Source organism: Aeromonas sp. TW 6, assembly GCF_013168745.1.
In the GTDB taxonomy this organism is placed as follows: Bacteria; Pseudomonadota; Gammaproteobacteria; order Enterobacterales; family Aeromonadaceae; genus Aeromonas; species Aeromonas caviae.
The window spans coordinates 1-43,181 of sequence record NZ_JABERS010000036.1; the positions used below are offsets into that span (position 1 = coordinate 1).

A 43,181-nucleotide genomic window follows, 5' to 3' on the forward strand; every position below is an offset into this window, starting at 1 on the left:
TCGATGTGGTTGAGGATTAGTTCGTGGTTAAACATGGGGATAGTCTGTTGGGTATTAGCTGGTCAAGGATGGCGATCATACCTCAGAAGCCGCGCCACGCCTCGCTCATATGAGGGGATGGTTAAGGCTTGCCCCAGCCTTTCAGAGATCCGCTCCCGATAGCCGTCGATAAAGTCGGTAAAGCCCTCATTGGTATGAAAGCTACAGAAATAAGCATCCCTGCGCGCCTGCACACAGCGTTCGTAATCCCGATTCAGATCGATGGTGTTAAATTCGAGTCGCAATCAATAAGATCCTGTCGTGTGTAGGTAGGGTGTAAAAAGCGAAGCGCATTACACCTTTTGACAGATAAATAGGAGCGGTGCAATTCACTTCGTTCATTGCACCCTAACCGTCCCTCACCCTGCCCCCTCCCAAAGGGAGAGGGGATCATCCGACATCGAGGATATAGCGTTGGCAATCGGGAAAAGTTCGGGAGTGGCGGATTGCACGAATTTTCGATGATGCAATATTCGATTGCATGATGCTTGATTACGTGATCGTCCGATTACGCTTCGCTAATCGAACCTACAAATATCCGATAAACCTGTGGTGCAAACCAACTCAATGGGAGTCAAATCTCCCTTCTCCCCTTGCGGGAGAAGGGCCGGGGATGAGGGGAAGGAAAAAAGAGAGCTCGCGGTAAACGTTGGGCTTCGCTACGCTCAGCTATAACATAGCAATTGGTAGGTTGGTGCTGAGCCTGCGAAGCCCAACATTCGAGATCTAAAAAGGTCGCATAAAACGCATGAAGCCTTTGTTTGTAGGTCGTATATCGATTACATTTCTGTGTAAAAGACTATTTTCAAGCCCAATTGCATGTAGCGTTTTATCATGAATAAAATATTTATACTGCGCAACACCTTGACAGAAAAAGATATCCGTTGGCAAAGGATTTATTGCGTATGGGTTATGCAGAATACACAGTCCATCAACAATTTTCTCATGATACAACCGGTGATCTTCAGACCTTCTTTCTGGCGTACCAGATTTATCCACAGACCAGACGGAGTCAACTGTACAGCCACTAAAGAAGTTATGCTTCATCGCACTTAACTTACCCCATGTAGCAGTACACGAGAAAATAACAGCACTAACCTCCCTCATCAGTTCATTCGTGAATAAACCTAACTGAATTGAGGCACCATTATCTTTCTCTATAAATCCTAGATTTCTTACAGGGGGCCCTGCAGGGTATTTTCCGGGATTATCTAAGTATTCATCCTCATCAACATAATGATCATATAAAACAGCACAAATTGGTCTTGTATATTGTAGATTGAACCAAGGCTGCTCAAAGGGTGCAACTGCTATCACAAATGGTTTATTCTTTACATGGTTAAGGTTTTTATATTTTGTATTATACAGTCTGTATTTGGAAAGTATAGAATTTGACAGTCTGATCATTGCTTCATGATTTATTTTACCAAACCGTTTAATTGACTCCATAGATTCTGCAGAGAATGTTCTTTCCCACTCATTTTCCTTACCATCAGCTGAGTTAGAAACGACAGCTTCCACTATGATATCACTATCATTCTTCAATACATTAAAGTCTGGTGATGGGTGCTGCCAGTTTATACTTGCCCCTAACTCCTTGAAAGCTGCATGTAAATAAACTTCCCAAAATGTTGAGTTGAAGGTCGTCTGAAATTCTTTAATGACTTTTCCATCTCTATCAACGAAGCCTTCTGCCCATTGAGAGAAAATATTTCGCTCTAATTCTAAATTGTCATGTGAAATAGACTTAAAATTAGCATGCAATTTATCGCTGGGAACTATCAGTTTAAAAAATCCCATACTTCTTCCCCCTCAACAGTACAGTATGTAAATTAGTTGATTATTTACTGCAGCTAACTAACTTCCTCCCAACCTCTGTGCCAACCCTGAATACCGCTCGGTCTTTTTCCGTACCGCTTGTGCCAGCAGGGCGCGATCGCCGTAGAGATCGAGGCGGGCCTTGGCGCGGGTGATGCCGGTATACACCAGCTCGCGGGTCAGGAGCGGGCTGGGGCTGTCGGGCAGCACCAGTACGGTGTGGGCAAACTCCGACCCCTGGGATTTGTGGATGGTCATGGCGTAGACCGTCTCATGGGGGGGCAACCGGCTGGGCAGCAGGGCCCGCAGGGTGCCGTCCGGCTGCTCGAACCACACCTTGAGGCGGCCGGTGTCATCGGGCAGGCAGAGCCCCATGTCGCCGTTGTAGAGGCCCACCCCGTGGTCGTTGCGCACCACCATCACCGGGCGGCCCGCATACCAGTCGCCGTCACGCTGGATCAGCCCTGCCTTGGCGAGGGCCAGTTCGAGGCGCTCGTTGAGCCCCGTCACCCCGAAGGGGCCGTCCCGCAGGGCGCAGAGGATCTGGAAGCCGTTGAACGCCTTGAACACCGCCGCCGGATCCTCGCCGGCCCGGGCCGCCTTGAGGTAGCTGCCATAACCGGCCACTCCCTCGGCAATCAAGGCGTTGTAGGCCTCCCCCGCCCAGGGGTGCAGGCGGATGTCGCCAAATCCTGCGCCCCAGACCGCCTCCACTGCCGCCCCGTCGCCGCTGTTGCAGGCCCGCGCCAACTGGCCGATGCCCGAATACTGGTCAAAGCGCCAGCTCTTGGAGAGCAAACAGAGGCTGTCGCGCACGCTGGCCCCTGATGGCGTGCCTTGCAGGCGATAGCCGGTCTGGCGGGAAAGCCAATGTGCCTGCGCCGGGCTGATGCCCTGTTCGATAAAGCTGCAGATATCCCCGAGCACGGCCCCCGCCTCCACCGAGGCGAGCTGATCCTTGTCGCCGAGCAGGATGAGGCGGGCGTGGCGGGGCAGCGCGTCCAGCAGGCGCGCCATCATCGGCAAGTCGACCATGGAGGCCTCGTCCACCACCAGCAAGTCCAGGTGCAGCGGGTTGCCTCTGTGATGGCGGAACTGGCTGCGCCCGGGGATCACCCCGAGCAGCCGGTGCAGGGTGCCCGCCTCGGTGGGGATGGCCTCCACCCACTCGGGGGGCAGGTCCAGGGCCTGCAGGGCAGAACCGATACTCTCGGTGAGGCGCGCCGCCGCCTTGCCGGTGGGGGCCACCAGCCGGATCGCCGGGGCCTTGCCCCCTTGCAGGCCGGTCTCCACCAGGATGGCGAGGAGCTTGGCCACCGTAGTGGTCTTGCCGGTGCCGGGGCCGCCGGAGATGACCGCGAAGGGGCGCGCCGCCGCCATGGCCGCCGCCAGCTTCTGGCCGTTGCAGCAGAGCGCCTCGGGCACCAGGGTATCCAGCCGCTCCAGCTCGCTGGCCGCCTGGGCGCTTTTTAGCAGGGTCTCCACGGCGGGCCACTCCACCTCATGGGGGAAGACCAGATCCAGGTACTTCTCCACAAAGTGGCGGACGGAGAAGTCCGGCGCGAGGCGGGCCTTGAGCAGGGCCCCGAACACCAGGCCGTAGTCGCGGGCAAAGAGGCGTGACAGGGCCGGGGCAATCTCCGGCCATTCGGCCCGTTCACTCAAGGCGCTAAGGTGGCGGGCCACCCCCAGCTCAAAGTCGTGGTAGCGGGTGAGGTAGAGGCGATCCCCCCAGAGTCGCAGGGGCCAGCGGGGGATCTCCCCCTCCTCCTGTTCGCTCCCCACCAGGGGGCTGGCCGCAAAGAGGGCGGGCCAGCTCGCGGGATCCGCGAGATCCGCCAGCAGATCCCGGCTCTGATCCGGATCCAGCCCGAAGGGACGCGAGGATCCCTGCCCGTCACCGCCCTGAGCGAGCATCGCCAGCGGCAGGCAGACATGGCCGCGCCCCAGCTCATGGCAGGCGAGCGCGGCCCCCAGCACCAGCTCGGGGCTGCCGCCAAGGTCGGCCACCAGCCTGGCAAATTGCAGGTCAAGCTGGCGGATGCGCCCCGCCAGCGCCAAGGCTTTCAGCCGCTCTATCATGGTTTCGCCCTTCATCTCGCCCCTCATGCCTCTGCCTTGTTCGATTTCTCTAAACGATGATCGTCAGATGTCACACCTTTACTAAACAACTCGTCCAGCCCCAGCACCAGTTCCCGGCTGGGCCTGGCATGGAAAATGCCCCCCTGGGGCATGCCGCGCAGGAAGAGATAGAAGACCCCGCCAAAATGCCGGTCGAAATCGTAGCCCGGCAGCCGCAAGGCGAGCAGCCGATGCAGCGCCAGCGAATAGAGCTGGTATTGCAGATCGTAGCGATGCTCGACCATGGCCCGCTCCAGGGCCGGGCGGCCGTAATCGGCGGGGCTCATGCCAAGGTGGTTCGATTTGTAGTCGAGCAGATACCAGCGCCCCTGCCACTCGAACACCAGGTCGATGAAGCCCTTGAGCATCCCCTGCACGGTGGCAAAACCGAGCGGCTTGCCGCCCCGCGACAGGGGGTCGTGCTGCTGGCAGAGCGCGGTCAGCGCCGGTGCCGTCACCCGCCCCATGGGCAGGAAGAACTCCAGCTCCACCTGTTTGCGCTCGGGGGCCAGATCCCGCAGCCGCACCGGATCCCCAAGGCCGGTCTCAAGGGAGGTATCCAGCACCGCCTCCACCTGCTGTTGCAGCACGGGGGCCCAGCCTTCGTCGAACCCCTCCTGGGTCAGCAGGGCGGCGATGTGCTGTGCCAGCGACTCGCCCCCCGCGTGCTCGAAGTCGATGGTCTCGAACAGGCTGTGGAGCAGGGTGCCGGGACGCGCCCCCTTGGGGAAGGTGAAGATGGAAGGGGCGGGCGCCTCCTCTTCCTGCACGGTGACGGCAGCCTCGGTGGCCACCTCGTCGTCGAAGCCGGGGTTGGCCAGCACCCCCTTGCCGTGGCCGTTGCCCTGGGCCGCGAGCCCGGAGTAGGAGCTGATCCACCAGTCCCGCTCAAGCTGCCCCTGGAACGCGCGCACGGTGGGCTCCCCCGGCGTCTCCGCTTCGGCGGGCAGCGGGGCCGGGCGGGTTAGCGAGGGCTCACCGACGGCCACCCCCGGCAGGGCCTGGGCCAGGTCGGTGAGGGCGGTCGCCAGTGTCCCGGCGTCCCCCTCCTCCCCCTTTTGCAGCAGGTAGCCGATGGCGGTGCGGTGCAGGTCGGTCTTCTCCGACTTGCCCGCCCCGGAGCGCACCGGCGCCAGCCCGAGCCAGGTGGCATAGACCCCCCGGGTCAGGGCCACGTAGAGCAGGCGCAAGTCTTCGGCGAGGCGCTCCTTGTCGGCCTCGGCCAGGGACGCCTCGGCACCGGTGAGATCGAGCACGGTGCGATTGCCCGCCTCCCCCGCTTCGTGGAACAGGGGGGTGTCGGCGGCGCGGTGGCTGCAAATGAACGGCAGGAAGACCAGCGGGTACTCCAGCCCCTTGGATTTGTGGATGGTGACGATCTGCACCAGCTTGCGCTCGGACTCCAGGCGAAGTATCTGCTCCCCGTCCTGGCCGTTGGGCTGGCTCACCGCCTCCCCGAGCCAGCGCAGCAGGGCGTACTCCCCGTCCAGCTCGCCGCTCGCCTGTTGCAGCAGCTCGCCGAGATGGAGGAAGTTGGTCAGCCGCCGCTCCCCGTAGGGGCTCGCCAGCAGGGAGGCGGCGAGGTTGCGCCCGTGCATCAGGGCCCGCAGCATGGCCAGCACCCCGTGGCGATGCCAGACCGCGCGGTATCCCATGAACTCCTGCACCGCGCTTTCCCAGGCCCGCTCGTCCGAGGCCAGCGCGTCCAGGGCCCTGGCATCGAGATCGAACAGGCCGGTGGCGAGCGCTGCCCTAAGGCTTCGCTCATCGCTCGGGTTCTGGCAGGCGTGCAGGATCAGCAGGATCTCCCGCGCCTCCACCTGGGCCAGCACGCTCTCGCGGTTCGACAGATAGACGGAGGCGATGGCAAGGCGCGCCAGCTCCTGTTGCACCAGCTTGCCCTCGGCGCCGGTGCGCACCAGCACGGCGATATCCCCGGCCCTGACCGGCTCGCTGCCGAGCATCGCCTTGCCCTCCCGGGCCAGCGTGAGCAGGCGATGGATCTCCGCCGCCGTGGCGCGGGCCATCCTGCTCTGGTACTCCCCCTTGTTGAAGGTGGGCTGACCGGTGAGCTGCCAGCAGTGCAGCACGGGGACGCTCTGCCCCTCGATCAGCAGTGCCCGGCTCTTGCCCTGCGCCTCCACCGGCAGGAAGGGGATGTCCGCCTCGTAGATGAAGGGATCCTTCGCCCGCTCGAACAGGCCGTTGACCGCCGCCACCAGGGCGCGGCTTGAGCGCCAGTTGCGCCCCAGGGTGTAGTGGGCGCTCACATTTCGCCGCGCCTGGATGTAGGTAAAGATGTCCGCGCCACGAAAGCCGTAGATGGCCTGCTTAGGGTCGCCGATCATCAGGAGCGCCGTGTCCTGGTGACCGCCGTAAAGGCGATGGAAGATGCGGTACTGCTGGGGGTCGGTATCCTGGAATTCATCGATCATGGCGACCCGGTAGGTGGCGCGGATGCGCTCGCACAGCCGCTCCCCCAGGCCCGAGCCGAGCGCCCCGTCGAGATCCCGCAGCAGATCGTCGAAGGAGAGCTGATGGGCCTGGCGCTTGCTCTCCTGCATTCGGCTGCGCACCACCCTGGCCGCCCGCTGCAAGACGAGATCCCGGATGCCGGGTCGGCTCGCCAGCAGGGCGTCTATCTCGCCAAAGAGCGGCAGGGTGGGCACCGTTCCCCCCTTCTTGAGGTTCTCCTCCAGCGCCTGCTGGCCGAAGCGCTCCAGCTCCTTGGGCAGGACGTAGCCGCTGGTCTCGTCCTGCGCCCAGTCGCCAATCTTGGCAAGCCAGCCCTCGTAGTTCTTGCCGGTGTAACGGCTGATCTGCCCCTCGGTCTGGCGGCGGATCTCGTCCGTCTGCGCCAGCCACCCGGCTTTCACCGCCCCGATGCGGGCCATGGCGACGCTGTGCCGCGCCGCCAGGGTCTCGTCCCCCGCCACCGGGCGGATCTCCAGCTCGTCGTTGTCGAGCCAGCTCCCCATCTCCCGCAGCAGGGCGGCGGGGCTCGGCCAGAGCCTTCGCACCGCCCGGGCCAGGGGCTGATCCACCGGATAGAACTCGGCGCGCCAGTAGTCACTCACCGCCTGCAGCCGGAGCCGGCTGTCGTCGGTCAAAAATTCGGTTTCAAAGAGGGCACCCGACTCGAAGGCGTTCTGCCTGAGCATCCGCTGGCAAAAGCCGTGGATGGTGAAGACCGCCGCCTCGTCCATCTGCCGCTCGGCGGCCAGCAGGCGACGGGCCGCCAGATCGTGATCCTCCACCTCCGCCAGCAGTTGGGCCAGCAGGGTGTCCGTGCTGTGGCCGCGCATAAAGGCGAGGCGCGCCTCGTGGATGCGGGCGCGGATCCGCCCCCTCAGTTCGGCGGTGGCCGCCTCGGTAAAGGTCACCACCAGGATCTCGGTCACCGACAGGGGCCGCTCGTGGGCACAGGGCTGACCGGCGTCCCACCCCTCCTCGCCTGCTTGTTCGATAACCGGGCCGTGGCCCAGCAAGAGGCGCAGATAGAGGCCCGCGATGGTATAGGTCTTGCCGGTCCCGGCGGAGGCCTCGATCAGCCGCTCGCCATAGAGGGGAAAACGCAGGGGATTGAGCGGGTTAGCCATTATTGCAACTCCTCCAGCGCCTGATGGAGCGGGGTCAGGTGTTCACGGGCCAGCCCCTGCAACTGGGCCAGCACCTCGTCATCGAGTTCCGGGAAGCAGCGGGCGACATAGACGTCCTGCCCCTCTCCCGTCACCATGTAGCCGCCGTTGAAGCGGGCAAGCGCCGCCTTGTCGGCCTCCTCCGGCTTTGCCGGATCCTTCTCGATCGCCTTGAGCCACTCCCAGGCGGTGCTCGGGAAGAAGGGCAGCGGCCGCTTCATCCCCTGGGTCCAGAGGGCCACCAGGGCCGCCAACCTGGGCCGCGCCTCGTCCGCCGCAAGCCTTGGCAGCCGCAGACTCTGTTTGGCATCGAACAGCAGGGTGTCGCCGGGGGCGCTGCTCAAGGAGAGGCAAAGGTGCTGGATCCAGGCCAGCAGCAGATCCTTGCCGTTGAAGCCGCCGGGTTTGACCACCAGCGCTCGTCCCTTCTGGGTGTCTATCCAGCCCTGAAGCTGCCCCTGGGCCAGGGCGATGTCGATCTCCACCGCCAGTTTGTCCCCCGTCCAGGGACGCAGCCGCGCCGCCAGCTTGCCCATCTCGCCGTCGATCTCCTCCAGCAGCAGGCTGCCGAACCACCCTTGCGGCAACAGGCCGGAGAGTTGCAGCCGGTGGCGACGGGCCTCGCTCTTCCCTTCGGTCAGATGGGCATCCAGCAGCAGCGCCTTGAGCTGATAGTGCTGCAGGCCGTCCAGCTCGAAGGGCTCGCTGTCTTCGATGGTCGCCTCCTCCAGCTCGAACCACACCTTGAGGCGGCGGTTGAGGAAGTACCTGGCGGGCTGGCGATAGAAGCGCAGCAGCTCCGCCAGCTCCAGCCCCTGCTCCCTGCCCCACTCTGCGGGCAGGGGCAGATCGCCGCTCTGGAAGTTGGCGGCCCCCCGCTCGGGGCTCAGGGCCGGCAGCCAGTCGGCGGCATAGGTGAAGAGACCGGAGCCGGGTTCGGGGTAAAAGTAGGCCGGGCTGTAGGGGGTGAGGGGGTGCGCCACGATCAGGTGTTCGAGCAGCCGCTGGCCCGAGGTGTCGTCGTCGAGATCTTCATCTCCCGCCAGCACGAAGCCCTGGCGCACGTAGTCGATGAGCTCCGCCAGCAGCACGGAGGGCACCTTCTCGCTGTTGTCCTGGGCGCTGAACCCCTGATAGCTGATGTAGAGCCCCTGCTGGGCACTGAGAAGCGCTTCGAGGAAGAGGTAGCGGTCGTCATCCCGGCGGGATCGGTCCCCGCGCCGCGAGGCCACCGCCATCAGATCGAAGCCCATGGGAGGCAGGGTGCGCGGGTAGACGCCGTCGTTCATGCCGAGCAGGCAGACCTGGCGGAAGGGAATGGAACGCATCGGCATCAGGGTGCAGAAGTTGACCTGACCGGCGAGGAAGCGCTGGCTGGAGCGGGACTCCCCCAGCACGCTGCCGAGGTAGTCCTGCAAGAGGTCGGCACTGATGGCCTGCTCGAAGCGGGCCTCGCCGAGCTGGGCCTGCCAGTCGGTGAGCTGGCTGCGGATGAGCTGGAGCTGGCGCTCTTCATCCTCGTCGGCGAGGTAGAAGCGCTCCAGCAGCGCCAGCAGGCAGGCGTGCCACTCGGCCAGCGGCTGCGCCTGTTGCAGCCGGGGCAGAAACTCCGCCAGGGAGTCGACGAACCAGGCGAGCTTGCCGAGGATCAGCCCCTGCTGCCCCTCGATGTCCGCATAAGGCAGGATCCCCGCCACCGGCTCCCCGTCCCCCATGGCAAAGCCCAGCAGCATGCGCCGCAGGCCGAACAGCCAACTGTTGCCGGACAGACGCGGCAGCGCGAAGCGCTCGGGATAGTCGTCATCCAGCCCCCAGCGGATGCCGGTCTCCTGCACCCAGCGCCGCAGCACGTTGAACTCGTCGTCGTCCAGCTCGAAGCGGCGCAGCACGGCGGGCACCTCCAGGATGGCGAGCAGCTCCCCCGCCCCGAAGCGGGCGTTCGGCAGCCTGAGCAGGGCGAGGAAACTTTGCAGCAGCGGGCTCTCCTGGCTCGCCGCCCGATCGGAGATCGCAAAGGGGATCTGGCCGCGGGCCCCGCCCCGCCCCTTGCCGCCCTCCTTGCCAAAAACGGCCTGGATGTAGGGACCGTAGCTGTTGACGTCCGGCATCATCACCACCACGTCTTTGGGGGTGAGGGTGGGATCCTGCTCGAACAGGGCCAGCAGCCGGTCGTGCAGCACCTCGAGCTCCCGCATGGGGCCGTGGCAGGCGTGGATCTGCAAAGTGCCGTCATCCAGGCTGACAGGGCTCTTGTGGTGGCTGGCATCGAGGTTGAACTCGCCGGCCCCCCGTTCCGCCAGCTCCAGCACGTCTTTCTGGATGGCCCGCAGCAAGGTGACCTTGCCCTCATCGTCGCGATCCTCGATGTCGACGAAGGCCTCGATCTGCGGTACCTCCAACTCCATCAGCTGGTGCAGGTAGTCGCGCCCCAGCTTGCCCATGGAGGCGAGCAACGGATTGGCGGGGCCCTGCAGGGTCTCGAGATCCGTACCGGGCTTGAGCTTGTTTTCGAGGCGCGCCAGTGTCTTGCGATCGAGCAAGTCCCCCCAGTAGTAGCGGCAGGGGTTGGTCACAAACAGGTGCACCTCCACCTCGGGGCGGCTGCCGAGGGCCAGCAGGGCCTCCACGTAGCGGGGCGGCAGGGCCGAGATGCCGAACACGAAGACCCGTTGCGGCAGCCTGCCCGGCAGATCCCGGGTGCGCTCCAGCTCGTGGATGAAGGCCTCGTAGAGGTTGGCGCGGTGGTAGCCGCTGGGGCTGAGGGCCAGGGTGCGGGCCACCAGCTCGCGCCAGAGCTCGGGCTGCCAATCCTGACCGCTCACCCCGGCCAGCTCCTGGCTCAATCCTTCCCCCTCTTCCCAGCGGGCGATCCAGTCCGGCCGGTAGACCAGATACTGGTCGAACAGATCCGCCACCTTCTGGCAGAGCTGCCAGAGCCGCACCTGCTCCGGCGCCGCCCCGTCACTGCCCCCCAGATAGGCCGCGAGGGGCGCAAAGGCGGGTCTGCCGAGCAGGGTGGGCAGAATGGTCATCAGGTGCCAGCTCATGGCCCCCTTGTTGTAGGGGCTCTGGCGCGGCACGTCCGCCAGCACCCGGGTGAACATCTCCCAGATGAAACTCGCGGGCAGGGGAAAGTCGATGTTGGCGGCGATGCCGAACGCCTTGGCCAGCTCCAGCTTGAGCCACTGGGCCATGCCGGGACTCTGCACCAGGATCTGCTCCCGATCGAAGGGGTGGGAGAGCGGAGCCTGCCGGATGCGGCTCACCAGCAGCTCCTTGAGCAGATCCAGCTGATTGGAGTGGTAGAGGGTAAACATGGACGACTCCCGCCAATTTCATGAAGAGGGGGTGCGCGGGGGGACACTCTCTGGCATTCCCGTCACGGCACGCGAATCGGGATTGTCGGGGATCGGGGGATAAGATGCAAAAGGCACTTGTGGCGTCCGGACTGCGCGCCGTAACACAGATGGCATCCCCGGGAAGCGGGCACAAAAAAGCCGGTGCAAGGCACCGGCCAAAAGGCGTTGGAAAACTTGAAACGTCAGGGTATTACCAGTGCTTGCCGAGGCGGGCATCCAGGCTGAAAGCCCCTGCACCGGCCGCCGCCAGGGCCAGGAAACCACCGGCCACGGAGACGTTCTTCATGAACATCAGCATCTGCATCTGCTCGGCAGGCTGATAGTGGAAGATGAAGGCGGCCATCAGGGTGAAACCGGCCAGCAGCACGGAGAGGCTGCGGGTAAACAGGCCCAGCATGATGGCAAGACCGCCACCCAGCTCCAGCAGGATCACCAGGGGCAGCATGAACCCGGGCACGCCCATGGCTTCCATGTAACCCTGGGTACCGGCGTAACCGCCGATCTTGCCCCAGCCAGCCATCACGAACATCAGCGCCAGCAGTACACGACCCACCAGCAGTGCCACATCTTTCATCTTGTCCATCGTCATATTCCTTTGCTTACCATCATGGTATTTACAGTGTAAAAGCTAATTGTTAACTCATTCATTTCGCCAAGATTTTTCTATCAAGGCAGGTCAAACAGCAGGGCTTCACTCCCCCTGGAGGCGGTGAGCACCCAGCTCGACTCGTCGCGGCTGAGCAGCCCGTCGCCGGGTCGGGCAGCCAGACCGTTGCCGGTCAGCTCCCCTGAAATCATGTGCAGGTAACCATGACGCCCTTGCAGTGCCCACTCCAGGGTCTCCCCTTCGGCAAGCTGCAGACGCCACACTCTGGCCTGCTGGCGGATCCTGAAGGATCCCGCCTCGCCGTCCGGTGACGCCACCAGCGTCATCCCGGGCTTGTTTTCAATCTTCTTCTGCTGATAACCCGGGGTCGTGCCGTGTTCATTCGGCTCGATCCAGATTTGCAGCAGGGAGAGCGGCTCGGTCTGCGAGGGGTTGTACTCGCTGTGCCGGATGCCGGACCCTGCGCTCATCAGCTGGAAATCCCCCGCCGGGATCTGCTCGGCGTGGCCGAGGCTGTCCTTGTGCTCTATGGTGCCTTGCAGCACGCAGGTGAGGATCTCCATGTTGGCGTGAGGGTGGGTCGCGAAACCGCCACCCGGCGCCACCCGATCCTGATTGATGACCCGCAGGGCAGAGTGTCCCATCCATTCCGGGTCATAGTAGTGACCGAAGGAGAAGCTGTGACGGGCATCCAGCCAGCCAAAGTTGGCCTTGCCCCGTGCTTCTGCGGCTCTCAATTTCATCATGGTGTGCTCCTCACTGACCAAGTTGGTTCATTAACGCTGGCGACCGTCACCCAGACCGAAGGGGATGCGGTAGCTGCTGCTTTCGTTGCCCAGGCTCACCGTCAGGTTGCCCTGGGTGCGGCTCGGGATGGCGACCTGCTGGGTGCCGATCAGGTTGGCGTGGACAGAAGCCAGCAGATCACCGGACTCGTCGCGCACCTCCAGCATGGGGTTGGCCTTGCCGTCCATCGCGGCGGTGGCGCTCCAGTTGACGAACAGCACGCCCGGGGCGGCATTGAAGTCAGCGGGAACGGAAGCCTGGGCGGCACCTGCGGTCATCAGGCCTGCAACGGCCAGCATCTTGATTACGTTTTTCATGTTCATTCACTCTCTTGGGTTTTATGTCATTGCCAAGGCCCCTTGGGCCCGAATCAATGCATCCATGCAAGAGATCATTCAAATACTATGTTGTTCTTTTGCTGACATCAGACATCGTGTTTGGGGATGTCTCAGCCCGGAACTACCTTTTATTTGGCTGCCAGGCGTTCCTGCCTAAGCGTTGATTGAATATTAAAGTGACTTCCCCTAAGTTGTTAGCGAGATAATCTGGTAAACACATTCAAAAAAATTGAAGGTTGGATATGGCCAAGGAATCGAACAAGGAGCGGGCGCTGACCCTGGAGGCGATCCGGGTGCTGGACGCCATCGACCGTCGTGGCAGCTTCGCGGCGGCGGCCGACGAGCTGGGCAAGGTGCCTTCGGCGCTGAGCTACACGGTACAAAAGCTGGAAGACGAGCTGGACGCCATGCTGTTCGACCGCAGCGGCCACAGGACCAAGTTCACCCCGGCGGGCCGCATGCTGCTGGAGCGGGGCCGGGTGCTGCTGGAGGCGGCCGAACACCTGGTGGGGGAGACCCGGGCCCTCTCCCGTGGCTGGGAGACCGACATCACCATCGCCGTCGATGCCTTGATGCCGGTACAGGCTCTCTACCCCCTGGTGGATCGGCTGGCCGAACAGACCGATACCCGGCTGAGGTTTCGCGCCGAGGTGCTGGCGGGCAGTTGGGAGTGCCTGGAGGATGGCCGCGCCGACCTGCTCATCTCCTCTCTCAATGCCGATATCGCCATGACCGGCATCAAGTACCAGGTGCTCAGGGAGGAGGTGATGCTCTACGTCGCCCACCCCGATCACCCCCTGCATCAGAAACCCGAGCCCCTGGCGGACGAGACCCTGCGCCGCTATCGCGCCATCGCGGTAGCCGACACGGCACTGCGCAAGCCGGTGCTCACCTACCGCCTGCTCGACAAGCAGCCGCGCCTGACCGTCAGCACCATGGGGGAGAAGCGGGACGCCCTGCTGGCGGGGCTCGGCATCGGCACCATGCCGCAACGCTGGATTGAAGAGGACATCAAGGCGGGCAGACTCAAGGTGATCAGTCCCGAATATCGCCACCAGATCCAGGTCGTGCTGGCCTGGCGGCGAGACACCATGGGCAAGGCCAAGAGCTGGCTGGTGCGGGAGATCCCCAAGCTGTTTGCCGGTCAGGGGGAATAAAGGACTGCCTTCCGGGGTCGGTGGCGCAGGAAGTACCAAAACTGCGCCCCATTCTTGACGACGGGCTCAGATTCGGAGAAAAGAAAAAAAGCGGACCTCTTGCGAGTTCCGCTCAATGCCAGGAAAGAATAAAACCTTGCGGTTAAAAAAACCCTTAAATTGGAAGCAAACAATCGTTTTCTCAACCAGGAAGGTATTGAATCGTGAATTCAGATAATAAGTGCAATGCCCATGGTGCATAGGAGAGAGGCGGTCAACTACCAGTTAGGGTACGCTTCTTCTCGCCAAAGAAACAAAGCGATACACCATGAAATACCAGCAGTTGACCGAGGGGCTACGATACCAGATTGCCTGCCTCCGTGACCATGGCCTGTCACAGGCCCGCATTGCCAAACAGCTCGGGGTTCATCCATCGACTATCAGTCGTGAGCTTCGTCGTAATTGTGCTGGGCAGGCCTATCAGCCGCAGCAGGCTCACCAACTTGCCACGGCACGACGGCTGACGAGTCAGAAGCGTACTGTCCCGTCTGATACCATCGACTTTGTTTGCATGGCGCTGGTCGCGGACTGGAGTCCCGAGCAAATCAGTGGCGTTGGAGACATGATTAACTGCCCGGTTAGCCACGAGTGGATATACCGCTATGTGGCACGCGACAAGGCCAACGGTGGCACGCTATACCGGCATCTGCGTCAGGGTCACAAACGCTATCGCAAGGGTAAGAACAGCAAACGCAGTGTCATTCCCAATCCGGTATCGATTGATGAACGCCCTGCGATAGTCAATGAGCGGAGCCGTGTGGGAGATTGGGAAGTCGATACCGTGTTGGGTAAGCAAGGCAGCGGTGCAATAGTGAGTCTGTTGGAGCGTAAGAGCCGGCTCTACCTGGTTCAATACGTTCCCAGCAAAACAGCCAGCGCGGTGGCGGACACCATTATCAGCATGCTGAAACCCTACCAGGCACATGTCCATACCATCACAGCTGACAATGGTAGCGAGTTTGTCGAACATGAACGTGTTGCAGCAGAGCTGGAAGCGCAGGTGTACTTTGCGCATCCATACAGTGCATGGGAACGGGGACAGAATGAGAATAGCAATGGTCTGCTGCGGCAATATGTGCCCAAAGGCAGTGATTTGAGTGTGGTGACAGCAGAGGCACTGTCAGCCGTCGAAAAGCGGCTGAACTTCAGGCCGCGCAAATGCTTGGGATTTAAACAGCCACAGGTGGTTTTTGACGAACTTCTGAAAGCAGCCTGATTTTTAATCGGGAATTGCACTTCGAAGTTGAATTCGCGATCCGATTCGTGTTGAATTATGTGCGATGTAATATGCATCACCAGCAAAATGTTGAAAGGTTGAAGGATATGCACCACCGAGTGTCATTTTCTGCCACCTTGCACCACAACTGGTCAGGCCATTTCCGCCATTATCACCGGGTTACCCTCCTCTGGTTTTTCTAGGTGTCAAAATTTGAGCCCGATACAGACAAACCACTCAATTTCTGACACGACTAAAAATGCAGATAAAGGAATAGTTGCATGACCTACAGCCAGACACTGGCCAATCACATCCTCGACACCCTGAAAAAAACCCTGACTGACAAGGGGATCCGCTATCAGACCCTGGCAGAAGCCATGGGGGTTTCCATCGCCACCGTGAAGCGCATGATGAACAAGCCCTCCCTGCCGTTCGACACCCTGCTGGAGATCTGCCATCTGGTGGGACTCTCCTTCGAAGAGCTGCTGGACCGGACCCAGGATGCCCAGAGCCGCCGGGCCGTCTTCACCCAGGAGCAGGATGAGGCGTTTCACAAGGAGCCGGGGCTCTATGCCTTCCTCGCCAACATCTTCTGGCGCGACAAGACCCTCATCGATCTCAAGCGGGAGTACGGCCTGACCGATGCCTCCTGCTACCTCTATCTGCGCAAGCTGGAGAAGCTCGGCATCCTGCAGCTTGGCATCGACAACAGCTACCACTTCCTCATCAGCGAGCGCATCAGCTTCGAGCAGCACAGCCGCTTCGCCCGCCAGTAGGCGCGCCAGGCCATGTTGGTGCTGGGGGACTATCTGGTGGAGAACATGCACAGGCCCAACAACTACATGGCGCTGTGCCAGCTCCATCTGGGGGAGAGCGAGGCCATGGCGCTGATCGATCGCATGAAGGAGTACTGGCATCAGGAGCTCAAGCTCAACCGCCCCGCCATCGGCCAGCGGGAGGGCAGCAAGACCTACACCATGTCGCTGCAACTGGCGGACTGCGGCTACCAGAGCTTCGACGATCTGATCCCCAACATCGACAACTGATCCCGGTGGATCCTGCGGGATCCGCCATGTCAGTGCTAGAACGCCGCTACTCTGCCAGTTGCACCTGCCGCGCGCCGGTGGCGAGCGGTTGCAGTGCCCGGGTATCCAGGCAGATGCGGATGGCGTCCGGTCGCCAGTGCTCGATGTCGCAATCCACCAGCGTCCCCTCCTCGTCATGATTGACCCGCACCAAGCGCAGCACGGCACTCCCCTGGGCCAGGTTGAGGGCGCGGGCTATCTCTCCCCGGGCCGCCGAGGGGGTGATCTCGAGGCTCGCCCAGCCCTGGCCTATGCCATAGCGCTGCCGGTAAAGCTCGGTGAGGGAGCTGGCCAGGGGAGCGCTGGCGATGCCGGGGAAGCGGCTCGCCAGCAGGTGATGGCTGACGTGGAGCACGGGGCGACCGTCGATCAGCCGCTGGCGGCGAATTTCATACAGCGGCGTAAAGGGTTCCAGACCCATCCAGCGGCACAACTCGCTGCTGGCCAGCTGGTTGCCATGGGCCAGCACCCGGGTCTCGGCGGTGCGCTGCTGCTCGCCAATCCACTGGTGAAAGTGGGTGTGGATGGCGGGATCGTAGGTGAGGCGAGGCGGCGCCACGAACCAGCCGCGCCGCTCGGCCCGGTAGATGAGGCCGTCCGCCTCGAGGCTGGAGAGCGCCTCCTTGATGGTGATGCGGGTGGTGGCGAATCGCTCGCTCAGCGCCCGTTCGGCGGGCAGCTGCTGCCCCGCCGCCAGGTGTCCGCTGCCGATATAGCGGCGCAGGGTCCGGCAAATCTGTTCGCACTTGGAGGGTATGCGGCTGTCGATCACGGTCAGGTTCCTGTCGCTCATGGCTGGCATAGACCAGCGGCTGTCACCCGGAGTTGTACCCCCGCGGGATGACAGCCCGGTGACAGGTCGACATGTCATCAAATTGCCATCAAAGCGCCCCGTCACCGTCATATTCCCCCTCTAGCATCCCTCTCGAACCTTAACTGACCTAGTCCAGAGGGATGGGATGATGATGAAAAGCGTGATCGCAAGTGCACTGGCCCTGGCGGCCATCAGTCAGCCGCTCTATGCAGCCGAGAATATCGCGGACCTGGAAAAAGCCGCCCGCGGCGAAGGCCAGCTCCACAGCGTCGGCATGCCCGACAGCTGGGCCAACTGGAAGGACACCTGGCAGCAGCTCGGCAGCATCTACGGCATCAAGCATCAGGATACCGACATGAGCTCCGCCCAGGAGATCGCCAAGTTCGCCGCCGAGAAGGCCAACGCCACCGCCGACATCGGCGACGTGGGCGGCGCCTTCGGCCCGGTGGCGGTCAAGCAGGGTGTCACCCAGCCCTACAAACCCTCCACCTGGGCCGACATTCCCAACTGGGCCAAGGATGCGGACGGCCACTGGATGCTGGCCTATACCGGCACCATCGCCTTCCTGATCAACAAGGATCTGGTCAAGGCCGCCCCCACCAGCTGGCAATCCCTGCTGGGTGGCGACTACAAGGTGACCCTGGGTGACGTGGGCGTCGCCTCCCAGGCCAACAACGGCGTGCTGGCGGCGGCCTATGCCACCGGCGGCAGCGAGAAGAATCTGAAACCCGCCCTGGATCTGTTCGGAAAGCTGGCCAAGCAGGGCCGTCTGTCGCTGAACGACCCGACCATCGCCAACATCGAGAAGGGCGAAGTGGAAGTGGGGGTGCTGTGGGACTTCAACGCCCTCAACTACCGCGACCAGATCGACCCCAAGAAGTTTGATGTGGTGATCCCGAGCGACGGCTCCGTCATCGCCGGCTACACCACCATCATCAACAAGTGGGCCAAGAACCCCAACGCCGCCAAGCTGGCGCGGGAATACATCCTCTCCGATGCTGGTCAAATCAACCTGGCCCGTGGCTACGCCCGCCCCATTCGCAGCAACGTGACCCTGCCGGATGACGTCAAGGCCAAGCTGCTGCCGGCCGAGCAGTACGCCAATGCCAAGCCGGTGCAGGATCATGCCGCCTGGGAGCAGAGCTCCAAGGCCCTGCCGCGCCAGTGGCAGGAAACCGTCATGATCAACATGCAGTAAGGAGTGGCCAGTGCAACACAAGGTGATAGTGGTACTTGTGGATGGCCTGGCAGCAGAGGTAGCCCATTGCATGGGCTACCTCTGTGGCATGGTGGAGGCAGAGCGCGGCCTGCATACGACCCTGAGTGCCGCCCTGCCCTCCCTCTCCCGCCCTCTCTACGAGTGCATCCTGACCGGCGTGCCGCCGGTGGCGAGCGGCATCACCCACAACGGGGTGAATCGCCTGAGCCAACACGACTCCATCTTCCATCTGGCCCGGGCCGCGGGCAAACGCACCGCAGCGGCGGCCTACCACTGGGTGAGCGAGCTCTACAACCAGAGCCCCTGGCTGGCGGCCCGCGATCGCTTCACTCACGATGAGCAACTGCCCATCCAGCACGGCTGCTTCTACTGGGATGACGCCTACCCCGACAGCCATCTGCTGATGGACGGCGAGTGGCTGCGCAGCCAGTACGATCCCGATTTTCTGCTGATCCACCCCATGGGGGTGGACGATGCGGGCCACCAGTTCGGCCTCGATTCCCGCCAGTACCGCAATCAGGCTCGCCGCATGGACAGCCTCTTGGCCGACCTGCTGCCCCAGTGGTTGGCAGAGGGGTATCAGGTGGTGATCACCTCGGATCACGGCATGAACAACGATCTCAGCCATGGCGGCACCCTGGCCGAGGAGCGCACCGTGCCACTCTGGCTGTTTGGCGACGCCTTCGTCGAACGCTGGCCGGATGGGGTAGTGATCGCCCAGACCCAGCTCTGCGCCCTGATGGCGGATCTGCTGGGGGTTCCCCACGACAAGCCGGCAGCCCCCCCGCTGCTCAAGGCGGCCTTTATACGCGAGGTGCACTGATGATGCCTGCCACCACCGAGATCCTCGCGGATCAACAGGTGAAGCCACGCCGGGAGCGCCGCCACTGGCTGCCGGTCCTGGTGCTGCTGCCCTTTGTCCTCTTGATGATCCTGTTCCAGCTCGCCCCCATGGCGTGGGTGCTGGTGGGCAGCGTCCAGACCCCCGATGGCTGGGGTCTCGACCACTACCGGGAGATTTTGAGCTCCCCCTTCTATCTGCAATCCTTCGGCAACTCGTTGCGCATTGCCGGCATCGCCAGCCTGGCGGGGCTCGCCATCGGCACCCTCGGGGCGGCGGCGCTGCGCCACAGCGGCGAGCGGGTCAAGCGGGTGCTGCTGGCCTTCGTCACCATGACGGGCAACTTCAGCGGCGTGCCGCTGGCGTTCGCCTTCATCATCGTGCTCGGCATCAATGGTGCAGTGACCCTGCTGCTCAAATCCTGGGGCCTCATCGACGGCTTCAACCTCTATTCGGGCAGCGGCCTTATCCTGATTTACACCTACTTCCAGATCCCCCTCGCCCTGCTGCTGCTCTACCCGGCATTCGACGCCTTGCAGGATGAGTGGCCCCAGGCCGCCGCCCTGCTCGGCGCCAGCAAGGGCCAGTATGTGTGGCACGTGGCGCTGCCGGTGCTGACGCCCGCCTTGCTCGGCACCCTGATCATCCTGTTTGCCAACGCGGTGGGGGCCTATGCCTCCGCCTATGCCCTCACCACCGGCAACTTCAACCTGGTGACCATCCGGGTGGCCAGTCTGGTCTCCGGCGACATCTTCCTCGAGCCGAATCTCGCGGCGGCGCTGGCGGTGATCCTGATGGTGCTGCTGGGGGTGGTGACGGCCGCCAACCAGTGGTTGCTGAAAAAGAGCTATGTGAACAAGGGGCAATCCCATGCATGATTTGACGCCGCGCTGGCCCAGATGGGTGCTGGGGGCGCTGGTCGCCACCCTGTTGCTCCCGCTGCTGGCTACCTTTCTCTACTCCATCTCCACCCGCTGGGGGGCGACCCTGCTGCCGGACGGCTTCACCCTCGACTGGTATCTCAAGCTGTGGGGCGACCCGCGCTTTCTGGCGGCCTTTGGCCGCAGCCTCCTGGTCTGTTTCGCCACCCTGCTGCTTGGGACCCTGGTGCTGGTGCCCACCGTGCTGGTGGTGGCCTACTACTTCCCCAAGCTGGATCCCTGGATGAACCTCTTGATCCTGCTCCCCTTCGCGGTGCCGCCAGTGGTCTCGTCGGTGGGATTGCTGCAGATCTACGCCGACGGCGTTTTGCCCATTATCGGCACGCCGTGGATCCTGATCGGCACCTGGTTCACCGTGGTGCTCCCCTTTATGTACCGGGCGCTGGCCAACAGCCTGCAAGGGGTGCCGCTCCAGGATCTGATGGATGCCGCCCATCTGCTGGGGGCGAGCAGTGCCCGCGCCTTCCTGCTGGTGGTGATCCCCTGCCTGCGCAAGGGGCTGCTGGCGGCGCTGTTTCTCTCCCTCTCCTTCCTGCTCGGGGAGTTCGTGTTTGCCAACATGCTGGTGGGCACCCGTTACGAGACCCTGCAGGTCTACCTCTACAACATGCGTGCCACCTCGGGCCACTTCACCAGCGCACTGGTGATGAGCTACTTCCTGCTGACCCTGCTGCTCACCTGGGCAGCCAACAGATTTCATCGGTGAATCAACATGTTCCATCTAGAAGTGAATCAACTGCACAAATCCTACGGCGACACCAAGGTGTTCGAGGGGATTGAATTCGGCATCCGCAAGGGGGAGCTGGTGACCCTGCTCGGCCCCTCCGGCTGCGGCAAATCCACCCTGCTGCGGGCCCTGGCCGGGCTCACCCCGGTGGATGGCGGTCAGGTGCGGGTGGCCGGTGAGGACATTACCTGGCAGGAACCCCAGAAGCGGGGCATCGGCATGGTGTTCCAGAGCTATGCGCTGTTTCCCAACATGACGGTGTGGGACAACGTCGCCTTCGGCCTCAAGATGAAGCCCCAGCCGGGGCGGGATCTCGCCGCCAGCGTGCAGGAGGCGCTGGCGCTGGTGGAGCTGACCGGCTTCGAGCGCCGCTATCCAAGCGAACTCTCCGGCGGCCAGCGCCAGCGGGTAGCGCTGGCTCGGGCGCTGGTGGTGCAGCCGCGGATCCTGCTGCTGGATGAGCCGCTCTCGGCGCTGGATGCCCGCATCCGCCGCAGCCTGCGCCAGCAGATCCGCGCGATCCAGCAGCGCCTCGAGCTCACCACCATCTTCGTGACCCACGATCAGGAGGAGGCACTGACCCTGTCGGACAGGATCTTCCTGATGAACAAGGGCTCCATCGTCCAGAGCGGCACGCCGGAGCAGATCTATACCCGTCCCGCCAGTGAGTTCGTGGCGGGCTTTATCGGCAACTACAACCTGCTGGATGGCGAGCAGGCCAAATCCCTGTTCGGCCCGCGCTTTCGCGGCAAGCTGGCGCTGCGGCCGGAGTCCATCACCCTGCTGCCCGCCGGGGCGGTCAGCCACGAGCCCAGCCTGCCCGGCATCGTTCGCCAGCAGCAGCTGCTCGGCAACGTCATCCGCTATCAGGTGGAGTGCGAGGCGGGGCTGTTGACGGTGGATTGCCTCAACCGCCGTGCCGGCGATCTGCTGCCGGTGGGCAGCGCCGTGACCCTGGTGGTGGCCCGGGATCAACTCTGTGAGGTAGCATAACGCCATGAATCCCATTCATTTTTCAGCCAGTACCCCGATGCTGGCAGCCAACCCGAGGAGCAGCCATGGCCCTGGCACTGTTTGATCTGGACGAGACCCTGATAGCGGGGGATTCCGCCAGCCTCTGGCTGGAGTACATGGTGGCCCAGGAGCTGGCCCCGGCGGGCATGGTGGCCGAGGAGCAGGCCATGATGTCCCTCTACCATCAGGGCAAGATGGACATGCACCAGTACATGGCCTTCACCCTGCAACCGCTGGCAGGCAGGACGCGCCAGTGGCTCGACTCCCTCTGCACACGCTTTGCCGAACAGGTGCTGCGGGAGCGCCTCTACCCCGAGGGGCTGGCCCGCATCGAGTGGCACCGCCAGCGTGGCGACGAGCTGGTGCTCATCTCCGCCTCCGGCGAGCATCTGGTGGCCCCCATGGCGCAGATGCTGGGGATGGATCACTGCGTGGCCATCCTGCTCGACGAGGAAGCCGGCATGCTGACCGGCCAGACCCGCGGCACCCTGAGCTTTCGCGAAGGCAAGGTGGCCCGCATCAACCAGCTCTTTGCCGGAAAGGAACACCTCTGGCAGGGGAGCTTCGGCTACAGCGACTCCCACAACGATCTGCCCATGCTGCGGGCGGTGAGCCATCCCCATGCGGTCAATCCGGCCCCCGCCCTGCGCCAGTGCGCCGAGGAGCTGGGCTGGCCCCTCTGGACCTGGCAGTTGCACCCTTGATCCGCGCAATGAAGAAGAGGCCCTCAGGCCTCTTCTTTGCTCAACATGCCATCCCCTGAGGGCGAGTCGTCCCGGGGAGCCAGGGGATCCACCATGTAGATGCGATTCTTGCCGTCACCCTTGGCGCGATAGACCTCGGCATCGACCATGGTCAGCAGGCTCCTGGCCCCAAGCCCGGGGGCACTCGCCACCAGGCCGCCGCTGAAGGTGATCCCAAGACCGGGTTCACGCCAGTGCAGGGAGGCCACCCCAATCCTGTACTGCTCCAGCAGCATCTGGCAGAAGTGGATATCGGGATTGGCAAACAGCACCACCAGCTCTTCCCCGCCATAGCGGCATACCCAGCCATGATCCCCCAGCAGCTTGGCGCCAAAGCTGGCCACCCGCTTGAGCACCACGTCCCCGGTCTGGTGACCATAGGTGTCATTGATCCGCTTGAAACCGTCCAGATCGATCATGGCCAGGCAGAAGCTGTCCTGATCGAGCAGCAGCCGATTCAACCGCTCGTCGAAGAAGCGCCGGTTGTAAAGGCCGGTCAGCTTGTCGAGGTTCGCCTGCTGGCGCACCTCGTGATAATCCTTGCTCACCTCCGCCAGCTCGGCATAGACGTGCCTGAGCTCGCGCATCCCTCCCTGGTGCACCTCGTCAGGCTGGGTCCGGCTGGCCCGGATCACGGTGGAGATCTCGTCCAGCATCCGCCTGAAATAACGGGACCAGATCAGTGCCAGCACCATGTAGAGCACGCTGGCCAGCACGATGATCCCGAGCACGTTGAGGGATGCGCTCGCCACCACCGCCTGGATGCTGGAGGCGGGCAACACGCTGATCAGCACCCAGTTGTGGTCCGGCAGGCGGCTGTAGGCCACGAACTGGCGAGACGCCTGATCCAGGAAGATGCCGTCCTCCCCGCTGAAGCGGGAGAGCCAGGTCGGGTGCGTCATGGGCTTGAGCAGTTGTGAGGGATCGGGGTGGGCCAGCACCTTGCCCGACTGGTTGACGATCATCTGGTAGCCGCTGTTCCACTGCCGGTTCAGCTGGGCGGAGAAGGGGGCCAGGATGGCATCCACCGCGAAGACCCCCCGCACCTTGCCCTCCTTGTCGGTGATGGCCCGCGCCAGGGCAATCACCAGCGTGCCGTTGGTGTAGTCGTAGTAGGGTTCGGTCCAGACCATCTTGCCCACATGCTGGCTGGCCAGCTGATACCAGGGGCGCACCCTGGGGTCGAAGTCCGCATCCGCCTGCCATTCGGGGTAGATCAGCATCTGGCGCTCGGCGGTGCCCACATAGATGTAGATGAGATCCGCCATCACCCCCTTGTAGAGACGCCACTCCCTGAGATAGGAGTCGGTGTTGCGCAGACGGGGGCCGCTGATGTCCTCCACCTTGACCTGGTCGTAGATGAGGGAGAACTGACGCTCCATCTCGTTCAGGTAGGGTTCGATGAAGACGTGGCGCAACTGGTGATTGGTGGCGAGCAGGCGCTGTTGCAGCTCTCGCTGCAGGCTGCGCTCCATGTGCAGGTAGTAGATGGCGCCCAGCATCAGGACGGGAATGAAGAGCAGAAGCAGGCCCAGGCGCATCCGTGCCACCAGGGACCAGGTCTTTTTGGAGACTGCTCGCTTATCCAACCCTGACTCCATGCTATCCCCTGACATCGTGTAGTGTCAGAATATCAGCCCCACCTGATGGCGTCCAAAGGGAAGCGCATCGGGTGGCCAACGAGAAGGAACTGGCCTGGATGTTGAAACCGGAACTGCTGACTGCCCTCCATTACTGCGCCGTGATCACCCTGACCGGTGCCATCACCTCGGAGTATTTCCTGTTCCGGCGCGGCATGTCCATCGAGCAGGTGCGCAAGCTGCTGCTGGCTGACAGCCTGGCCGCCCTGGCCCTGCTGCTCATCTTCATCACGGGCGTGCTGCTGGTGGTCGCCCATCCCCAGCCACCGGCCATCCTGTTTGCCAATCCGGGTTACCGCACCAAGCTGCTGATGTTCTTCGCCATGGCCATCAGCTTTGGCTACCCCAGCCGGCTGTTCCACCACTGGCGCCGATCCTTGCGCCAGGGACGGGCTCCCCTTGTCTCCACCCAGCAGCAGTTCTGGGTGATCTGGATCCTGAGGGGCAACCTGCTGCTGCTCGCCCTGCTGCCCCTGCTCGCCAAGCTGGCCAGCCGCTGATCCTGCCCTCGCCCGGCAACAAATGGCTGACGACAAACGCCCCTTCTCGCAGGTATCGTAATGGCGGGGCCCGAGTGCCGCCGAGACTCTTTCTCAGGGATGATTCCGTATGCGTTCAAACATGATGTTATTGATGGCCGCCGCCATCTGGGGGCTGGGCTTCGTCGCCCAGCGCCTGGGGATGGATCACATGGGGCCCTTCACCTTCAACGGCCTGCGCTTCCTGCTGGGCGCCCTCTCCCTGCTGCCGCTCTTGTGGTGGCTCAAGTCACGCCAGCCGCCCCAGCCTGCCGGTGATCACCGCCTGCTGCTGACCGGGGGCCTCATCGCCGGCACCGTGCTCTTCTCCGCCGCCTCCCTGCAACAGGTGGGGCTGCTCTACACCACGGCCGCCAAGGCGGGCTTCATCACTGGCCTCTACATCATTCTGGTCCCCGTCATCGGCCTGGCCCTGCGCCACAAGACCGGGGCCAACACCTGGGTAGGCGCCCTCATCGCCATGGCCGGGCTCTACTACCTCAGCGTCACCGAGGAGTTCACCATCGGCTACGGCGATCTGCTGCAAGTGATCGGGGCCCTGTTCTGGGCCGTGCACCTGCTGGTGCTGGATCACTACTCGAACCGGGTCGCCCCCATTCGTCTTGCCGGGGTGCAGTTCGTGGTGTGCGGCCTGCTCAGCCTGGCCACGGCCTTCGTCATCGAGACCCCGACGGCGAGTGGTGCCGTGGCGGGCTGGCAGGCGCTGCTCTACGCCGGTCTGGTCTCGGTCGGCATCGGCTATACCCTGCAGGTGGTGGGGCAGCGCGGTGCCCATCCGGCCCATGCCGCCATCATCCTCAGCCTGGAGACGGTGTTCGCCGCCATTGGCGGTGTCCTGCTGCTGGGGGAACATCTGGACGAACGGGCCGTGGTCGGCTGTGCCCTGATGCTGGCGGGGATGCTCATCTCCCAGATCCGCCTGCGCTGGTGGTGGAAGTCCCGCCGCAACAAGGTGCCCAGCCAGCCCTGATATCTGCGGTGGTCATTGACCCCAAATAAAACGAGGCGCCCTTGGGCGCCTCGTTTTATTGCCGCCTGCCTAGCGCACGCTGGAGCAGAAGCTCACGTCATCCCGCAGCGGGTCATTGCTCACGCTGTGATAGAGCTCGAAGCAGGGGCCGTCCCCAAAGGCGAGCCCGGCCGCGACGATATCGCCGATGTGCTCCTGCCAGCGCTCCCCGTACTGGCTGCGATCCGTGATGAGATAGCGGGACTGGGCGTAGCGCCCGGCGGGGATGAGCTGGGTCTCCACCTCCCCCGCCCCCAGGGTACCCACCGGCACGCTGATACCGATATCGGTGCGGCACTGGGCCGGCGGCGTCACCTCGGGGTTGTCGTGGTAGATGAAGATCCACTCTCCCCCTTCCAGGCCACGGGGCGCGGCCCACTGGTGAAGGCGATGGCAGACGGCGTCATACCCTTCGCCATAGGGGCCGGTCACGCGGACATAGGCCAGGGTGCGGGCGTCCATCTCGACGGTGTTCATGGTGTTGCTCCTTGCTGATGAGTGGCCTTCAGCATAAGGGAGTGCCCCTTGCCATGCGTGTCCTTCCTTGCGATCCAGGTGTCCATTCTTGCCCTTGTCGCGGCGAAACGCCCCCGGGGTGCAACCATAGTGACGGCGAAACGCCTTGGCGAAAGCCTGGGAGCTGCCAAGCCCCGCCCCCAGAGCGATGGCGGTAACGCTGGCATCGGTGTAGCAGAGCTGCCAGGCCGCCCGCTGCATCCGCAGGCGGCGGCACATCTCGCCGGGGGCCTCCCCCACCACGGCGGTGAATACCCGGTGGAAGTGGTAGAGGGAGAGGCAGGCGCGACTCGCCAGCGCCTCGATGGAGAGATCCGGATCCTGCTCCAGTGCCCGCAGCACCGGCGTCAGGCGCTCGCGATAGTCGATCATCGGCGCACCCTGGCCATATAGAACACATCCACATAGCGCCCCTGCCGGAAGGCATAGTCGCGGGCCCGCCCCTCTTCCACAAAGCCGAACTTGCGATAAAGCGCCAACGCAGCTTCGTTATCGACGAAAACCGTCAGTTCAATCCGATGCAGGTTGAGCCAGTTATCGGCCAGATCCAGTGCCGCAGCCATCAGTGCGGAGCCAACCCCCTTGCCAGCCCAGTCATCACGCACCCCCATGCCAATACCTGCCACATGTTTGCGTCTGGGATTGGGCTCCACATGCAATGCTATCTGGCCCACCAGCCCCCCATCTACCTCCGCCACCAAGGCGACCACATCACTGTTCTCCAACCGCTTCTGCCACTGGCTAAGGGGAGGCGTGGGCAGGTGCAGAGTGCCCGCCTGAGCATTAGGCAGGGCGTAGAGATCCCGCAAGGCGGGGGCATCGGTGGGTTCGGCATGACGGATAGTAATCTGCATATGAGGCTCCTTCTCGAAACCCCCATCATGCAATATCCGGCGCCATTACACATCCCCCCGCACCCATTCGTCTTACCTATCAAAGGGCTAGGAAAGGCCCATTGGCCCGTCACTGTGCAGATCCGTAGGCTGACCCCCTATCAACAAGGAGAGACATCCATGACCGACAAGACCCTGCGCAGCGCCAACGGCGCCCCCGTCGTCGACAACAACAACAGCCTCACCGCCGGCCCCCGCGGCCCCGTCCTGATGCAAGACATCTGGTTGATGGAGAAACTCGCCCACTTCGACCGCGAGCGCATTCCCGAGCGGGTGGTGCACGCCAAGGGCTCGGGCGCCTACGGCACCTTCACCGTGACCCACGACATCAGCGCCTTCAGCAAGGCCGACCTGTTCAACGCCGTCGGCAAGCAGACCCCGGTGTTCCTGCGCTTCTCCACCGTGGCAGGTGAGAAGGGCGCCGCCGACGCCGAGCGGGACGTGCGCGGCTTCGCCCTCAAGTTCTACACCGAGCAGGGCAACTGGGATCTGGTGGGCAACAACACCCCGGTGTTCTTCATTCGCGATCCCCTGAAATTCCCCGACTTCATCCACACCCAGAAGCGGGATCCCCGCACCAACCTGCGCAGCGCCACCGCGGCCTGGGACTTCTGGTCACGCCACCCGGAATCCCTGCATCAGGTCACCATCCTCTTCAGCGATCGCGGCATTCCCAGGAGCCTGCGGGAGATGAACGGCTACGGCAGCCACACCTTCAGCTTCATCAACGACGCGAACGAGCGCTTCTGGGTCAAGTTCCACTTCAAGACCGAGCAGGGCCACCGCTTCTACACCGATGAAGAGGCGGCCACCGCCGTCGGTCAGGACAGAGAGACCAGCCAGGCAGATCTGTTCAACGCCATCGAGCGGGGGGACTTCCCGCGCTGGAAGGTCTATGTGCAGGTGATGCCAGAGGCCGAGGCCCAGACCTACTCGATCCACCCGTTCGACCTCACCAAGGTGTGGCCCCACAAGGACTACCCGCTCATCCCGGTGGGCCTGCTGGAACTCAACCAGAACCCGGACAACTACTTCGCCCACGTGGAGCAGGCCGCCTTCACCCCGGCCAACGTGGTGCCCGGCATCGGCTTCTCGCCGGATCGCATGTTGCAGGGGCGGCTCTTCTCCTACGGTGACACCCAGCGCTATCGCCTCGGCGTCAACCACGGCCTGCTGCCGGTCAACGCCCCGCGCTGCCCGTTCCACCACGGAGCCCACCGCGACGGCGCCATGCGGGCGGACAGCAACGGTGGCGCCAGCCCCAACTACCAACCGAACCGCTTCGGCACCCAGCAGCCGAGCGAGCAGCACGAATCGGCCCTGAGCCTGGAAGGGGCTGCCCTGCACTACGATTTTCGTGACCATGACAGCGACTACTACAGCCAGCCGGGGGACCTCTTCCGCCTGATGGACGAGGGACAGCGTGCCCGCCTAGCCGCCAACCTGGCCCGCTCCCTCATCAATGTGGAGGATGACGCCATCGTCGCGGCCCAGCTCAGGCACTTCGAGCAGGCCGACCCCGAGTACGCCAAGCGGGTCGAGCTGGCCCTGGCCGCCCTGCAACGCTGAGTCGCAGGCAGCCAACCTCTGCAAAAGCAAAACGGGGGCCTGATGGCCCCCGTTCTCGCATGACGGTCTTGATGAATGAAAAACGCAGCCCAGGGCTCCGTTTTTCCATGCCGTATCCATCCCGGACGCAGCGCCCTCGCGCTCTTCCCGCTCCTTTGCCAACAAGGGTTTGTACCGCCAGCTCACGACGGCAACGACGTTGTGCACTGGCAGAGCGGCACCATTGTCCACCTCTGGTAATAAACCTGCCTGCGGTAATGCACGTTTAGTCACCAATAAAAACGGAGCCCGAGGCTCCGTTTTTCAATGCAGTATCAATCCCGGACGGAACGCGCTTCGCGCTCTTCCCGCTCCCTTGCCAACAAGCGTTTGTACCACCAGCTACTGCGACGACGTTGTGCATTGGAAGAGCGACGAGCCATTGCTTAGATCCCAGTCAAGAGAAGAAAGAGCCGCATTATGCGATAGAGATCACGCCCGTGTCTGTAGCTGGATCAAGAAAAGGCTCACTGGCCCACCCGGATCGTCCGCTGGTTGCCCTCCGGTTCACCACTCTGTGACGGCGTCGTCACCTCTCGCCAGATCAGGGGACCATTGGTCTCCATCGCCTGTTGCGGCGCGCACTCCAGCCAGAGCTCCCCCTGCTGGATACGGGCCCCCTGGGAGTATTTCTGATCCTGATACCAGCACACCCGCTCGGGCAGCGAACCAAGGGGCAGCACCAGCTCGGTGCCCACCGAGTGGCTGAGGGTGTTGGACGCCGGGGCGGCCAACGCGGGGAAGAGCCAGCCAAGGGCCAGCAGACAACCTGCACAACGGATCATGGGAATTCCTGTCACGGGGGAGTGAAAGTGTAGAGCGACCAGCAGAGCCCTCGACTTGACCAATAAATGTCGGCTCATCTGGCATTCCGGAAGCAATATGATAGCCTGCCTGCGCCCGCAAAGGCCTGTCAGGGCTCTGCCGTGGGCCCCCACCGGCATCGCCGGGATGCGGTAATGAATAACCCTTAATAATCAGATAATTAACTGGATATGTTGTCAATGCGTATCATGCCGTTGCTCAAGGCTGCCTGCCTGAGCCTGATGTTGTCCGCCTGTGTCGCCCCCCTGCTGATGATGAGCCCCACCAGCCAGCTGATGTGGGCCCTGCTCAAGCCGCTGGTCGGTTTCGATCCGAACGAGGCCAACCTGTTCGAGCAACCGCTGATCAAGGACAGAATGACCGCCATGCTGGGGCCCAACTACGAGAGCACCATGCAACTGCTCAAGACCGCCGACGAGCTGCAACAGGAGGGACCGCTCTTTTACGTGGTCTCCCGCTACGCCCCGGTGCCGGATGTGGCCAAGCAGGCCGGCATGGTCTGGAACGCCGACACCAACCAGCTCGCCGTCATGGTGCAAAAAGGTGACGGGGCGACCCAGGTCTTCGGGGAAAACCTGACGGCCGCCACCCCGACCTGGCCCAGCGCCATGCAGGGCTGGCAGTCCCAGGCCACCCCGGCCGCCACGGCCCTGACCGGTGCCGGTCAGGGGCTCACGGGCGCTGGCAGTTCTCTGCTGGGCACCATGATGGGGGGCCTGCAACAGAGCGCCAGCAAGGCCCTGTCCGACTCCACCAAACAGGTGATCGGCAGTGCCGCCACCACGGCGCAGCAACAAGCCGCCAAGGCAGTGAGCGACAGTGCCAAGCAGGCTGCCAGCAGTGCCGCGACCATCAGTGCCGCCACCACGGCGCAGCAGCAAGCCACCAAGGCGGTGAGCGACAGCGCCAAACAGGCCGCCAGCAGCGCAGCGACCATCAGTGCCGCCACCACGGCGCAGCAGCAAGCCGCCAAGGCGGTGAGCGACAGCGCCAAGCAAGCTGCCAGCAGTGCCGCAACCACGGCGCAGCAGCAAGCGACCAAGGCAGTGAGCGACAGCGCCAAGCAGGCCGCCAGCAGCGCAGCGACCATCAGTGCCGCAACCACAACGCAGCAGCACGCGACCAAGGCGGTGAGCGACAACGCCAAGCAGGCCGTCAGCAGCGCAGCGACCATCAGTGCCGCAACCACGGCGCAGCAGCAAGCGACCAAGGCGGTGAGCGACAGCGCCAAGCAAGCTGCCAGCAGTGCCGCAACCACAGCGCAGCAACAAGCCACCAAGGCGGTGAGCGACACCACCAAGCAGGCCGCCAGCAGCGCCGCAACCATCCGTGCCGCAACCACAGCGCAGCAACAAGCCGCCAAGGCGGTGAGCGACAGCGCCAAGCAGGCCGCCAGCAGCGCCGAAACCATCAGTGCCGCGACCAGTGCACAGCAGCAAGCGGCCAAGGCGGTGCAGCAACAGGGCGAGAAGCGGGAAGCGACCTCCGGCACCCTGAGCGATCAGGCCAGGGCGGATGCCGAAGCGGAGCTGGAAAAACTGCTTAACTGACTTATTTAAGCGTCATGCCACCATGAAAACAGGCCATCACATGATGGCCTGTTGTTTATCTGACCTGTGGCAGGGGAAGATCAGAAATGGCGGTCCTGCTCGGTGGGCTTGGCACCCTTCTCTTCGCTGTGCTCGATGGCGGTGCGGATAAGGTCGACGCCGGCCCGGATGATCAGCACCCCCATGTTGACCAGCTTGACGCAGACCCACATGAAGGTGATGAGCAGGATCAGCTTGAGCACCGTCTGGAAGGCCTCCAGGAAGTTCTGCTCCAGCTGGGCGGTGAGCCCGTTGGCGCTGCTCATCAGCCAGGTGTACACCTCGCGCACGAAGGGGATCCGGCTCGGCATCTCCAGCACGTCCAGCGCCGCAGGCAGGGCCTGGAAGATGACGATGCTGCCAAACAGTATCAGGATGACGCCGATGGCAATCCCCAGAAAGAAACCGAACTGTCGCATGAAGAGCCCCACAATGTAGTGAATGAGAAGAACAATAGCCGCCAATACTAGGGACTGCCCGCGCAGACGGCAATCCTTGCGTCCCCGACAGGGTCGGTGCCCCCTGCAAGCCATTGCCCGGCCGTCTGATTTCTGTGACCCTTGTCCCCACTCCTTGCCCCTGGGTGTCATCATGTTTCGAGTCGTCTTCTGCCTGCTGCTGTTGCTGGGCGGTGCCCTGCCCGCCTCCCGCGCCGAATCCCCTCCCTCTGCGGCCGCCTGCGTGATCCGCCACCAGCAAGGGATCCTGCTGGTGCAGGACAGGCTCTCCTCGCGCTACAGCCTGAGCGGCGGTTACATCGACAGGGGGGAGACCCCGGAGCAGGCGGCCCTGCGCGAGCTGTTCGAGGAGACCGGCCTGCAGGGTCGCGTCACCGGCGAGCTGGGGCGCTGGCAACGGGCCAGGGTGTTCGCCTGCCAGACCCTGGAGCCCCTGCGGGTCCAGCGGGGGACGGGGTTTGTCTCCCTGCTCCAGGCCCCGGATCTCGGTGGCGAGATCCTGAACGCCAGGCTGATCGCGGCCGCCGACCTGCCCCCTGACCAGCGTCGCTTCCCGGCGCAGCTCGACTGGATAGCCCCGGGGCTGGCCGAGGTGCCAGAGAGCCAGGTGCTGTGGGTGACGGATTTCAGCGACGCGGCCAGTGCGCTGCACCGCGCCGAGTTGCCGCTGATCCAGCGCCTGCAACAATGGCTCGGGGCGGATGCGCTCTGGCCAAGGGCGGGCAATCTGCTGGGCTCGGCCCCCTTCCAGCTGGCGCTGCTGCCCTTGCTGCTGCCCCTGCTCGGCTGGTCCAGGCTGCGCCACCTGCTGTTTGCCATGGTGCTGCTCACCCTGGTGGTGAACCTGCTCAAGGCGGGCATCGGCTGGCCCAGGCCCTTCCACCTGCAACCCGAGCTGGCCCGCCAGAGTGCCCAGGGCTTCGGCATGCCGAGCGGCCACGCCGCCTCGACCCTGCTCTACTGGGGCCTGCTGCTTGGCTGGCTGCCGGCGCTGCGGGCCTGGCAGGGGGCCCTGCTGGCCCTGTTGCTGGCCGGCGTGGCCGGGCTGGCCCGGGTCTGGCTGGGGGTCCACTTCCTCTCGGATGTGGTGGCCGGCCTTGCTCTGGGGACCCTGCTGCTGGCACTGCGCGCCCCGCTGGCGAAGCTGGCGGCACGCCCGTTCCCCTGGGCCGGGCTGCTCATCGCCAGCGCCCTCTCGGCCTGGCTCACCCAGTCCACCGCCCTGGCCGGGCTTGCCATGTTCACCCTGGGGCTGGTATCGGGTAATCTGCTATCACTCGAACGGAGCCCCACCCCCGCCCTGCCCGCCGCGCTGCTGACCCTGGCAGGGGGACTGGTCGTGGCAGGGCTCCTGTTCCTGGTGCCCGCGCTCACCAGCAGCTCTCTGCTGATCCTCGCGGGACAAGGGTGGCTCTTTGGCTGCCTGGGGTTCTGGCTCAGCGCCGGGCTCTGGTGGTCGTTGTCCGCTATCCGTCACGGTGCCCGAACCGGGCGCTCAACCCCTCGTTAAGGGAATGCCATGAATATGAAAAAAGTGGATTTGGCCAAGATCACCCTGGGTTTGCTGTTCCTCAGCCTGCTCATCATCTCGTGCTTCATGGTCTTGCGCCCCTTCCTGCCCGCCCTGGTGTGGTCGACCATGATCACCATCGCCACCTGGCCCCTGATGCAGATGGCCCAGCGCCTGCTGTGGGGCAAACGCACCCTGGCGGCGTTGCTGATGACCAGCATCTTGCTGCTCATCTTCGTCATTCCCCTCTTCATGACGCTGGCCAACGTGGCGGAGAAGGCCCCCATGCTCATCGAGCTGGGCACCGAGCTCAGCCAATCCCCGCCCCCCGAGCTGCTCTGGTTGCAGCAAGTACCCCTGGTGGGCGACAAGCTCTACGACTTCTGGCAGCAGATCCTCGCGAGCGGCGGCCAGGTGCTGTTCACCAAGCTGGCTCCCTACTTCGGCCAGACCGCCCGCTGGCTGGCGGCCCAGGCGGGCAACCTCGGCCTGCTGTTCGTCCACTTCCTGCTGACCGTGGCCATCTGCGGCCTGCTCTACCACTCGGGAGAGAAGGCGGCAGAAGGCATTCGCCGCTTCGCCCACCGTCTGGCGGGCCAGCGCGGTGACAATGCGGTGGTGCTCGCCTCCCAGGCCATCCGTGCCGTCGCCATGGGGGTGGTGGTGACCGCCCTGGTGCAGTCCTCGGTGGCGGGCCTGGGCCTGCTCATCGCCGGCATTCCCTATGTCATGGTGCTGGTGGTGCTGATGTTCCTGCTGATCGTCGCCCAGATAGGCCCCTTCCCGGTGCTGCTGGCCAGCGTCGGCTACCTCTACTGGAGCGGGGACACCACCTGGGGCACCTTCCTGCTGGTCTGGTCCCTGCTGGCGGGCACCATGGACAACTTCCTGCGCCCCTTCCTCATCAAGCGCGGGGCCGACCTGCCGCTGATCCTCATTCTGGTGGGGGTCATCGGCGGCCTGCTGGCGCTGGGGATCATCGGTCTCTTCATCGGCCCCGTGGTGTTGGCGGTGGGCTACACCCTGCTGGATGCCTGGATCAAGGAAGATGACCAACCGGCAACCGCTCTGGTGGAGCCGCCCAAGGCGCCGTGACGATTCATTCATCCCCGATGCAAAGAGCCGCCCCAGGGCGGCTCTTTTGTTTATTACCGTCCCATGTTGGTTCGATTAGCGAAGCGTAATCGGACGATCGAGATGCCGCTGTCCGGTGTGTCCATGAATCAGCGGCATCTGTCTGCAGGGAAATATGGATGGCTGTTATAGCGGGAGAATTGATTTACGCGAACGTCCGATTACCCCTTATGGCTAATCGAACTTAAAGCTGGTCGCGGCGTTTAGAACCAAAGTTCGAACCGGAACGCCAAAACACGAACCAGGGTTCGAATCACTCCTTCCCCTCCCCTGTTCCCTGCCGAAGGCGCCCGCCACAATGCCTGCACCATTGGAGGAGAAGACAAGATGAACGAACTGAGAGCAACACGGGCCCTCATCAGCGGCGGCGCCAGCGGCATCGGACTGGCCATCGCCGAGGCCCTGGCCAGCCAGGGGGTGGAGCTGATCCTGGCTTCCCGCCGCCGGGGGCTGCTGGAGCAGGAAGCGGCCAGACTGGAGGCGCGATACGGGGTGCGAGTCATGGCACTGGCGCTGGATGTGTGCGACGGCGATCAGGTGCGGGACGGCCATGCCCGGATCCGGGAGCGGCTCGGCCCCATCGATCTGCTGATCAACAACAGCGGGGTCGGCAGCGACCACCTGGTGCAGGACCTGCCGGAATCGGAGTGGGACAGGGTGATGGATACCTGTGCCAAGGGCACCTTCCTGCTGACCCGGGCCTGCCTGCCGGACATGCTGGCAAACCGCCACGGCACCGTCATCAACATCGCCTCCCAGGCCGCCAGGCACGGCTATGCCAGGGCCAGCGTCTACTGCGCCGCCAAGTTTGCGGTGCTGGGGTTTGCCCGGGCACTGCGGGAAGAGGTGCAGCACCAGGGCGTCCGGGTCCACACCCTCTGTCCCGGGCTGGTGCAGGTGCCGCCCCCGGCTTGCGCCGCTGATCGCAAGCCCGGCTGGCTGCAGGTGGAGGATCTGGCCGAGGCCGTGCTCTATACCCTGCGCCAACCCCCTCACGTCCAGCTCGACGAGATCGGCATGACGGGGATCTGAGCGAGGCACCATGGAACGCCAGCAAGAACAAGGGGCGCCGAGGCGCCCCTTGTTCTGCGTCACACCGCCAGAGGCGGCCTGCGCGTAAGATCAGGCAGGTTGATGGAGGGTGATGCAGTGGATGCCGCCGCCCCCGGCGGCCACAGGGTCTATGTCTATCTGCACTATCTTGCGGCCCGGATAGAGGCGGGCCAGCAGATCCCGGCAATAACGGTCGGCCTTGGCATCGCCGAACTGGGGGGCGATGACGGCGCCGTTGATGGGCAGGTAGTTGATGTAGCCGGCGGCAAAGTCCGGGCTGCGGCTGAACTTGTTGTCCCGCCCGCCCAGGGGCGGCGGCAGCGGATGCAGCTCCAGCTTGTTGCCGTCGGCGTCCGTCGCCTGCTGCAGGATGGCGAGGTGCTGGCGGGTCACCTTGTAGTCGTAGGAGTCGGGATCGTTGTCCATGTTGATCACCACCACCCCGGGGCGCACGAAGCGGGCGTAGAAGTCCACGTGGGCATCCGTGATGTCACGGCCCTTGATCCCCGGCAGCCAGATGATCTTGCGCAGCCCCAGGTTGGCCTTGAGCTCCGCCTCCACCTGCGCCTTGGTGAGGCCGGGGTTGCGGTTGCTGTTGATCCAGCAGCTCTCGGTCATGATGGCGGTGCCGTTGCCATCCACCTCGATGCCGCCCCCCTCACCGATGAGCTCGCTCTGCAGGTAATAGGCATCGGTCTGCCGGCCCACCAGGGCGGCGACCCTGGCGTCATGGCTGTGCTCCTGCTTGTCACCCCAGCCGTTGAAGTTGAAGTCCACCAGCCCGAGCCCTCCCTGCTCGTCCTGCACGAAGACGCCGCCGGTATCCCGCAGCCAGATGTCATCCATCTCGGCGTGGACGAAGTGGGTGTTGCGCTCGCCGCACAACTGGCGCGCCAGCGCCTCGTCATCCTCGTGGCAGAGCACGTTGACCCGGGTGTAGGGCACCATGGCCTGCACCAGCCGCCCTATGGTGGCCTGCACCTCCTTGTAGTGGCGACCCCAGATCTCGCTGGTGGCCCCGAAGGCCACCCACACCAGGGCCTGGGGGGAGGACTCCTCCGGCATGTGGTAGCGAGCGGCGGCGCCGGGTTCGCCGGCGGCGAAGGCCGCGCGGGCACCGGGCAGGCTGCCAAACCCGGCAATGGCGCCAAGGGCAACCAGCTGTTTCAATACGTGGCGTCGGGAAAACATCGTTCTACTCCTGGGTTCAGAGGCTGCTCTTGAAGCGAGTCCAGGCTCGCATGCGGGCACGCATCTGGGATTGTGCTATATCCTGACCCGGAATGAGCCGCTGGTAGCTGGCCTCGTCCAGGTAGATATCCGGGTTGGCCGTCATGGTGGCATCCACCATGGGTCTGGCCTTGGCACTGGCAGTCGGATAACCGGTGCTGTTGGTGATGGCTGCCATGTTGGCCGGGCGCATCACGAAGTTGATAAAGGCATAGGCATAGTCAGGATGGGGGGCATCCGCCGGGATCGCCATGGTGTCCATCCAGATGGTGCTCCCCTCCTTCGGCAATCGGTATTCGAAGTCGACCCGCTTGCCCGCCTCGGCGGCGGCGCGCCTGGCCTGGGTCATGTCGCCGCTGTAGCCCAGGGAGAGGCAGAGATCCCCGTTCACCAGCTGGGTTACCGGCTGGGACTGGAACTTGCGGATATAGGGCTTGATCCCCTTGAGCAGGGCCAGGGCCGCCTCCAGATCGTCCGCCTTGCCGCTACGGGGATCCCGCCCAAGATAGTGCAGCACCACCGCCAGCACCTCGTCCGGGGAGTCGATGACCGAGATGCCGCAATCTGCAAATTTCGCCGCCAGCTCGGGCTTGAACAGCATGTCCAGGCTGCTGACCGGGGCATCCGGCATCCGCTGCTTGATAGCGTCCGCATTGTAAGTGAGCCCTATGGTGCCCCAGGTGTAGGGCACCACCGCCTCCTTCGCATGGGGGTAGGCCTGCTGCAACCGCGCCAGGCCGGGGTCTATGTCCCCCAGGTGTTGCAGCTTGCCCTTGTCGAGCGACTGCAGGCTGCCCGCCCGCATCAGCCGCTCCGCCACCGTGTCCCCCGGGAAGATGAGGTCATACCCGCTGCGACCCGCCATCAGCTTGGCCTCCAGGGTCTCGCTGCTGTCCATCACGTCGTAGATGACCCGGATCCCGGTCTCCCGGGTGAATTCGCTCAGGGTATCGGGGGCGAAATAATCGGACCAGTTGTAGAGGCGCAGCACCTTCTCCTCTGTCGCCTCCCCCGCCCCTTCTGCGGCCTGGGCCCCCAGACCCAGCAGCAGGGCCAGTGCCGTGGCTATCTTGGTCAAGGCGCTCATGATGGACGCCCTCCCCGATGGCTGCGTCCGTCCAGGCTCAGCAAGGCGCCATACATCTCGGGGCGGCGATCTCGATAGATGCCCCAGGTCAGCCGCTCCTCGGCCATGGCGGCGAGATCCAGCTCCCGCACCAGCACGCCCGGGGTATCCCTGTCCGCCTCGGCCAGCAGGGCCCCCTTGTGATCCGTGATGAAGGAGGAGCCATAGAAGCGCATCTGCAACTCGGGATCCCGGGTCGCCACCTCGTGGCCCACCCGGTTGGCGGCGATCACCGGCATGATGTTGGCGGCGGCGTGGCCGCGCTGGGTCAGCTGCCAGTGATCCCGGGAATCGAGCCCCTCTGCCCCCGGCTCCGAGCCGATGGCGGTGGGATAGAGAAGCAGCTCGGCCCCCTGCAGCGCCATGGCGCGGGCCGCCTCCGGGAACCACTGATCCCAGCAGATGCCGACCCCGATGCGGCCAGCGGCCGTGTCCCAGACCCGAAACCCCGTATCCCCCGGGCTGAAATACTCCTTCTCCTGATAGCCGATGGCGTTCGGGATATGGGTCTTGCGATAGACCCCGAGCAGGCGACCATCCGCATCCGCCATCGCCAGGGAGTTGAAGCAGGCGTTGCCCGCGCGTTCGAACCAGCTGATGGGCAGCACCCCCCCCAGCTCCCGCGCCAGGGCCGAGAAGCGGCGCAGCACCCGGCTCTGCTCGAACGACTCCGCCAGCGCCAGATGGCCGTGGTATTGCTCGATGCAGAAATAGGGGGTGGCGAAGAGCTCCTGCAACAGCACCAGGTTGGCCCCCCTGGCGGCGGCGTCCCGTACCAGGCTCTCCGCTGTGTCCAGATTGCGCTCCAGCTCCCAGCTGCAAGCGAATTGTGTGGTGGCGACGACGATCTTGCTCATCCGGATACCCTCCCTGACACGCGTTCCCCCTGACAGGCAAACTGCATGGTTGCGACGACCTTGTTCATGAATCTCTCCTCCCTGATCCCGTCATGAGGCCTCGCAGACGCCTGACGAGGCCGCTCCAAACGCTTACCCCTGCACCGGCCAGGCCGGCTGCTGCTGGGTGATGCAGTGAATGCCGCCCCCGCCGTGGGCCAACTGGTTGATGCGCACCGACACCAGCTGCCTGTTCGGGAAGGCGCGCCTCAGCACCTCCCCCGCCGCCTCGTCCGCGCCTACGCCGTAGGCGGGCATGATGATGGCGCCGTTGGCGATGTAGAAGTTGGTGTAGGAGGCGCAGAACACCTCCGCCTCGGCGTCCACCGCCTCGCTCGCCTCGAACAGCTCGAGGCACTCGAAGGAGCGACCTCTCGCATCGGTGGCCAGGGCCAGGGCTCGGCGGTTCTCCCGCACCACGCGGCCATAGGTGGAGTGCCCGTCCAGGGTGGCGTCCACCAGCAGGTGGCCGGGGCGGCTGAAGGCGCAGACCCCGTCCACATGACCGTCCGTCATGTCGCCGGTGACGTGGTCCGGATCCCCCGGCAGCCAGATAGTCTTCTCGATGCCGAGCAGGCGGCTGAAGATCCGTTCGATCTCCACTTTGGTCATGCCGGGATTGCGGTTGCTGTTGAGCAGCACCGACTCCGTGGTGATCAGGGTGCCCTCCCCATCCACATGGATGGCGCCCCCTTCGTTGGCGAGGAAGCTGCCGATGCACTCCAGCTCCAGGCTGTTGAGAACGCGCCGCGCCAGCCCCTCGTCCAGACCGTGGGCCGACTTGCCGCCCCAGGCGTTGAAACGCCAGCTGATCCCGGCGGTGCCAAGCTCGGGATGGCAGATGAAGGTGGGGCCGGAGTCACGGCACCAGCTGTCATCCACTGGCAGGGGAATGAAGCGCACCCCGTCGCCGCACAGGGCGCGAGCCTCGGCCTGTGCGGCAGGATCCACCACCAGGTTCACCGGTTCGAAGCGGGCGATGGCATTGACCACCCGCGCGAAGTCCTGCTGAACCTGAGGCAGGGTCACGCCCCAGCCGTTTTCCCACAGCGCCTTGTTGTGCGGCCAGACCATCCAGGTCGCCGCGTGCCGGCACCACTCCGCTGGCATGAACCAGCCCACAGCCCTCATTCCCTGCTCGCGCATCTCAGCCTCTCTGATTAGGTACTATTAAGGTTATTGACGATGGGAATAGACTATTCTCCCCGTTGATGGGTAACAAACGATCGATTTTCGATAAAAGTGATAAGCGGAACTAATCAATGATGTTCAAACACTGGCCCCCTCTCAACGTGCTGCGAGGCTTTGAGGCGGCGGCCCGACTCGGCAGTTTTCATCAGGCGGCGCAGGAGCTGCACCTCACCCAGTCTGCCATCAGTCAGCAGATCCGCTCGCTGGAGGAGCTGCTTGGCCAGCCCCTGTTTCACCGCCAGGGACGTTCCGTCGCCCTGACCGACGCGGGCCAGGATCTGCTGGAGACGACCCAGCAGGTGCTGCTGCAACTGGCGGTGGGAATACAGCGCCTCGAGCAGTACCGCAAGCCGAACCAGCTGGTGCTCAACACCAGTACCGCCATCGCCCGCCTCTGGCTGCTGCCCCGGCTGGCCGACCTTCACCGTCAGCATCCGGGCATCGATCTCTGGCTGTTCACCAGCGACGACACGCCGAACATGGCCGAGCAGACCATCGACATTTCGCTGCGCTGGGGGCTGGCTCCCCAGGCGGAATGCCGCCATCAGCCGCTGCTGGCGGATCGGCTGCTGCCGGTGGCGAGCCCGGCCGTGCTGGCACAGCCCGCGCAGGAGCGCACCACCCTGCACGGGGAGCGGGAGATGGACTGGCACCACTGGACCCTCAAGGGCGGCGACGATCTGCACCTGCAGACCCAGGGGCTCAACTTCTCCGATCCCGGCTTGTTGCAGGATGCGGCCAGCGCCGGGCTCGGGGTGGCGCTGGCGAGCGAGCTGCTCTCTCGCGACGCACGCCGACAGGGGTGGCTGCGGCCCCTCTCGTCCCACCGGGTGGCCGGGCCGAACTGGAACATGCTGATACATCAGGAGAGCGAAGGCAGTCCCCAGTGCCGGGCGGTGAGCCAATGGCTCCAGCAGCAGTTTGCTGCAGAGGCTGCCACCCGGGACCAGGACGCGACACTCTGAGAGCGGTCACTGAATCGGGGCGGCAAGGGTGATTAAATGGCCCCTTCCCTTTTGCCGGATATCGCCGTGACCATGCCATCCGTTCCCCAGCCCCTCTCGTCCTGGCCCGAGCACCTGCAGGCCTCCTGGCTGCGCTGTGCCCACCAGACCAGCGCGTCCCTCTGGCATCCTCCCCACTGTGCCAGAGGGCAGACCCTGGAGAGCCTGCGCCAGCGCAAACGGGACCTGCTCACCACCGGCGAGATGGCGCTGGAGGATCTCTACGAGTTCATGGAGGGGCGCCCCTGCGCCCTGCTGCTCACCGACGAGAGCGGTTGCCTACTGGCCCGGACCGGCCACCCCGATACCCTGCAGGCGCTGGCGGCACTCGGTTTTGGCCCAGGCGCATTTTTCAGCGAGGGACGCATCGGCACCAATGCCGTCAACCTGGCGGCCCTGGAGGGGGTGCCGCTCTGCGTCAGCGGCCCCCAGCACTTCAACCAGCGTCTCCACCCCTGGCACTGCTGTGCCAGCCCTGTCTACAACAGCACCGGTCGCCAGGTGGCGATCGTGGCCCTGATCTGCCGGGTGGAAGAGGCCGCGCCGGGGGATCTCGCGCTCACCGTCAGCGCCGGCCGCGAGCTGGCCAATCTGCTGCAGATGGAGCGCCTGATGCAGGAGTCCCAGCACCATTTGAGCGAGCTCTATGCCCTGCTGGATGGCATGGAAGACGGCGTGCTGGCCTGGGATCCCCAGGGGCGGCTGCGCTACCTCAACGCCCTGGCGGCCAGTCGGCTGCAACTCGACCCGGCTGTCTGCCTGGGCCAGCCCCTCGATCACCATCTGCTGTTGCCCCAGCGCCTGCGTCTGGCCATCGCGGAGATGACCCCCCTGAGCCATGTGGAGGTGACGCTGGAGCGGCGGGAGACCCGTGGCGAGGCCTTCATCGACGCCCTGGTGAGCCTCAAGCCCCTCCCGGGACCGGACGGGGTCAGCTTCATCGTCCTGCTCCATCCCACCGATCGATTGCGCGCCATTCATCAACTGCGCCAGACGGTGCCCGAGCTCTCCGCCCTGGTGGGGGAGTCGAGCGCCATGCGCAAACTGCTGCGCCACGCCCGCCAGGCGGCCAGGGGACAGGGCCCCGTCCTGCTGCGAGGGGAAGAGGAGGTGGGCAAGGCCCAACTGGCGGAGGCCATCCACTTTGGCAGCGAGCGATCCGCCGGCCCCCTGGTCATCTTCAACTGCCAGGTATGGCCGAGGGAGCGGATGGCGCTGGAACTCATGGGGTCCGACGAGGCGGGGCAGGAGCGGGCAGGCAAGTTCGAGCTGGCTCACGGTGGCACCCTGGTACTGGAGCAGGTGGAGTGCCTGCCCGCCCCCATGCAGGCCGCCCTGCTGCAACTGCTCAAGACGGGGCGCATCCAGCGCTTCGACTCCGCCCGCATCCTCCCCCTCAGGGTGAGGATCATCGCGACCAGCAGCGCCCCGCTGGAGCAGCGGGTGCAGGAGGGGGGATTCGGCCGCCAGCTGCTCTATGCGCTGCAAGGGTGCGAACTCTGGCTGCCGAGCCTGCGGGAGCGCCGCGCCGATCTGCCCGGCCTCATCCGCCAGCACCTGGCGGTGCAGGGGGGCGAGCCGGGGCGCCAGTTCACCCCTGACGCCCTCGACTGCCTGCTGGCCTACCCCTGGCCCGGCAACCTGGGGGAGCTGCGCAGCGCCATTGAGTACGCCCTGCTGCATTGCAGTGCGGCACAGATCCCGCCCCGGGCGCTCCCGGCCGCCATCCGCCAGGGCCATTGCCTGCTGGCGGACGAGGTGGTGGGACAGCCGCTGCTCACCCTGGCGGAGCTGGAGCATCAGGCGATCCTGCGGGCCGCCCGTGCCAGCAAGGGCCAGGTCAGCCAGATGGCGCGCCAGCTCGGGATCAGCCGCACCACCCTCTGGCGGCGACTCAAACTGCTCGACATCGATCCCGCCGACTACCACCACTGACCAGAACGCCCCTCAAAAAAAGGTTCATCGCGGCTTTCCGGGGAAGGCCGCCTTGATTTTCAGAAAAAAGTATTCTGAGTCCCTAAATCCATATGCCATACGCTTTATCACTTTGATCTTGTTGTTCACCCCTTCCAGCACACTCGTGTGCATCGGGTAGTTTGCACTCGCCAGGATCCCCCGCATATATTTCGATAAATTTCGACCAAATCGTTGCAGCGGCGCTAGCCCGCTTTCCTTCACCTGCCGCATCCAGCTCCGCCATCGTCGCCATCCTTCCCACACGCTCGGCGCATACCAGATGCCCTTCAACGCCTCTTTCAGCACGTACACCATCGCCAGCGGTTGATTCGCCGCCAACAGCTCCTGCAACTTCACATCCTGTTTTTCACTCAGCTTCGCCCGATTACGTAGCAGCAACCAACGCGCACTTTTGACCACTTTTCGCGCCGGTTTATCGCTTTTCAGTGCATTCGCCTGCTCCACTCGCACCCGGTCCACCACCTCTCGGCCATAGCGAGCC

General features: G+C 64.0%; 35 protein-coding genes and 2 pseudogenes. 18 read left to right on the forward strand and 19 right to left on the reverse strand.

The window, feature by feature from the left end:
- Positions 1-62: 62 nt before the first annotated feature.
- The 8 genes from HKD46_RS16010 to HKD46_RS16045 all read right to left on the reverse strand — a co-directional run bounded on the left by HKD46_RS16010 (position 63) and on the right by HKD46_RS16045 (position 12,691).
- Positions 63-284, reverse strand: coding sequence for a hypothetical protein (locus HKD46_RS16010; RefSeq protein WP_409240930.1), 222 nt, complete (start codon positions 282-284; stop codon positions 63-65).
- Positions 285-765: 481 nt separating this feature from the next.
- Positions 766-1,839 (reverse strand): hypothetical protein, encoded by a 1,074-nt coding sequence (locus HKD46_RS16015; RefSeq protein ID WP_173418148.1) that lies wholly within the window; start codon positions 1,837-1,839, stop codon positions 766-768.
- Between the two features lie 57 nt (positions 1,840-1,896).
- Positions 1,897-3,954 carry an exodeoxyribonuclease V subunit alpha gene (recD, locus tag HKD46_RS16020; RefSeq protein WP_171865655.1) on the reverse strand — a complete coding sequence of 686 codons (2,058 nt, stop codon included), beginning with the start codon at positions 3,952-3,954 and terminating at the stop codon, positions 1,897-1,899.
- Positions 3,955-3,962: 8 nt separating this feature from the next.
- Entirely contained in the window at positions 3,963-7,577 is a 3,615-nt protein-coding gene (recB, locus tag HKD46_RS16025; RefSeq protein WP_171865656.1) for an exodeoxyribonuclease V subunit beta, read from the reverse strand.
- The gene (gene recC / locus HKD46_RS16030; RefSeq protein ID WP_171865657.1) at positions 7,577-10,933 is read right to left on the reverse strand and encodes an exodeoxyribonuclease V subunit gamma; all 3,357 of its coding nucleotides are present in this window, start codon (positions 10,931-10,933) and stop codon (positions 7,577-7,579) included. Before recC ends, recB begins: the two co-directional genes overlap by 1 nt.
- A 232-nt stretch (positions 10,934-11,165) precedes the next feature.
- Positions 11,166-11,558: a DoxX family protein gene (locus HKD46_RS16035; RefSeq protein WP_010675909.1), complete on the reverse strand. Its 393-nt coding sequence runs from the start codon at positions 11,556-11,558 to the stop codon at positions 11,166-11,168.
- Positions 11,559-11,641: 83 nt separating this feature from the next.
- Positions 11,642-12,328, reverse strand: a complete 687-nt coding sequence (locus HKD46_RS16040) for a pirin family protein (RefSeq protein WP_010675910.1) — start codon at positions 12,326-12,328, stop codon at positions 11,642-11,644.
- 30 nt (positions 12,329-12,358) lie between these two features.
- The gene (locus HKD46_RS16045; RefSeq protein WP_053288810.1) at positions 12,359-12,691 is read right to left on the reverse strand and encodes a hypothetical protein; all 333 of its coding nucleotides are present in this window, start codon (positions 12,689-12,691) and stop codon (positions 12,359-12,361) included.
- A 257-nt stretch (positions 12,692-12,948) separates the two neighbouring features.
- On the opposite strand from HKD46_RS16045, the gene HKD46_RS16050 reads away from it, so the two are divergent.
- The 3 genes and pseudogenes from HKD46_RS16050 (at position 12,949) to HKD46_RS16060 (ending at position 16,164) form a co-directional block, all read left to right on the forward strand.
- Entirely contained in the window at positions 12,949-13,863 is a 915-nt protein-coding gene (locus tag HKD46_RS16050) for a LysR family transcriptional regulator (protein ID WP_161469732.1), read from the forward strand.
- Positions 13,864-14,170: 307 nt separating this feature from the next.
- A complete protein-coding gene (locus HKD46_RS16055; protein ID WP_012564931.1) occupies positions 14,171-15,118 on the forward strand; it encodes an IS30-like element ISAeca1 family transposase in 948 nt (315 codons plus the stop codon).
- 281 nt (positions 15,119-15,399) lie between these two features.
- Positions 15,400-16,164: pseudogene (locus tag HKD46_RS16060) on the forward strand (helix-turn-helix domain-containing protein).
- A 46-nt stretch (positions 16,165-16,210) separates the two neighbouring features.
- On the opposite strand, the gene HKD46_RS16065 reads toward HKD46_RS16060, so the two are convergent.
- The gene (locus HKD46_RS16065; RefSeq protein ID WP_171865658.1) at positions 16,211-16,996 is read right to left on the reverse strand and encodes a UTRA domain-containing protein; all 786 of its coding nucleotides are present in this window, start codon (positions 16,994-16,996) and stop codon (positions 16,211-16,213) included.
- A 172-nt stretch (positions 16,997-17,168) separates the two neighbouring features.
- Here HKD46_RS16065 and HKD46_RS16070 point away from each other — a divergent pair, with 172 nt between their 5' ends.
- The 6 genes from HKD46_RS16070 to HKD46_RS16095 all read left to right on the forward strand — a co-directional run bounded on the left by HKD46_RS16070 (position 17,169) and on the right by HKD46_RS16095 (position 22,463).
- Positions 17,169-18,215, forward strand: coding sequence for an ABC transporter substrate-binding protein (locus tag HKD46_RS16070; protein ID WP_171865671.1), 1,047 nt, complete (start codon positions 17,169-17,171; stop codon positions 18,213-18,215).
- Between the two features lie 10 nt (positions 18,216-18,225).
- Positions 18,226-19,059, forward strand: coding sequence for an alkaline phosphatase family protein (locus tag HKD46_RS16075; protein WP_171865659.1), 834 nt, complete (start codon positions 18,226-18,228; stop codon positions 19,057-19,059).
- Complete coding sequence (locus tag HKD46_RS16080) at positions 19,059-19,955, forward strand: ABC transporter permease subunit (RefSeq protein WP_171865660.1); 897 nt, start codon at positions 19,059-19,061, stop codon at positions 19,953-19,955. The genes HKD46_RS16075 and HKD46_RS16080 overlap by 1 nt, the downstream gene beginning before the upstream one ends.
- Positions 19,948-20,724 carry an ABC transporter permease gene (locus tag HKD46_RS16085; protein ID WP_171865661.1) on the forward strand — a complete coding sequence of 259 codons (777 nt, stop codon included), beginning with the start codon at positions 19,948-19,950 and terminating at the stop codon, positions 20,722-20,724. The genes HKD46_RS16080 and HKD46_RS16085 overlap by 8 nt, the downstream gene beginning before the upstream one ends.
- 6 nt (positions 20,725-20,730) lie before the next feature.
- The gene (locus HKD46_RS16090; protein WP_171865662.1) at positions 20,731-21,738 is read left to right on the forward strand and encodes an ABC transporter ATP-binding protein; all 1,008 of its coding nucleotides are present in this window, start codon (positions 20,731-20,733) and stop codon (positions 21,736-21,738) included.
- A gap of 65 nt (positions 21,739-21,803) precedes the next feature.
- Positions 21,804-22,463 (forward strand): HAD family phosphatase, encoded by a 660-nt coding sequence (locus tag HKD46_RS16095; protein WP_041214057.1) that lies wholly within the window; start codon positions 21,804-21,806, stop codon positions 22,461-22,463.
- 23 nt (positions 22,464-22,486) lie between these two features.
- Here HKD46_RS16095 and HKD46_RS16100 read toward each other — a convergent pair whose 3' ends face one another.
- Positions 22,487-24,091 (reverse strand): sensor domain-containing diguanylate cyclase, encoded by a 1,605-nt coding sequence (locus HKD46_RS16100; protein WP_161646899.1) that lies wholly within the window; start codon positions 24,089-24,091, stop codon positions 22,487-22,489.
- 110 nt (positions 24,092-24,201) lie between these two features.
- Here HKD46_RS16100 and HKD46_RS16105 point away from each other — a divergent pair, with 110 nt between their 5' ends.
- Positions 24,202-24,642: a DUF2214 family protein gene (locus tag HKD46_RS16105; RefSeq protein ID WP_029314852.1), complete on the forward strand. Its 441-nt coding sequence runs from the start codon at positions 24,202-24,204 to the stop codon at positions 24,640-24,642.
- Positions 24,643-24,751: 109 nt separating this feature from the next.
- On the forward strand, positions 24,752-25,651 hold the full coding sequence (locus tag HKD46_RS16110) for a DMT family transporter (RefSeq protein ID WP_042864813.1): 900 nt from the start codon (positions 24,752-24,754) through the stop codon (positions 25,649-25,651).
- Between the two features lie 69 nt (positions 25,652-25,720).
- On the opposite strand, the gene HKD46_RS16115 is transcribed toward HKD46_RS16110, so the two are convergent.
- Positions 25,721-26,578: a GyrI-like domain-containing protein gene (locus HKD46_RS16115; protein ID WP_171865663.1), complete on the reverse strand. Its 858-nt coding sequence runs from the start codon at positions 26,576-26,578 to the stop codon at positions 25,721-25,723.
- Positions 26,575-27,060, reverse strand: a complete 486-nt coding sequence (locus HKD46_RS16120; protein ID WP_171865664.1) for a GNAT family N-acetyltransferase — start codon at positions 27,058-27,060, stop codon at positions 26,575-26,577. Before HKD46_RS16120 ends, HKD46_RS16115 begins: the two co-directional genes overlap by 4 nt.
- Positions 27,061-27,219: 159 nt before the next feature.
- Between HKD46_RS16120 and HKD46_RS16125 the strand changes: the two genes are divergently transcribed.
- On the forward strand, positions 27,220-28,668 hold the full coding sequence (locus HKD46_RS16125; RefSeq protein ID WP_171865665.1) for a catalase: 1,449 nt from the start codon (positions 27,220-27,222) through the stop codon (positions 28,666-28,668).
- A 506-nt stretch (positions 28,669-29,174) separates the two neighbouring features.
- On the opposite strand, the gene HKD46_RS16130 is transcribed toward HKD46_RS16125, so the two are convergent.
- A complete protein-coding gene (locus HKD46_RS16130; RefSeq protein ID WP_039040821.1) occupies positions 29,175-29,492 on the reverse strand; it encodes a DUF1496 domain-containing protein in 318 nt (105 codons plus the stop codon).
- A gap of 219 nt (positions 29,493-29,711) precedes the next feature.
- On the opposite strand from HKD46_RS16130, the gene HKD46_RS16135 reads away from it, so the two are divergent.
- The gene (locus HKD46_RS16135; protein WP_128296526.1) at positions 29,712-31,082 is read left to right on the forward strand and encodes a hypothetical protein; all 1,371 of its coding nucleotides are present in this window, start codon (positions 29,712-29,714) and stop codon (positions 31,080-31,082) included.
- 80 nt (positions 31,083-31,162) lie between these two features.
- Here the strand turns inward: HKD46_RS16135 and HKD46_RS16140 are convergent, their stop codons facing one another.
- Positions 31,163-31,540, reverse strand: a complete 378-nt coding sequence (locus HKD46_RS16140; protein WP_010675931.1) for a hypothetical protein — start codon at positions 31,538-31,540, stop codon at positions 31,163-31,165.
- 172 nt (positions 31,541-31,712) lie between these two features.
- On the opposite strand from HKD46_RS16140, the gene HKD46_RS16145 reads away from it, so the two are divergent.
- The 3 genes from HKD46_RS16145 to HKD46_RS16155 all read left to right on the forward strand — a co-directional run bounded on the left by HKD46_RS16145 (position 31,713) and on the right by HKD46_RS16155 (position 35,255).
- Positions 31,713-33,089: a phosphatase PAP2 family protein gene (locus tag HKD46_RS16145; RefSeq protein ID WP_128296527.1), complete on the forward strand. Its 1,377-nt coding sequence runs from the start codon at positions 31,713-31,715 to the stop codon at positions 33,087-33,089.
- 9 nt (positions 33,090-33,098) lie between these two features.
- Positions 33,099-34,184, forward strand: a complete 1,086-nt coding sequence (gene ydiK, locus HKD46_RS16150; RefSeq protein ID WP_164882905.1) for an AI-2E family transporter YdiK — start codon at positions 33,099-33,101, stop codon at positions 34,182-34,184.
- Between the two features lie 366 nt (positions 34,185-34,550).
- A complete protein-coding gene (locus tag HKD46_RS16155) occupies positions 34,551-35,255 on the forward strand; it encodes an SDR family oxidoreductase (protein WP_171865666.1) in 705 nt (234 codons plus the stop codon).
- A gap of 90 nt (positions 35,256-35,345) precedes the next feature.
- Here the strand turns inward: HKD46_RS16155 and HKD46_RS16160 are convergent, their stop codons facing one another.
- From HKD46_RS16160 to HKD46_RS16175, 4 genes are all read right to left on the reverse strand, one after another.
- On the reverse strand, positions 35,346-36,467 hold the full coding sequence (locus HKD46_RS16160; RefSeq protein WP_171865667.1) for an agmatine/peptidylarginine deiminase: 1,122 nt from the start codon (positions 36,465-36,467) through the stop codon (positions 35,346-35,348).
- Between the two features lie 16 nt (positions 36,468-36,483).
- On the reverse strand, positions 36,484-37,593 hold the full coding sequence (locus tag HKD46_RS16165) for an extracellular solute-binding protein (protein ID WP_171865668.1): 1,110 nt from the start codon (positions 37,591-37,593) through the stop codon (positions 36,484-36,486).
- Positions 37,590-38,489: an N-carbamoylputrescine amidase gene (gene aguB / locus HKD46_RS16170; protein ID WP_171865669.1), complete on the reverse strand. Its 900-nt coding sequence runs from the start codon at positions 38,487-38,489 to the stop codon at positions 37,590-37,592. The genes HKD46_RS16165 and aguB overlap by 4 nt, the downstream gene beginning before the upstream one ends.
- A gap of 132 nt (positions 38,490-38,621) precedes the next feature.
- Entirely contained in the window at positions 38,622-39,674 is a 1,053-nt protein-coding gene (locus tag HKD46_RS16175; protein ID WP_128296531.1) for an agmatine/peptidylarginine deiminase, read from the reverse strand.
- A gap of 116 nt (positions 39,675-39,790) precedes the next feature.
- Between HKD46_RS16175 and HKD46_RS16180 the strand changes: the two genes are divergently transcribed.
- Together HKD46_RS16180 and dhaR are read left to right on the forward strand one after the other, a co-directional pair.
- Positions 39,791-40,684, forward strand: a complete 894-nt coding sequence (locus tag HKD46_RS16180) for a LysR family transcriptional regulator (RefSeq protein WP_171865670.1) — start codon at positions 39,791-39,793, stop codon at positions 40,682-40,684.
- A 72-nt stretch (positions 40,685-40,756) separates the two neighbouring features.
- Complete coding sequence (dhaR, locus tag HKD46_RS16185; protein WP_171865672.1) at positions 40,757-42,658, forward strand: dihydroxyacetone kinase operon transcriptional regulator DhaR; 1,902 nt, start codon at positions 40,757-40,759, stop codon at positions 42,656-42,658.
- Between the two features lie 24 nt (positions 42,659-42,682).
- Here dhaR and HKD46_RS16190 read toward each other — a convergent pair.
- A pseudogene (locus HKD46_RS16190) lies at positions 42,683-43,181 on the reverse strand (ISL3-like element ISAeme19 family transposase); the annotation flags it as partial.

What these genes read in the sequence shown, in the direction of transcription:
- HKD46_RS16120 (WP_171865664.1), bottom strand. Translation starts at nt 27,060, where the DNA reads ATGCAGATTACTATCCGTCATGCCGAACCCACCGATGCCCCCGCCTTG.
- recC (WP_171865657.1), bottom strand. Translation starts at nt 10,933, where the DNA reads ATGTTTACCCTCTACCACTCCAATCAGCTGGATCTGCTCAAGGAGCTG.
- HKD46_RS16160 (WP_171865667.1), bottom strand. Translation starts at nt 36,467, where the DNA reads ATGTTTTCCCGACGCCACGTATTGAAACAGCTGGTTGCCCTTGGCGCC.
- HKD46_RS16175 (WP_128296531.1), bottom strand. Translation starts at nt 39,674, where the DNA reads ATGCGCGAGCAGGGAATGAGGGCTGTGGGCTGGTTCATGCCAGCGGAG.
- HKD46_RS16080 (WP_171865660.1), top strand. Translation starts at nt 19,059, where the DNA reads ATGATGCCTGCCACCACCGAGATCCTCGCGGATCAACAGGTGAAGCCA.
- HKD46_RS16095 (WP_041214057.1), top strand. Translation starts at nt 21,804, where the DNA reads ATGGCCCTGGCACTGTTTGATCTGGACGAGACCCTGATAGCGGGGGAT.
- dhaR (WP_171865672.1), top strand. Translation starts at nt 40,757, where the DNA reads ATGCCATCCGTTCCCCAGCCCCTCTCGTCCTGGCCCGAGCACCTGCAG.
- HKD46_RS16105 (WP_029314852.1), top strand. Translation starts at nt 24,202, where the DNA reads ATGTTGAAACCGGAACTGCTGACTGCCCTCCATTACTGCGCCGTGATC.
- HKD46_RS16065 (WP_171865658.1), bottom strand. Translation starts at nt 16,996, where the DNA reads ATGAGCGACAGGAACCTGACCGTGATCGACAGCCGCATACCCTCCAAG.
- aguB (WP_171865669.1), bottom strand. Translation starts at nt 38,489, where the DNA reads ATGAGCAAGATCGTCGTCGCCACCACACAATTCGCTTGCAGCTGGGAG.
- HKD46_RS16070 (WP_171865671.1), top strand. Translation starts at nt 17,169, where the DNA reads ATGAAAAGCGTGATCGCAAGTGCACTGGCCCTGGCGGCCATCAGTCAG.
- HKD46_RS16165 (WP_171865668.1), bottom strand. Translation starts at nt 37,593, where the DNA reads ATGAGCGCCTTGACCAAGATAGCCACGGCACTGGCCCTGCTGCTGGGT.
- HKD46_RS16035 (WP_010675909.1), bottom strand. Translation starts at nt 11,558, where the DNA reads ATGGACAAGATGAAAGATGTGGCACTGCTGGTGGGTCGTGTACTGCTG.
- HKD46_RS16125 (WP_171865665.1), top strand. Translation starts at nt 27,220, where the DNA reads ATGACCGACAAGACCCTGCGCAGCGCCAACGGCGCCCCCGTCGTCGAC.
- HKD46_RS16055 (WP_012564931.1), top strand. Translation starts at nt 14,171, where the DNA reads ATGAAATACCAGCAGTTGACCGAGGGGCTACGATACCAGATTGCCTGC.
- HKD46_RS16040 (WP_010675910.1), bottom strand. Translation starts at nt 12,328, where the DNA reads ATGATGAAATTGAGAGCCGCAGAAGCACGGGGCAAGGCCAACTTTGGC.
- HKD46_RS16115 (WP_171865663.1), bottom strand. Translation starts at nt 26,578, where the DNA reads ATGATCGACTATCGCGAGCGCCTGACGCCGGTGCTGCGGGCACTGGAG.
- recB (WP_171865656.1), bottom strand. Translation starts at nt 7,577, where the DNA reads ATGGCTAACCCGCTCAATCCCCTGCGTTTTCCCCTCTATGGCGAGCGG.
- HKD46_RS16130 (WP_039040821.1), bottom strand. Translation starts at nt 29,492, where the DNA reads ATGATCCGTTGTGCAGGTTGTCTGCTGGCCCTTGGCTGGCTCTTCCCC.
- HKD46_RS16015 (WP_173418148.1), bottom strand. Translation starts at nt 1,839, where the DNA reads ATGGGATTTTTTAAACTGATAGTTCCCAGCGATAAATTGCATGCTAAT.
- HKD46_RS16155 (WP_171865666.1), top strand. Translation starts at nt 34,551, where the DNA reads ATGAACGAACTGAGAGCAACACGGGCCCTCATCAGCGGCGGCGCCAGC.
- recD (WP_171865655.1), bottom strand. Translation starts at nt 3,954, where the DNA reads ATGAAGGGCGAAACCATGATAGAGCGGCTGAAAGCCTTGGCGCTGGCG.
- HKD46_RS16145 (WP_128296527.1), top strand. Translation starts at nt 31,713, where the DNA reads ATGTTTCGAGTCGTCTTCTGCCTGCTGCTGTTGCTGGGCGGTGCCCTG.
- HKD46_RS16090 (WP_171865662.1), top strand. Translation starts at nt 20,731, where the DNA reads ATGTTCCATCTAGAAGTGAATCAACTGCACAAATCCTACGGCGACACC.
- HKD46_RS16135 (WP_128296526.1), top strand. Translation starts at nt 29,712, where the DNA reads ATGCGTATCATGCCGTTGCTCAAGGCTGCCTGCCTGAGCCTGATGTTG.
- HKD46_RS16085 (WP_171865661.1), top strand. Translation starts at nt 19,948, where the DNA reads ATGCATGATTTGACGCCGCGCTGGCCCAGATGGGTGCTGGGGGCGCTG.
- ydiK (WP_164882905.1), top strand. Translation starts at nt 33,099, where the DNA reads ATGAATATGAAAAAAGTGGATTTGGCCAAGATCACCCTGGGTTTGCTG.
- HKD46_RS16110 (WP_042864813.1), top strand. Translation starts at nt 24,752, where the DNA reads ATGCGTTCAAACATGATGTTATTGATGGCCGCCGCCATCTGGGGGCTG.
- HKD46_RS16140 (WP_010675931.1), bottom strand. Translation starts at nt 31,540, where the DNA reads ATGCGACAGTTCGGTTTCTTTCTGGGGATTGCCATCGGCGTCATCCTG.
- HKD46_RS16045 (WP_053288810.1), bottom strand. Translation starts at nt 12,691, where the DNA reads ATGAACATGAAAAACGTAATCAAGATGCTGGCCGTTGCAGGCCTGATG.
- HKD46_RS16050 (WP_161469732.1), top strand. Translation starts at nt 12,949, where the DNA reads ATGGCCAAGGAATCGAACAAGGAGCGGGCGCTGACCCTGGAGGCGATC.
- HKD46_RS16180 (WP_171865670.1), top strand. Translation starts at nt 39,791, where the DNA reads ATGATGTTCAAACACTGGCCCCCTCTCAACGTGCTGCGAGGCTTTGAG.